General features: G+C 41.4%; 36 protein-coding genes and 5 pseudogenes (2 of these 41 cut by a window edge). 20 read left to right on the forward strand and 21 right to left on the reverse strand.

The window, feature by feature from the left end; genetic code table 11:
* On the forward strand, positions 1 to 653 hold the end of the coding sequence (locus PR767_RS11035) for an Ig-like domain-containing protein (RefSeq protein ID WP_272520334.1). Its footprint begins 5,989 nt before the window's first position; 653 of the gene's 6,642 nt are visible here — the last part of the coding sequence; its start codon lies beyond the left edge, outside the window; it ends in the stop codon at positions 651 to 653.
* Between the two features lie 74 nt (positions 654 to 727).
* On the opposite strand, the gene PR767_RS11040 is transcribed toward PR767_RS11035, so the two are convergent.
* The 9 genes from PR767_RS11040 to PR767_RS11080 all read right to left on the reverse strand — a co-directional run bounded on the left by PR767_RS11040 (position 728) and on the right by PR767_RS11080 (position 11,361).
* The gene (locus tag PR767_RS11040; RefSeq protein WP_442959804.1) at positions 728 to 1,546 is read right to left on the reverse strand and encodes a helix-turn-helix domain-containing protein; all 819 of its coding nucleotides are present in this window, start codon (positions 1,544 to 1,546) and stop codon (positions 728 to 730) included.
* A gap of 501 nt (positions 1,547 to 2,047) precedes the next feature.
* On the reverse strand, positions 2,048 to 3,274 hold the full coding sequence (locus PR767_RS11045) for an SGNH/GDSL hydrolase family protein (protein ID WP_272520336.1): 1,227 nt from the start codon (positions 3,272 to 3,274) through the stop codon (positions 2,048 to 2,050).
* On the reverse strand, positions 3,246 to 4,415 hold the full coding sequence (locus tag PR767_RS11050) for an SGNH/GDSL hydrolase family protein (protein WP_272520337.1): 1,170 nt from the start codon (positions 4,413 to 4,415) through the stop codon (positions 3,246 to 3,248). Before PR767_RS11050 ends, PR767_RS11045 begins: the two co-directional genes overlap by 29 nt.
* Positions 4,402 to 5,820: an MBOAT family O-acyltransferase gene (locus tag PR767_RS11055; protein WP_272520338.1), complete on the reverse strand. Its 1,419-nt coding sequence runs from the start codon at positions 5,818 to 5,820 to the stop codon at positions 4,402 to 4,404. Before PR767_RS11055 ends, PR767_RS11050 begins: the two co-directional genes overlap by 14 nt.
* Before the next feature lie 511 nt (positions 5,821 to 6,331).
* Positions 6,332 to 7,141 (reverse strand): protein bax, encoded by an 810-nt coding sequence (locus PR767_RS11060; protein WP_109912620.1) that lies wholly within the window; start codon positions 7,139 to 7,141, stop codon positions 6,332 to 6,334.
* A 491-nt stretch (positions 7,142 to 7,632) separates the two neighbouring features.
* Positions 7,633 to 8,778 (reverse strand): DUF4056 domain-containing protein, encoded by a 1,146-nt coding sequence (locus PR767_RS11065; protein ID WP_272520339.1) that lies wholly within the window; start codon positions 8,776 to 8,778, stop codon positions 7,633 to 7,635.
* Positions 8,778 to 9,923, reverse strand: a complete 1,146-nt coding sequence (locus tag PR767_RS11070; protein WP_004915153.1) for a BamA/TamA family outer membrane protein — start codon at positions 9,921 to 9,923, stop codon at positions 8,778 to 8,780. The genes PR767_RS11065 and PR767_RS11070 overlap by 1 nt, the downstream gene beginning before the upstream one ends.
* Positions 9,923 to 10,942, reverse strand: a complete 1,020-nt coding sequence (locus PR767_RS11075; protein ID WP_272520340.1) for a hypothetical protein — start codon at positions 10,940 to 10,942, stop codon at positions 9,923 to 9,925. Before PR767_RS11075 ends, PR767_RS11070 begins: the two co-directional genes overlap by 1 nt.
* Positions 10,943 to 11,178: 236 nt before the next feature.
* Entirely contained in the window at positions 11,179 to 11,361 is a 183-nt protein-coding gene (locus PR767_RS11080; protein WP_004915146.1) for a hypothetical protein, read from the reverse strand.
* Between the two features lie 253 nt (positions 11,362 to 11,614).
* Here PR767_RS11080 and PR767_RS11085 point away from each other — a divergent pair, with 253 nt between their 5' ends.
* From PR767_RS11085 to arnT, 6 genes are all read left to right on the forward strand, one after another.
* Positions 11,615 to 13,072, forward strand: coding sequence for a DUF4026 domain-containing protein (locus tag PR767_RS11085; protein ID WP_209102635.1), 1,458 nt, complete (start codon positions 11,615 to 11,617; stop codon positions 13,070 to 13,072).
* A gap of 173 nt (positions 13,073 to 13,245) precedes the next feature.
* Positions 13,246 to 13,701 (forward strand): regulatory protein RecX, encoded by a 456-nt coding sequence (locus PR767_RS11090; protein ID WP_004915141.1) that lies wholly within the window; start codon positions 13,246 to 13,248, stop codon positions 13,699 to 13,701.
* Between the two features lie 252 nt (positions 13,702 to 13,953).
* Entirely contained in the window at positions 13,954 to 15,312 is a 1,359-nt protein-coding gene (gene dcuC, locus PR767_RS11095; protein ID WP_004915139.1) for an anaerobic C4-dicarboxylate transporter DcuC, read from the forward strand.
* Between the two features lie 276 nt (positions 15,313 to 15,588).
* Positions 15,589 to 16,848 carry an aromatic amino acid transport family protein gene (locus PR767_RS11100; protein WP_004915136.1) on the forward strand — a complete coding sequence of 420 codons (1,260 nt, stop codon included), beginning with the start codon at positions 15,589 to 15,591 and terminating at the stop codon, positions 16,846 to 16,848.
* 292 nt (positions 16,849 to 17,140) lie between these two features.
* Positions 17,141 to 18,415, forward strand: coding sequence for a bifunctional O-acetylhomoserine aminocarboxypropyltransferase/cysteine synthase (locus PR767_RS11105; RefSeq protein ID WP_109912614.1), 1,275 nt, complete (start codon positions 17,141 to 17,143; stop codon positions 18,413 to 18,415).
* A gap of 368 nt (positions 18,416 to 18,783) precedes the next feature.
* A complete protein-coding gene (gene arnT / locus PR767_RS11110) occupies positions 18,784 to 20,427 on the forward strand; it encodes a lipid IV(A) 4-amino-4-deoxy-L-arabinosyltransferase (RefSeq protein ID WP_109912613.1) in 1,644 nt (547 codons plus the stop codon).
* A gap of 65 nt (positions 20,428 to 20,492) precedes the next feature.
* On the opposite strand, the gene PR767_RS11115 is transcribed toward arnT, so the two are convergent.
* The 4 genes from PR767_RS11115 to PR767_RS11130 are packed head-to-tail and all read right to left on the reverse strand — an operon-like array spanning position 20,493 to position 25,331.
* A complete protein-coding gene (locus tag PR767_RS11115; protein WP_164528335.1) occupies positions 20,493 to 20,669 on the reverse strand; it encodes a hypothetical protein in 177 nt (58 codons plus the stop codon).
* Positions 20,666 to 23,770 carry a MexW/MexI family multidrug efflux RND transporter permease subunit gene (locus tag PR767_RS11120; RefSeq protein WP_272520341.1) on the reverse strand — a complete coding sequence of 1,035 codons (3,105 nt, stop codon included), beginning with the start codon at positions 23,768 to 23,770 and terminating at the stop codon, positions 20,666 to 20,668. Before PR767_RS11120 ends, PR767_RS11115 begins: the two co-directional genes overlap by 4 nt.
* Before the next feature lie 10 nt (positions 23,771 to 23,780).
* Positions 23,781 to 24,890: an efflux RND transporter periplasmic adaptor subunit gene (locus PR767_RS11125; protein ID WP_272520342.1), complete on the reverse strand. Its 1,110-nt coding sequence runs from the start codon at positions 24,888 to 24,890 to the stop codon at positions 23,781 to 23,783.
* A 12-nt stretch (positions 24,891 to 24,902) separates the two neighbouring features.
* Positions 24,903 to 25,331 (reverse strand): DoxX family protein, encoded by a 429-nt coding sequence (locus tag PR767_RS11130; protein WP_109912610.1) that lies wholly within the window; start codon positions 25,329 to 25,331, stop codon positions 24,903 to 24,905.
* A gap of 99 nt (positions 25,332 to 25,430) precedes the next feature.
* Between PR767_RS11130 and soxR the strand changes: the two genes are divergently transcribed.
* The 6 genes and pseudogenes from soxR to PR767_RS11160 form a co-directional block, all read left to right on the forward strand.
* On the forward strand, positions 25,431 to 25,928 hold the full coding sequence (gene soxR, locus PR767_RS11135) for a redox-sensitive transcriptional activator SoxR (protein WP_272520343.1): 498 nt from the start codon (positions 25,431 to 25,433) through the stop codon (positions 25,926 to 25,928).
* A gap of 342 nt (positions 25,929 to 26,270) precedes the next feature.
* Positions 26,271 to 27,917: a Na+/H+ antiporter gene (locus tag PR767_RS11140; protein WP_004915075.1), complete on the forward strand. Its 1,647-nt coding sequence runs from the start codon at positions 26,271 to 26,273 to the stop codon at positions 27,915 to 27,917.
* Between the two features lie 255 nt (positions 27,918 to 28,172).
* On the forward strand, positions 28,173 to 28,283 hold the full coding sequence (locus PR767_RS11145) for an ATP-binding protein (RefSeq protein ID WP_148044897.1): 111 nt from the start codon (positions 28,173 to 28,175) through the stop codon (positions 28,281 to 28,283).
* Between the two features lie 12 nt (positions 28,284 to 28,295).
* Positions 28,296 to 28,526: pseudogene (locus PR767_RS11150) on the forward strand (AAA family ATPase); the annotation flags it as partial.
* Positions 28,527 to 28,545: 19 nt separating this feature from the next.
* Positions 28,546 to 28,998, forward strand: a pseudogene (locus PR767_RS11155) (fimbria/pilus outer membrane usher protein); the annotation flags it as partial.
* 60 nt (positions 28,999 to 29,058) lie between these two features.
* Positions 29,059 to 29,394 (forward strand): annotated as a pseudogene (locus tag PR767_RS11160) (adhesin); the annotation flags it as partial.
* A 24-nt stretch (positions 29,395 to 29,418) separates the two neighbouring features.
* On the opposite strand, the gene PR767_RS11165 reads toward PR767_RS11160, so the two are convergent.
* A complete protein-coding gene (locus tag PR767_RS11165; RefSeq protein WP_004915063.1) occupies positions 29,419 to 30,192 on the reverse strand; it encodes an AraC family transcriptional regulator in 774 nt (257 codons plus the stop codon).
* A 192-nt stretch (positions 30,193 to 30,384) separates the two neighbouring features.
* Between PR767_RS11165 and PR767_RS11170 the strand changes: the two genes are divergently transcribed.
* From PR767_RS11170 to PR767_RS11190, 5 genes are all read left to right on the forward strand, one after another.
* Positions 30,385 to 32,802, forward strand: a complete 2,418-nt coding sequence (locus tag PR767_RS11170; protein WP_272520344.1) for a DMSO/selenate family reductase complex A subunit — start codon at positions 30,385 to 30,387, stop codon at positions 32,800 to 32,802.
* Complete coding sequence (locus tag PR767_RS11175; RefSeq protein ID WP_272520345.1) at positions 32,799 to 33,437, forward strand: DMSO/selenate family reductase complex B subunit; 639 nt, start codon at positions 32,799 to 32,801, stop codon at positions 33,435 to 33,437. The genes PR767_RS11170 and PR767_RS11175 overlap by 4 nt, the downstream gene beginning before the upstream one ends.
* Complete coding sequence (locus PR767_RS11180; RefSeq protein ID WP_272520346.1) at positions 33,434 to 34,333, forward strand: dimethyl sulfoxide reductase anchor subunit family protein; 900 nt, start codon at positions 33,434 to 33,436, stop codon at positions 34,331 to 34,333. Before PR767_RS11175 ends, PR767_RS11180 begins: the two co-directional genes overlap by 4 nt.
* Before the next feature lie 34 nt (positions 34,334 to 34,367).
* Positions 34,368 to 34,934, forward strand: a complete 567-nt coding sequence (locus PR767_RS11185; RefSeq protein WP_164528340.1) for a molecular chaperone TorD family protein — start codon at positions 34,368 to 34,370, stop codon at positions 34,932 to 34,934.
* 205 nt (positions 34,935 to 35,139) lie between these two features.
* Positions 35,140 to 35,562, forward strand: a complete 423-nt coding sequence (locus tag PR767_RS11190) for a DoxX family protein (protein WP_004915049.1) — start codon at positions 35,140 to 35,142, stop codon at positions 35,560 to 35,562.
* An 87-nt stretch (positions 35,563 to 35,649) separates the two neighbouring features.
* Here PR767_RS11190 and PR767_RS11195 read toward each other — a convergent pair whose 3' ends face one another.
* Together PR767_RS11195 and PR767_RS11200 are read right to left on the reverse strand one after the other, a co-directional pair.
* Positions 35,650 to 35,778: a nucleotidyltransferase domain-containing protein gene (locus PR767_RS11195; protein WP_226537988.1), complete on the reverse strand. Its 129-nt coding sequence runs from the start codon at positions 35,776 to 35,778 to the stop codon at positions 35,650 to 35,652.
* A gap of 26 nt (positions 35,779 to 35,804) precedes the next feature.
* Positions 35,805 to 35,990 (reverse strand): annotated as a pseudogene (locus PR767_RS11200) (RtcB family protein); the annotation flags it as partial.
* On the opposite strand from PR767_RS11200, the pseudogene PR767_RS11205 reads away from it, so the two are divergent.
* Positions 35,979 to 36,809 (forward strand): annotated as a pseudogene (locus PR767_RS11205) (sigma 54-interacting transcriptional regulator); the annotation flags it as partial. The pseudogenes PR767_RS11200 and PR767_RS11205 sit on opposite strands and share 12 nt — an antisense overlap.
* Before the next feature lie 32 nt (positions 36,810 to 36,841).
* Here PR767_RS11205 and PR767_RS11210 read toward each other — a convergent pair.
* The 3 genes from PR767_RS11210 to PR767_RS11220 all read right to left on the reverse strand — a co-directional run bounded on the left by PR767_RS11210 (position 36,842) and on the right by PR767_RS11220 (position 55,159).
* A complete protein-coding gene (locus PR767_RS11210) occupies positions 36,842 to 50,089 on the reverse strand; it encodes an invasin domain 3-containing protein (RefSeq protein WP_272520347.1) in 13,248 nt (4,415 codons plus the stop codon).
* 424 nt (positions 50,090 to 50,513) lie between these two features.
* Entirely contained in the window at positions 50,514 to 52,682 is a 2,169-nt protein-coding gene (locus tag PR767_RS11215; protein WP_209102654.1) for an inverse autotransporter beta domain-containing protein, read from the reverse strand.
* Positions 52,683 to 52,876: 194 nt separating this feature from the next.
* Complete coding sequence (locus PR767_RS11220; RefSeq protein ID WP_272520348.1) at positions 52,877 to 55,159, reverse strand: inverse autotransporter beta domain-containing protein; 2,283 nt, start codon at positions 55,157 to 55,159, stop codon at positions 52,877 to 52,879.
* Between the two features lie 235 nt (positions 55,160 to 55,394).
* Between PR767_RS11220 and rnz the strand changes: the two genes are divergently transcribed.
* Complete coding sequence (rnz, locus tag PR767_RS11225; protein WP_272520349.1) at positions 55,395 to 56,309, forward strand: ribonuclease Z; 915 nt, start codon at positions 55,395 to 55,397, stop codon at positions 56,307 to 56,309.
* A gap of 42 nt (positions 56,310 to 56,351) precedes the next feature.
* On the opposite strand, the gene deoR is transcribed toward rnz, so the two are convergent.
* Both deoR and deoC read right to left on the reverse strand, forming a co-directional pair.
* Positions 56,352 to 57,131, reverse strand: a complete 780-nt coding sequence (gene deoR, locus PR767_RS11230; RefSeq protein WP_272520350.1) for a DNA-binding transcriptional repressor DeoR — start codon at positions 57,129 to 57,131, stop codon at positions 56,352 to 56,354.
* A gap of 55 nt (positions 57,132 to 57,186) precedes the next feature.
* Positions 57,187 to 57,671, reverse strand: the 3' portion of a protein-coding gene (gene deoC, locus PR767_RS11235; protein WP_109912599.1) for a deoxyribose-phosphate aldolase. 184 nt of this gene lie beyond the right edge of the window; 485 of the gene's 669 nt are visible here — the last part of the coding sequence; the start codon falls outside the window, past its right edge; its stop codon occupies positions 57,187 to 57,189.

The following is a 57,671-nucleotide window of genomic DNA, read 5'->3' on the forward strand; positions in this document are numbered from 1 at the left end:
CCGGCACATTAAATGATGCTGTAACAAATCATAGTCGACCCAAATTCAATGGACTGACAGAGCCGAACGCATTGGTTGAGTTTACAATCAACAAAAAAACTTACCAAGAGAGTACCAGTGAAAAGGGAGAATGGACTGTCTCTATGACTGAAGCATTGAGTGATGGTACTCATAATTATCGTATTGAGGTAAAAGATAAAGCAGGAAATAGTACGGTAAAAACAGGGCAAGTTATCATTGATTCAAAGGCGCCTGAACTTACTGGGCAGCTAGATGAATCAACGAATACAGGTGATAAACAGGATGAAATTACCAATATTAAAACGCCAAAATTCAGTGGGGTAACAGAGGCTAATACCACCGTATTTTTAACTATTGATAACCAGACCTATAAGCAAACAACAAATGGACAGGGCCAATGGGAAATTACCGTGGCAAACCCGCTGCATGATGGGGCTCTCCCTTATGAAATTAATGTCTATGACCAAGCGGGGAATCAGGCGCAGCTTAAAGGGAGTATTGTGATTGATTCAAGTTTACCAGACGCAACCGTCACCCCTGCTCCCGTAGATAACACAGGGGGTAACCATGTTGATATCCCCTCAATAGATACCACAATGTTACCGATAGATATTGATAATCACTATTTTTAGCTAAACGAGAGCCTTACCATGAAAATGGTGAGGCTCAAGTATTTATAGATGATGATTAAAAGAGATAAAGGGTATTAGAGTAAGGGGTAGGTGAGATTTGGCTGGGAATGAAAACTTTTAAATGCCAGTAGAAAATAAGGCACATCATCATAGCCGACTTCTTGGGCAATACGTGTCATAGGCATATTTTCTGTTCTCGATAATATCATCGCTTTATTCATTCGCGACATTAAGCTAATTTTAGAAAAACTGGTGTATTCACTGGCCAGTCGTCGTTTAAGCGTTGAAGAACTCATATGAAGTTTTTTCGCGATAGTATCTAAAGTATGGCATTGCTTACCCGCACTATGAAAAATTAAGTCATATACTTTATCTTTTATCGAAATATTTATTGATGCATATAATGTAGGGGTAAATTCATTCACCAGTAAAAAAAATGACAGAATAAAATTTAAATGAATATGAATAATATTATGGTTGGTAGGTGAGTTAACTTCTTTAATGGCAGAGTTAAATACATTTTCAATAATTGGGTTTTCTTGTAAGTTAGTACAACAGATTTGACTAACTGATGAAGTTTTTTTCTTATTAATAAATAATGCAGATTGTTGTTGATAAAAGGATTTTAACATATCTGTGGTCATTGGAAGTACATCTACAGCTAGCAGATTTTGACTATCACGATTAATTATCTCAATTGATACTCCTTTAGGAAGAAAACAAATATCTGAGGCTGTCAGTTTTTGCCATGGGCCTTCTTCTATTCGCATGTCAATTTCACCCGAGCTCAGTTTAAAGAGTAGGGAGTGAGTTAGATAAAAGCTATTTTTTATTTTATTTGATAGGGTTTCAATATAGGTATGAAACGATTTTACACAGAAATTAGTCGACATTTTTGAACCTAAATAAATATTACCTACGATTACTACCGTAAAATTATTCTGGTTGTGTCAAAGAATTGTTCACGGTTTCCATTTTTTAACAACAAACCCTGAGCTTGCATAAGATGAAAAGCGGTTTGTCATTACCTCCTTGCTTTATAAACCTCAGCGTATGCGATGTGGTTTACTAGAAGGGACGCAGGGATACTAATTTTATGCAGTGTATATTGATTTAATTAATGGTCACGATTTTTTATGTTTTTTAGAAGGAAAAATAAATTCGAAATTAGTCAGTAGTATTCCGAGAGTGACGTTTTTAATTTGTTGTTTTTATTTGAAATAATTATTTTAGCTTTAAAATTGGAATTGGATTTTTAGAGTGACAAAAAGATAAGTAAGAAAAAAGCTAAAGTGAAATAGCCACTATTAGGCGATAAATATTAAAAATAGTAGTAAATAAAAAGGCAGGGTACGTTGAAAATACCTCTGCCTTATCGTGCATTGAGTCAGTAATTAATTCAATATTTGGCTTAACTGACTATATAAACCTTGAGCACTCTTTTTGTACCCTTCAACAGAAAGGTGAACATTATCTGGGCGGGCTAAATCTTGCGCTGCCCATGTGCGAATTGAACAAGGGCCACCCATAAAGGCTTGCCAGTCCCAAAATAACGTATTTTCCTGAGCAGCAACCGTCTTTTGAATTTGAATCACACTCGTTAAATTTACTGGCATTTGTGCTTGGCAACTAGCTGCATTATTAAATTTAAGTGAATCATTCGGGCCGATAAGTAAAATAACGCTGTTGGGCATTTGTTGGCGAATTAAGCGGATTTTGGCACGTAAATTTTGCTCATAAGCGGCTAAATCTAACGTATCATTAAACGCTTCATTGGTTCCATAAGCTAGAATCACCATATCAGGCGACATTTGCGCTAAAGTTTCGCTCCACTGTGGCTGCCATTTATCAGCCATACTCAATGTTGCACCATTGAGCCCAAGCGCTGAAAGCATCACCCCTGGTTTTTGCGAACGCACTAACCACCCTCCAATTTTTAACCCATTACCTTTATTAACAGTAACCTGAGCAGGGAGTTGGGTATTTACAGGGGATGAAAATACCCACTGGTTTCCCGTGGCTGGTAATGCAACGCTGGGGGAAACAGCTGGAGCGACACGCATTTGTGAATCTCCTGCGCTTTGATAGAGAGTTTGTAGCTGGTGAGCCCCTAGCGCCGGCTGTAAAGGCTTAAGCACCACTTTGCTGTTGGCAGCTTGTGGTTCGGCAATTAGCCCACCAAGTGGGTAGTCAAAGCGCTCATCTTTACGGCTTGAAGCCAGAGACCACTCTTTCTTTTCACTCATACGGTTAATGGTTGCTGTACGTTGTCCCGGTACTGAAATAGGTGGAATGAAGCCTGGGCCCGCATCCCCATAGCGTTGCTGGAACAAGGTTCTCAAATTGCCACTGAAAAAGTCAGCAGCGGTGTGTGAATCACCAATTTGGACGATGTGCACTTGTTGGCTGCCTTGGCGTAGCTTTTTCGCCAGCAGTGGCAAATTAGGCTCTGCGTTATTGATCAACTGCCCTTGTGCAACCGCAGACTGGCCTTTGGGTAGGCTAGTCGTACGTGTTTTGTCTGATGTGTTCTGGCAAGACAATAAGCCCAGCGATAAAAGCGCAATCACGCTACCCGCCAATATTTTGGACTTAGCTTGACACAGTTTGTTCAGTTTCATGAGGTTCCTTTTCTTCCTCTTCTTCGAAATGAATGAGTGAGAATACTTTTTCAGCAATCAATTGTTGGCCTTTTCCGCTGAAATGGATCCCGTCACCACTTCGTAATTTAATTGTACTGCTTGCATCACCGATATAGTCAGAATAGGTATCGCCTTTATATTTAAAGACATCATTAACAGAAAAGTAAATTTCGCCGTTATCCTCAACTTCAGATTGGTAGAGGCTACTCAAGAATTTCATACCATCGGAGAGCGTATTTTTACGCATATTAGGGGGCCCAACCCAAATAACATCAACATTGTGCTGGCGAGCGGTCGATATTATATCACTAATCCGTTCGCGGTACACTTTTTCCCAATCTTCACTTTTAAATTTGATGTATTTATAACCTGTTTGTGGTGGCATATCCCAAGGGTCATTAGGTCCTAAAAAAACGACGAGAACCTTAATGTTCGGGTTATCATTCAATGCTTTGGCAATGGTTTGTGGCCAATTGAAAAAGCGTGGATATGCTAATCCTGTACTTTGTTTGCTTAGATTAATGCTATCAATATTATATTTTTTCAAGAGCATGTTTTTAACATGTGGAGCAACACCTTGCATCATGGAGTCCCCCGCAAACAGGACTTGTTGGCCTTTTTCAATATTGGCTACATGTTTTGGCACGATTGGCTGATCTTTTTTGATAGTAAAACCACCAAAGTTAATTTTGGGATTTTTCTCCCTAGCTTGTGGTCGTTTCAGGCGTTCAGGGAAGGTAATCGATAAGCTTTCAGCTGGGTAAACATAGCCATTCACAAAATGAAGACCAACTTGAAACTCGGTGGGAAAACTGAGTTTTTTGTCTTTATTGGCCAATGCGATTTCTGCCGCTTGCTTGTCTTCTTGCGCTTTTTGCCCTGATGCGTAGTAAGTAAATAGGCTTCCCGCTTCAAGTGCACCATCATGTAAATAAGCTCCATAATCCCAGATAGGATTCCCCGCCATTTTTGCCCATGGGGTATCTTGGTGATATTTCTGCTGCCAAAATCGTTCTAGTGAGCTTTGATTCAACCAAATTAATAATAGGCCGGCAACGAGGACAATAAATAAAATCTGCCCAACCTTGATGAGGGTATTTTTAAACTCAGAAGTTAGCATAAATAAACCCCGGCATACCTGAAGGAGAAAGCATAAACATAATGGTTAGAATAATCGCGAGCGGAATAGGATAATAATACCAAGGAATAGTTTGGTATTTTTTCGCTACATAATGGTAGGCTTGTACAAAATAAGGGTAGGTAATCAGTAGTAGCCAAAATGCGACTAATAACCCCAAGCTTGCATTAATAGAAGCGATAAAACCAGGTGCAGTGATTTGATTTACTATTAGCAGTGCATCATCAAATGAGGCACTACGGAAGAAAATCCACGCAAAGCAGACAAAATGGAAAGTAATAATGCGTGATACCCAAACTGATAATGTTTTATTAGGGATCACTTGAGTCCATCCTAATTTTTCCATGCATAAACTCTTAAGATTGAGCAATACAATCCCTAATCCATGAATGGCTCCCCATACCACAAATGTCATTGCAGCACCGTGCCATAACCCTGAAATGACCATAGCAAGGAATACATTAGTGTTCATACGACTAAAACCTTTGCGGTTACCGCCAAGGGGAATATAAATGTAGTCGCGAATAAAGGTTGATAAGCTGATATGCCAGCGAGCCCAAAACTCTTTTAAATTTGCAGCTAAATAAGGCGCATTAAAGTTAACAGGAACTCTAAACCCTAATAATAACGCGATGCCTGTCACCAGATTGGTATAACCAGAGAAGTTAAAGTAAATATTCCAAGCATACGCATAGGTTGCTATTAGAATCTCTCCCGCACTGTAACCCACAGGGGCATCAAAGACAGGGTTTACAAAATTTTCAGATAAGTAAGAGCTAAATAAAAACAATTTCACCAGTGCTAATGAGATAAGCAATATGGCTTTTCGAGGATCTAAAACCTCACGGCTTTCAGCTTGTATTTGAGGAAGAAAGTTCTTCGCACGATTGATTGGCCCCGCAACGATGCTGGGAAAAAATGCAAGGTATAGTGTCACGTCAAAGAAATCGGCTTTGGGAATTTCTTTGCGACAAACCGATACCGTATAGCTTACCGAGTGGAATACATAAAAGGAGAGGCCAAGAGGTGCGAGTATTTCCAATATAGGAAGACCAACACTAAAACCAAATTTGTCGAGTGTTTGTTGGATAGTCTCTTGAAAGAATGAGTAATATTTAAAGGTGGTAAAGAAACCAATAATGACGGCGGTAAGAATACCGTATATCCATCGACTAGAGAGCCAATTAGTTGCGACATTGGTAAGCAAATAAATGATCAGTGTGTAGCTAAATAAAATATAAGCAAAGTCAGGGCTAAATGAATAAACAAAAAAATAGCTAGCAGTGATTAATAAGCCATTCTGTAGTTTTGCACTGGGCTGACAACCCCAATAAATAAGAAAAAAAATTAAGAAAGAGCCAAGAAACTCAAAAGAGAAGAAATTCATATTAGACTCAAAGATGTTAATTATTTTGTTAGAAGGTGAGGGTATATGATATTTGATCTCTTTTTCTATGCAATCAGAATATTGCTCGTCATATTTCGAGCGGTGACTTTGTTGGCTACGTTCAGCTACCCTAGTCACATACCTATGTATGCTCCTAGGGATATCCTCTCTTGCCGCCTCGCCACCACTCGAACTATTTAGAGCAATAGAGTTAATCTAAAATAACGAATAAAAACCATCAAAAAAACAAGTAATGCATTTAATTGGCTGTAGGGAGCCTCTCTTGCCGCCTCGCCACCATTCGAACTATTTAGAGCAATAGAGTTAATCTAAAATAACGAATAAAAACCATCAAAAAACAAGTAATGCATTTGATTGGTAGTAGGGTGCCTCTCTTGTCACCTCGCCACCATTCGAACTATTTAGAGCAATAGAGTCAATCTAAAAAACAATAAAAAAATCCACTTAACGAAGTGGATTTTTTTTATGTCTTGTACCTGGTGATACAAAATTAAATGCGAGTGGCTGCTCTTTGTTGAGCTTGTGTAATCAATTCTTCATTACTCGCGTACATCTCTTGTAAATAGCGGTTATAGGTTGAACCTAACTCTGAGTACCCTTTCATATCATTGATTAGCTTTTTAGTATCTAGCTCATCTTTTGATAGGCGTTGCTTTGCTCGTGAAGTACGCAGTGACTCATAAGCATTATGGGTATTCATGTTCTTCATATAAGCAGTCACAGTATCTTCTACAGAAGTATAGGAAGAATAGCCTTTGACTTTACCTTTCTTAGTTTGGCAGCCGCTACCGCAGCGCATACCAAATAAATTACCGTTTTGCAGAGCAAGTTGTGAAGTACCCCAGCCAGACTCTGTTGCTGCTTGTGTTGCAACTAAGTGCGTTGGCATGATGTCGACACGACTCAATAGTTTGTCCCAATTTAAACGTTTTGGGTTACTACACTTCATACCATAACTATTACAGATTTGCTCAAGACGGCGCAATTCTTGGGCGCTCCATTTCTTGTTAGCTCGTACTGATAACAACCAAGTACGTTCAGCCATGATCTGCTTATTCACTTTTTCTATAACAGGGACAACCGTTTTCAAAAATGCTTTCTTTCGAGGTGTACCAGAAGGGTATTTACGTAAATCAGGGAGTGAGGTTTTAGCCTGACTTACATTCTGTTGCACAGTTTTATTAGTATACTCTTTATTGAGCATTGTGCTGGTACTGGTGGAGCCCATACTCAGGCTCGAAAATAAAAGTAAAAATAAGAAAGCGAAGACGGCGTTTGTCCTCATCGTTCGAGAGGGCATTTGCTTCTCCTAAGTATCTCTGAACAAAATTCGAGCGAATATTAGCAGATTAATTTTTTACGAGCTACATTTATCCGGATGACATTAGGGAAATTTCTGTATTATTTTGTAGACTTTTTTATATTATTATGAATTTACTGATTTTAATTGGCATAAAGTTTCTGTTGGTATATTTTCATATGAAGAATAATAAATTAAACTGTTCATTTATGTGGTGATTGAGCTTCACTTAAGTCAAATTTGAGTAAAAAGAATACAGTTCATGTAGTTATTATAGGGTTATTTTGTCTGAAAAATAATCAGTTGATAGGCTGTTTTTTAACCAAAATGAGATCTCCATCATTTTATTAAAGCCTATCGAGGTGACAAAAGTGAAATAAAATTATTATCTGTAAATGAGTAAAAAGTGATATTTAGCTTAAATTTTAAGTACGGTAATGTCAGGGCAAAGATTTATTGGGTGATTAATATGGATATCATAAATAGGTCTTTTAAGGTTTTAAAATTTGTTGCAGTAAATCTTGTTGTTTCGCATCGTCCGCTAGCTGTTGAAAATCTGACACCGTCCAATAAGAAGTTGGTTTGGGGAGCAGTTTCATATCATCAGTAGGGAGCAAACGCAGTTGTGCGAGCAATGACAAATCATATTTGAGGTAGCGATCAGGCAACGTTAAAAATAAGCCTTCAGACGGCATAATTTGTGGAGGCATCAGAGGGTAACGTTGGTCACTTGTTTGGTAATCTCTTGTTAAAACAAGAAATTTCTCCGGAACTCTACGGTAACTGTTCCACCATAAACCATCAACGCTATCAAATATTTTTCGCGTGGTTTTTCTATCTTTGCTACCGAGCTGGTGAAGTGCCAGTGGAAGAATATTTTCCATTGATTGAGAATAAGTGGCTAAAGAGTCTGCTCGGCCTTGTAGTATCAAAGTTAAGGCAAGACGGGAACCAAGTAAATTTGAGTACAGGTCTTCAGGGGAAAATGCGGAAATCCCTTCGGAAAATCCTGGTACAGATTGATAACCATACCACTGCGCAATTTCATGCCATACGGCGAGCTGGAACGCCAATTTTGCGGCTAAGTAGGCGCTTAGGGTATAACGTTGTTTGGCAGATTGCGGTGGTTCAAATGCACTGAAATGAATTTGTCTATCCGCTAACTCTTCACTAAGTGATAGCGACCATTGTTGACCAAGGCGTGGGTAGATTTGGCTAAACAAGTAAAAAGTATAATCTGCAGTATCCCTGACATGGGAAATATCAATAAACCCGCTTTTATCCGTATAGAGTAAGCCTATTTTTTCATTACTGAGCCCCATTAATGCAGCAGAGGCGCCTAAAAAGCTGTCATTATAATGATGTTCACCGAGGCTATCTGCTTCAACGATATTATCGATAGTGTAAAACGGGACAGGTAATCCCCACAGTTCAGCTTGCAAGTTGTAGCCAAAAGCGCAGCAAGCGCGCAAACCTTGTGGTGGAGCTAAGGAAGCAACTACCGGCCAAGTTTGTGAGGCCTCTTCAAAAGTATAGGGGGTAATTACAGGCTCAATAGCAGGCAATTCCAGTTTGTCATGACTTTGGCAGGCGGCTAATAAAAGCGCAATCCCCATTGCCAGAACCCATTTGAACATTAAAATGCCTCCCCAACCTGAAAATACACTCCTGTACTGTTGCGGCCGACACCTAAATCCAAGCGAACATTCATTCTTGGTTTAAATTCAAAACGGTAGCCAACACCTACGGTGGGCAACCAATGCCCTTGACCTAAGTCGGACGCACTATCGCTCATGGTTCCTGTGCCTAACCAACCAACAACGCCATGGCGCCAATCGAGTTTATGGCGAAGTTCAATTTGGCTGGTGAATATATTGTTATCACGATAACGGCCTTCGTAATACCCGCGCATGCGGTTGCCATTACCGAGTAATGATAGCTGGTTCCACGGTACATTTCCGCTTGAAAACCTTGCATAATTGTCGAATGCAATAACAGTCTCTTCGGCTAAGGTATGGTAATAGGCATATTGTAATTGGGTGGTTTGGAAGCGTGTATCGCTACCAAGGCTAGGTGTAAAATAAGTATAAACAGCCTCAAAAGTTTGCCCATGATAGGCATTGGGTAGAAAATCTCGTGTGTCATAGCTGTAATATGCACTGATGCCTGAATTTAACACCGAACGGCCCCCAATTGACTTGGAGAAATACTGTTTCGCACCATCATCAGGATCGCTGGCATTGATTGATGAGAAGTTCCAACCGAGCCCAACATAAGTAGAATCAGTCAGTTGGTATAAGGCTCTTGGAGTTATTTGGAACTCTTGAGAATGGTACTTTTCTTTATTGTGATCATTTTTCCCTGCAGAATATCCCTTACCCCAATAATAAGTGGGAATATTGTTAATGGTGCCGGAAACAAATAACCGCCACTGGTCGTTATCAATAAAATTATAATTGGTAAAATTTAAGCCAAATGCGCCGGTCGACGACGCAAAACCGCTTAAGCCAATAGAAGATGGCTGGGTTTGTTTATCTTCTTTATCTATTCGATATAAACCAACCAGTGCGGTGCCAATACCAATGCCCATTTCGGGGGTATAAAATGGTCCTGGCAATATGCCCCAATCAACAGTTTTACTTTCATCAAAGCTATTTTCCCCACCGAGATCGTTTAGCCAGCCATCGATTTGCTGGCGGTCAGGAAGAAAATCAGCTTTAGCAGGAAAAATAATAAAAAGGCTGAGCAAGACCAGCCTTTGAATAATTGCCGAATGCCACATTAAAAACGGAATTCCCCAGAAATATAAAAACTATTCCGGTTATTAAAACCGATTTCGGTTAACACATTAAAGTTTCGAGTGAGTTCAACCCGAGCACCGACAGTATTATTCCATTTATGGGCAAGATGCTGTTTAACATCGAATTTTGCATCGTCTGGTGCTAATGCCATTAACCCACTCAATTCAGGCGGTAAATCTAGTTTACTAATATCACCTTTGAATCGTTGGGTAATATCTTGATACATGGCACCAGTCCAAATTTGTAGTTTTGTATTACCTTGACCAGGGATCAAAGGTTCAAAGATAAATTCATAACCAACTCGAGGAGTTACAACAAAAGCAGTAATGTCACCGTCTAAGATATCAAGGCTTGTTCTGGTATAGTTAAAATCTAATGTACTAAAGAATTGGTTATACCCACCAGCGAAGGTAACACCTCCACCATACGTTTTCCCTTTATAATCTAATTCAAAAGGCAGATTTTTACCGATATCAATTATATTCTCTTTGCCAAAAATTTTGACTCGAGCTTTTACGCTATCAATATTTGTGGTTGATGTACCTTTGGTTTTTCCATAAACGCCATATACGTTCATAAATGGAAAGACCCAAGTATCGAGTTTTAGCATATGTGATTCATTCTTACTGCGTGTATGTCCTGTTTTAATCATTAAATCATCATTTAAATCGAATTTAACAAAAGGAATATTTACGCCCTTTTCTGATTTAAAGGCTATTTTATCAACTTTTATATCTTGACGTAGGTTCATATATCCATAGCCGATCCCAAAAGGTTCCGATAAATCATACCCTCGAGCGCGGGCCTCATCGCCCCAAATCGGCAGTACTCGTGACTCTGTGGTAGAAGAACGAGTAATGCCGCCTTCGCTATTATTTTGTGGTACTCCAGACTCACTCACGGAGACCGAAAATAACGGACGATCACTATCGGCAAAGCTCACAGACATGCTCATAATAGAAGAAAGGATCAGTGCAGTACTGAATTGAATGCGTTTCATAAAATAGGCTCAATATTTGGACAATAAAGAAGTGTAATAGATAAATTGTTATTAGTCGTACAGTGATGATTAGAATTCTATCATTAGAAATTCATTTTTAGATGGCGCTTAATGCTTTTTTGTTGATAAGTTGAACTAAAGAAATGCGCGTTTATTATTCATTTAAAATGGTTATATGAAAGGGATAGGGCAGGTGCCGATATAATAAACAATACCGGCACGGAGCAGGCAAAAGGCTATTTTTTAGTTTGCTGATGAAACTTAACACGCTCATGAAAATAGGCTTTCAAATGGTCTTCCATTTGGTGAATTTTTTCTTCTAAGGCGTTGACCAACACTTCATCGCTATTCATATCGAAAACGCGTTGCATTGCGAGATCATCGACATATTCTTTTTGTGCTTTGGTTAAATCAGCCATATTTGAATTACCTTTATTGAAATAGAACTTTTTGCTTCATCAATATAAAGCAAATTAAAGAAAGAGCATTATTGTGCCTCAGTCAATACCGTATGAAAAGTAGAATAACTGATTGTCGAATAATGATTATTTGTTAACTTAGTTGCAATACGAAGGATCAAATCACAATCTCAGTTTGTTAAGAATAATCACAATATTCTTAACGAATATAAGCTGATATCCTCGCCACAGTCACTTATTAATAGGTCTAAAAATGAATAATAAACAACACTACCTTGATACCGCAGCAGGTGAGGGCGAGAAAGAAGCATCAATGATGGTTGCTATTCCTGGTTCTGAGCTGACGTCTTTATTACTTGAGCAGCGTTTAGAAGAACAAACTTATTTCACCGAGGGTGAGATAGATTACATTCCAGAGGATGGCGGTTTTTTCTTTAGCTGTAAAAAAGATGAAGAAGAATTACGTTTTTATATCGCTTTAGTGGATAGCGACCCTGAATATACCATCAACCCTTATTTTGCCACTGACCCAATCAGCCCTGAGTTGTATGCAGAAGCAAGTGCAGCCCCTCAAGCGGTAATTGTTGAGTGCTTATTTCAAGGGCAACCATTAGTCAATTATCTGCAGCAGCTAAAGGTTATTCAAATCTTGGTGCCCGATCTATTACTGGGCTTGGATATTTCTGCCGCAGGGAAAGTGTTTACTCGTGAGTGGCTTAATTTCCAACTCATTGATGATTTGATGCCAAGCATTGATTCTTTGTATGTTGTTCATGCTATTTATGACCAAGAAGATAACGAAGACAAGCCGGAAGAAGAGCGTGCTCCGACTATGTATTGGTTCCACACGCACGGTTTGGCACGTTGTGGTTTGTCGGAAGCGGAAATTATTATACCGCACCCGATTGCTTCTTATTATGGTATTCCCGAACTGTTTTGGAGCTTCGTGAATAACAGCATTACTCACGGGAAAATCGTGTTTAATGAGCCCATTTTTATTGGACAAACCCAAACGGGCTATGAGTATTTAGTTGCAGTACCGTTTGAAGAAGGGCTGCTGCATGTAGGGAAATCAACCCCAATTGATGACTTAAAACCACTAGAAGAGATGAACTTCGAGTTTGGAGATGTGTCATCTGAACGTTTTATGGGGGATTGGCATGATAGAGATGAATCTCATCAACACCCATCCGCTATGCTGTTCCGTGTGACACAAGAAAACCCAGTATTAGAAAGTTTCTTTGAAGGTTTTGAAGATCAAAACGCCATGATGTTTATGCGCACCGATGAAGAAACGGCAGATATGTCGCGTAAAGCTAAATTGCGTTGGGAATATTTCACCCATATGTTAGATAACTATGGGCCAAAACAGGTCGCTCAGAAGAAAGGCTTTTTTGCCAAATTCCTTGGTAAAAACGAGGAAGCTGAAGATTCTGAATGGCGCTTTTTAGTGAAATGCGGTATTGGCTACCATGATGCGGAAGAAGATTTCGATGGTCATGAACATATGTGGTTTGAACCTGTTTCTTGGCATGGTGACCAATTTGAAGGGCGCTTAATAAACCATCCTTTTTATGTGCAAAATATGCAAGAAGGGGAAGTTTATCCATTAACACGTGATGATATTACGGACTGGACAATTTATTTCCAAGACGGCAGCTATACTCCGGATACGATATATAAACTGCTAAGTGGTACTCAAGTTCACTAACTCGTCATACTTCAAGCTGCATGGGTGTTGACTGCACTTAGCCAGCCGAATCACATACTTATGTATGCTCATCGGTCTGTCTTCGCTTGTCGCCTACATGCAACGTAGAGTACAAAGGTTTATGTTAGACTGGGCGCGCAATGCGCCCAATTTAATGATGAAAGTTTAACGCCATGAATGAATCCGAGCTTTACCAATATGCCTTATTTATGCTTTCCCGCCGTGATTACGGTAAAGCTGAGCTATTTGCCCGTATGAAACGGCGTATGTATGAAAAAAATGAAGGCATTATTGACGAGCCTTTAATTGAATTGGTGCTTGAGCGGTTAAGTGAGCAACATTTTCTTGATGATGACCGTGTTGCAGGGCTATTAATGCAAGGTTATCTGCGCAAGGGATACGGCCCATTGCGGATAAAACAAGAAATGCGGCAGAAAGGTTTTCCTGAAACGATTGTGGAAAAGCATTTTGCTACTTTAGATGTAGATTGGTTTGAAAAGGCTGCATGGGTGCGCAGTAAGAAGTTTGGGGATAGTATTCCTAAAGATTTTAAAGAAAAAAGTAAGCAAATTCGTTATCTGCAATATCGCGGTTTTTTTGGTGATATGATTTATGAGTTATTTAGTTAATCAATTTTCCTCTTTAATGTGAAAAACATTGCATAGCTAAACAAAGCTGATTTTCCTATTCTTTATTAATATTTGGGGCTATCAGCTGTAAACGGGTAGCTAAAATAGATTTTTTATTTATTTCTCTTGTGTTTTAACGCATTTCTATATTAAAAATCATCTGCTGACATGATCATTGTCAGTGAATTTTGCTTAATAATTAGGCAGAGTAATTTTTTTATAATTACAAAATAAGACAGGCAGGAGAAATAAATGATTGAGCTCTTAATCGGCGTTATTGTCGCCATTGGAGTTGGGCGTTATATCATAAAAGGATATTCCGCAACGGGAGTGTTAATGACCGGGGGTATTTTACTTCTGATCATTACCGCTATTATGGGAAAAAGTATTTTACCAGGTTCTGTTCCGACGACGGGGTGGCGTGTAACAGATATTTTGGAATACATAAAATTCCTATTAATGAGCCGTGGTGGCGACCTTGGGATGATGATCATGGTGCTATGTGGGTTTGCATCTTATATGACTCATATTGGGGCGAATGATGTCGTAGTGAAAATCGCATCTAAGCCATTAAAAATGATCAACTCACCTTATTTGTTGATGGTTGCTGCTTATATTGTGGCATGTTTGATGTCGCTAGCCGTTTCCTCTGCAACTGGCCTCGGAGTATTACTGATGGCGACGCTATTCCCTGTCATGGTGAATGTCGGGATCAGTCGTGGTGCAGCAGCGGCAATCTGTGCATCGCCAGCGGCAATTATTTTAGCGCCAACGTCTGGTGATGTTATTTTAGCGGCAAAAGCAGCCGAAATGCCATTAATCGACTTTGCATTTAAAACGACCTTACCGATTTCTATCGCGGCAATTGTGGCAATGTCAATCGCCCACTTTTTCTGGCAGCGTTATCTCGACAGAAAAGAAAATGTCACAACTGAAATGTTAGATGTTAATGAAATTAAAACTCATGCACCTGCTTTCTACGCTATTTTACCTTTCACACCGATTATTGGTGTTTTAGTGTTTGATGGCAAATGGGCGCCTGAATTGCATATTGTTACTATTATTGTTGGCTGTATTATTTTGGCAGCAGTCATTGAATTCATTCGCAGTTTCAGCGCTAAACACGTCTATAGTGGCTTAGAAGTTTGTTATAAAGGCATGGCAGAAGCATTTGCAACGGTCGTGATGTTATTAGTGGCAGCAGGGGTGTTTGCACAAGGTTTAAGCACCATTGGCTTTATTAAAGGGCTAATTGACCTTGCTCAATCATTCGGTTCTGGTGCCATAGTGATGATGATCGCACTGGTGGTGATCACGATGTTAGCCGCGATGACAACGGGTTCGGGTAATGCACCATTCTATGCATTCGTTGAGCTAATTCCTCACTTAGCAAAACAAATGGGGGTCAATCCGGCTTACTTAGTGATCCCAATGCTGCAAGCCTCTAACTTAGGTCGGACTTTATCGCCTGTATCAGGGGTTGTCGTGGCCGTGTCTGGTATGGCTAAAATCTCTCCGTTCGAAGTGGTGAAAAGAACGTCAATCCCAGTATTAGTTGGATTGGTTGTGGTCGTGATTGCGACAGAAATATTAGTGCCTGTCTATCTGTAAAACTTCAATTTCTCAGATAAAAAAAGGGCTGAATGAATCATTCAGCCCTTTCTCGAATTAAAAATTAAATACTTTATATCTAAAATTTACTCTTTTAATTAATTGCGAAATTATTTATTTACAGAATAATTACGTGGTATTTGTTTTTTTTACGTTATTAACGAGATCTACACCAAAAAGTTGAAAAAAATAGCGTAATTAAATTAGGTACTGCTGCTCATTTAATGCAAAATCTGCACATCTTATTTTAATAACGTTAATGATGAAGAACACAAGATGAGCACAATTGAAAAAGCAGTAGTCGCAGTAGATAAACCTGCCAGTAAGTGGACCTATAAGGATTTTACTTGGGTACTTTCTTTATTTGGAACCGCTGTTGGCGCAGGTGTTCTATTCCTGCCAATTAAAGCCGGTGCCGGGGGGTTTTGGCCATTAGTCGTATTGGCAATAATTGCCACTCCAATGATTTGGCTGGCCCATAAAGGGTTAGCTCGCTTTGTTTTATCTTCAAAAAATCCAAATGCGGATATTACCGACACGGTCGAAGAGCATTTTGGTAAAATAGGCGCAAATATTATTACCTTTGCCTATTTTTTTGCTATTTACCCTATCGTATTGATTTACGGTGTGGGTATTACAAATACGGTTGATTCGTTTCTTGTCAATCAACTAGGGATAGATCCACTACCACGATGGTTATTGTCTGGCGTGCTGATTGCTGCAATGACTGCTGGGGTGGTATTTGGTCGTGACCTGATGTTAAAGCTCACGTCTCTAATGGTTTACCCTTTGGTCTTCATTTTATTAGCTTTATCATTGTATTTAATTCCTGAATGGAATATGTCAATGCTAGAGGTGGCACCAGACTGGAGTTCAATGCCAGTGGTTGTTTGGATGGCGATCCCCCTTATCGTATTTTCATTTAACCATAGCCCAATCATCAGCCAATTCACCAAAGACCAGCGCCAACAATTCGGCAATAATGCTATTGTGAAAACAGATATGATCACTGGCGGGGCCGCATTAATGCTGACTGGCTTTGTGATGTTTTTTGTTTTCTCTGTGGTGCTATCATTAAGCCCAGCTGAACTTGCTGTTGCGAAAGAACAAAATATCAGTGTGTTATCACATATCGCAAATATCAATCCATCGCCAATCTTGTCCTACTTAGGGCCGATTGTTGCCTTTGCTGCGATTGTATCGAGTTACTTTGGCCACTTCTTAGGGGCTCACGAAGGTTTAGTTGGGTTAATCAAGTCTCGTTCTTCTTTTTCTGTAAAGAAAATTGAAATGGCATCCATGCTGTTTATTGTGATTACAACGTGGATTGTGACTATTCGTAACCCAAGTATTTTAGGCATGATTGAAACGATGGGGGCACCAATGATTGCCGCTATTCTGTTTATTCTGCCTGTTGTGTCGATGAATATTGTTCCTGCGATGAAGAAATTTAGCACGTCAAAACCTGCACAAGTTTTCACCTTTATTTGTGGGTTAGCATCTATTACTTCTGTTATTTATGGCGCTTTCTTGTAGTTATAAATAAAGTTATATAAGAAACAAAGCCATGACCTGTATGGGTTGTGGCTTTTTTTATATCAATACGAAATAGGTTATAAGGATAGACATTGATATAACTAATTTTTAAGCTGAAGGGGTGATAATCACCATTGTCATATCTATCTATGTGAAATAATTTCAAGTTCAATTAGTTGCTCGATATGACGTCTTAGGTAATATCTAGAGTTATCACAGCATCATAACAACATAATTATGAACCTCCTCTGGCAATTGCATTTTTTCCAGTGTGTCGTAACAAGGATAACGAATGAAATTAGAAACATTATCGATTCACGCGGGTTACTCTCCTGATCCTACAACCAAGTCTGTTGCCGTACCGATTTACCAAACGACTTCTTATGCTTTTGATGACACTCAGCACGGTGCTGATCTCTTCGATTTAAAAGTCGCGGGTAACATTTACACGCGAATTATGAACCCAACGAATGATGTTCTAGAGCAGCGTGTTGCTGCCCTTGAAGGCGGTGTGGCAGGGTTGGCTGTTGCTTCTGGAATGGCGGCAATTACTTATGCGATTCAAACAGTCGCACAAGCTGGGGACAACATTGTTTCCGTGGCAAAATTATATGGCGGAACATACAATTTACTTGCCCACGCTTTGCCACGCTTAGGAATTGAAACCCGTTTTGCAGAGCACGATGATTTAGCAGCGCTTGAAGCGCTTATTGATAACAAGACTCGAGCCGTATTCTGTGAGTCAATTTCAAACCCAGCGGGTTTTATTGTGGATATTGCTGCACTCGCTGAAGTTGCACATCGCCATGGTGTGCCTTTGATTGTCGATAATACCGTAGCGACCCCATATTTATGTCGCCCATTTGAACATGGGGCGGATATCGTGGTTCATTCATTGACTAAGTATATTGGCGGCCATGGTACATCACTGGGTGGAATGGTTATTGATTCAGGTAAATTCCCATGGGCAGAGTATCCAGACCGTTTTTCATTATTGATAGAGCCTGACGTGGCTTATCATGGTGTAAGCTATACTGAACATTTTGGCGCCGCTGCCTTTATTGCGCGTTGCCGTGTTGCCCCACTGCGCGGAACGGGTGCTGCATTGTCACCATTTAATGCGTTTTTAATTCTACAAGGGTTAGAAACTCTCGCGTTAAGAATGGATAGACATACTGAAAATGCACTAAAAGTTGCGAATTACCTCGAAAATCACCCTCAAGTGGAATGGGTGAAATATGCAGGGCTACCGAGCAACCCTGAACATCATTTAGCACAGAAATATATGAACGGTAAACCTGCCAGTATTATGTCGTTTGGTATTAAAGGTGGCCAAGAAGCAGGAGCTCGCTTTATTGATGCCTTGAAACTGATTGTGCGGTTGGTGAATATTGGTGATGCTAAATCACTAGCTTGCCACCCTGCATCAACGACGCATCGCCAGCTCAATGACGCAGAATTAGCACGAGCCGGGGTTTCCAGAGATATGATTCGTTTATCAATTGGCATAGAACATATCGATGATATTTTAGCCGACCTTGAACAAGCGTTATCTGCGGCCAAATAGCTTTACTTGGTATGAATAATAACCGGTTATGGTGAATACCCTGACCGGTTTTTGTTTATAAACTGCCGTACACTTTTTTGTATTAATGACTAATATTAAGAACGAATTAAATTTTCACCTTATTTTTAAATACTGAACTATTCTTTAAACACTCAGTCTTATTATTTGATTCTTATCTCTTTTTGTATATGAATTGTAGTATTCATTTATTGATTGTTTATATACAGTGACCTTTCTACCAACTAACGTTCGATTTGTTTAAATGAGGTTTAATTGCCATAACGATAATAGCTAAATAAAAAGAAAGTGTTTTTCAAATGAACTAAATAAAATTATTAAATATTAATAACAAGAATGGTTGAGATGAGATGATTATGGCAAACAATAAAGTTGCCTACCTTAAATGGTGCCTGTTATTCGGTTTTGTCCTAGTAACCTATTTTTTACCATTAAACGGTAGGTTATTGTGGCAACCGGATGAGCTGCGGTATGCAGAAATTAGTCGGGAATTAATTATTAGTTATAACTGGAGCGTTCCTGAACTTTTAGATATTCGTTATTTTGAGAAGCCTATTTTTGGTTATTGGGTAGGGGCTATTTTCCAAATGTTATTTGGTGAAAATAACATTTCTGTTCGCCTTGGCGTAGTATTTAGTACATTAGTCAGTGGGCTATTTGTGTATCTCAGTGCCAAAATGGCTTGGAAAAACTCACGTCTCGCTTTCAACGCGGTGTTTATTTATCTTTCAATGTTGATGGTCTTTACCATCGGCACCTACAATATTCTTGACCCCATCGTGACAGCATTTATCACTATGGTGATTTTCTTTTTTCAATGGGGGTTAACGACAAAATACTTCTCTCATAAATTATTCGCCTTCATGATGATGGGGGTAGCCTGTGGGTTAGGCGTATTAACAAAAGGCTTTCTTGTTTTAGTGCTGCCTTTACTGGTGTGTTCAGTAACTGCCATCTACTTTAAGCAATTCAAAGAAGTGTTTGTTTTCTCTTTTGTTTCGCTATTTACTGCTTTTGTCGTGTGCTTACCTTGGGCTTTTGTGATTGCCAGCCGTGAGCCTGATTTCTGGAACTATTTCTTCTGGGTTGAGCATATTCAACGTTTTATGGCGAATAATGCACAAAATAAGTCCCCATTTTGGTTTTATATCCCTATTTTACTCGCTGCGGTATTACCTTGGCTGGGGTACCTTTTTGGCGCACTACGCCACGCATGGCAGCAAAAAGGGTTACATATTTATTTTCTGATGTGGTTTATTGCGCCATTTGTGTTTTTCAGTATCACTAAAGGAAAATTACTGACCTACATTTTGCCTTGTATTGCACCTATTGCCATTCTTATGGCGGCCTACATTGAAAAAATTCTCACTGAGAGAAAAACACTGCCTATTCGCTTGAATGCATTGATTAACACACTAATTGGTGGCGCTATTGCTGGGGGAATTATTGTTTCTGCTTATTACCCTAAACTGAATGTGTTTCAGGCCGATGAAAGTGAAAAATTATGGTTAGCTGCGGGAGCCTTTATTTTTTGGTTATTGGTTGCCTTGGTCTCTTTCAAGCAACGGTTTTGGTATTTAGCCGCAGTGTGTACGGTGGCAATTAGCTTAACGGTAGGGCATGTGATCCCATCTCGTATTGCCAGTAATAATACTCCGCAAGAGGTGATTGCGAAATATCATCACCAATTAGCTGATAAATCTGTATTGTTAACCAATAATGTAGGGCTCGGTACCGCATTGGCATGGGTACTTAAACGTAGTGATATTACAATGCTTCACCAAACTGGGGAATTAGGCTACGGGCTCAAATACCCAGATGCCGCTAATCGGTTTTATAGCTTAAAACAGCTACCTGACTTATTAAAAAACTACCATTATAAAGATGTGGCGGTGGTCGTAGAAAGTTCTCAGCGTGAATTATTGGATGCATTACCCGGCAATCCAATTATTATTCGGGAAGGTAATCTTGTTTTAGCTTTTTACGAAGGCTAATAGAGTACTTTGTCATGTTGTTTGATAATAGCCGCCAAACCTAAATGGTTTGGCGGCTATTTACATTAGCGGGTAGGCTTACCTAAGGTATTCGGGTACGAGGTGGCATGGTTTTTTTCCGGACCTGCGGGGAGACCATGATAAATTAATAGCATTGCCATGCTATTGCTCATCGTATTCACTTCCACTTCGTTGACTGTACGGTTGTTACGTTGATGACGGCTAGCTAACGTATTTCTCATTGGGACGTCTCCTCAGTTTCTTTGATTAGGCGATTCGCTTCGGCAAGCTCATAGCGCCTTGGGGTTAGTGCGGTTGCACTGTGATTACGGGCTAGTAAGGTATAAATGGTCGGTAAAACAAACAGGGTAAACAATGTGCCAACTAACATACCGGTGACTATCACTAAGCCTAAGCCAAAGCGACTATTCGCTCCTGCTCCAGTGGCGAATAGCAGCGGAACTAAACCAATCACCATTGCCGCAGTTGTCATTAATATTGGGCGTAAACGAATTTGTGCTGCTTTGAGAATGGCATGTCGTCTATCTAGTCCTTCATTGGCTTGTAATTCATTGGCAAACTCAACCATCAATATTCCGTGTTTACTGATTAAGCCAATTAATGTGACTAAGCCGATTTGGGTGTAAATATTTAATGTCGCATAGCCAAATGCCAATGGAATTAACGCACCACAAATTGAAAGAGGAACAGTAATCAAGATAATCAATGGGTCGACTAAACTTTCATATTGTGCCGCTAAGACTAAGTAAATAATGATGAGCGCCGCCATAAAGGCAAAGGCGAGGGTGTTACCTTCTTGTTTATATTGGCGCGAATCGGATTGCCAGTCATGGCTAAAACCGGCGGGTAGTTCATTGGCAATATCATCTAAATAGGCAACGGCTTGGCCTAACGTGACACCCGGGGCGGGTATTGCTTGGAAAATTGCCGCATTCTGCTGATTAAATTGCGTGAGTTTATTCGGCTCAACTTGGGTATTGATATCGACCACCGTTGACAGTGGGATCAGAGTTCCCGCTTCTGATTTCACATAATGGCGTGAAAGGGCTTCTGGTGTTAAGCGTTGGCTACGAATACTTTGAGGGATCACATCATAGGAGCGGCCATCCATCCCAAAGCGGTTAATATAGTTTTCACCCACTAATAAGGTCAGTGATTCGCCGATATCTTGCATGCGAATGCCTAAGCTATTCGCTTTTGAACGGTTAATACGGACTTCTACCACTGGGTTGTTGTAGTCAAGGTCACTATCTACCACCATAAATAGGCCGCTTTCACGAGCTTGTTGCTTGAGCTCTTCCATGGTTTTGTAGAGTACCGAATAATCCTGCGGGCTTCTGAGAACCATTTGGATTGGTAAGCCACCCGTTGAACCTGGTAAAGCGGGTAATTGGAAAACGAAAATACTGTTCCCCTCGACATCACCCACGCGTCCTTGTAAGTCCCCTTGGATCTCAGATGCAGCGCGATCACGCTGTTCCCATGACGTCAAGTTGGTTCCCCCAAAGCTGGCGGAAGGGCCATCAGTCCCGTTAATAATCCAAGTACTTTCCGTTTCCGGTAATTCCATGAAAACATCATGTAACTTACGCGAAAAGCGTTCTACATACTCGAGGTTAGCGTGTTGAGGAGATTTGATTGCCGTTAATACGCTGGATTGGTCTTCCACCGGAGCTAATTCACGAGGGGCAGATTGATAAAGCAGTGGTAAGCTAATGAAGACACCAATGGCAATAACACCTGTTAACCAACGGTTTTTCAAAGAGAAATTCAATACAATGGTATAGTAATGGGCTAAGGTAGAAAAGAAGGTTTCTGCTATACGCGCCATACGCCCTTCATTCTGTTTTGAGTTCAACATAAAAGAGCTCATCACAGGGGAAAGGGTTAATGCCACAATACCGGAAACAATAACTGCACCGGCCAAGGTGAGTGCGAACTCTTTAAATAAAGCTCCTGTTAAACCTGACATTAGCCCGATTGGCGCATAGACTGCAGCCAAGGTGATTGTCATTGCGATAACGGGTCCTGCTACTTCACGAGCTCCAATTAAAGCCGCTAAAACCGGTGATTTCCCTTCTTCAATATGGCGATGGACGTTTTCGACGACCACGATAGCATCATCGACAACCAGACCAATCGCTAATACCATGGCGAGTAATGTCAGTAAGTTAATACTAAACCCAAATGCCATCATCAGTGCGGCTGCACCTAACATTGATAGCGGAATAGCTAAAATTGGGATGATTACGCTGCGAATTGAACCTAAACACAGGTAAATAACAACGATAACAATCAATAGTGCTTCAATTAATGTGCTAATAACTTGGTCAATAGACGCTTTAATAAAGCGCGAAGTTTCAAATGCCATTTCCACTTTGACACCGGGCGGCAATGTTTTGGTGATGTCAGGCATCAATTGATTCATACCGTCAACGATTACCAGTGGGTTACCGGTTGGTGTGGCAAACAAACCAAGGTAAATCGCAGGCTCACCATTCATTAAACCACTGGTTTCTGTGGAAGCGGCTCCTAGCTCAATGGTTCCCACATCTTTTAAACGTACTAATCCATTGCCGTCGTTGCGGATCACTAAATCACGAAACTCATCGACATTAGTGAGGTCGGTATTAACATAAACATTAGAAATAACGAACTCGCCTTTGACTTTACCGGGAGCCGCCTGGTAGTTGTTTTGGCGAACCGCTTGCGCAACATCGGCAGCGGTTAGACCTCGGCCGGCTAATTTATCGGCATCAAGCCATAAACGCATCGCCAACTGTTGCCCACCAAAAACTTGAACTTTGGCGACACCATCAATTGAGGAGTACATTGGCTCAATGACGCGAGAGATATAATCTGTTAGGGCTGGAATGGATAGATTGGTACTGGAAAAACCGATATAAGCAACCGCAGTGGATTCCCCAGAGGAAAGCTCAATCACAGGGTCATAAGCTTCTTTCGGTAATTTATAACGAACTTGGTTCACCTTCGCCATTACTTGCGCAAGGGCTTGAGTGGAGTCTCGGTTAAGTTCCATTCGTACGGTGACAAGGCTGCTACCTTGTACTGATGATGAAGAAAGGTAATCAACCCCTTCCACCGAAGAGACAGCTTGTGCAATAGGTTGTGTCACAAAGCCTTGCATCAATTTTGCAGATGCACCCGGGTATTGAGTCGTAATGGTGATCGTCGAGCTTTCAAGTTGTGGATATTGGCGAATAGGCAGTTTACTCAGCGCAAATAAACCAATTAACACAATCAAAGCACTGACCACGAGAGCCAGAACAGGTCGGCGAACAAAAATATCAGTAAATTTCATTACGCCTTCCTTATGAACCTTGAGCTGTGTTAGCGACAGGTTCAGACAATGTATCTTGGGCAACAGGGGTGACCGCAGAGCCGTCGTTTAAGCGTAATTGCCCAGACGTGACGACTTTATCGTTAGCACTTAAGCCGTGTTCTATTTCAATTTTGCCATCCCAACGTTGTCCCGTTTTTACGGACACTCGCTTAACGGTCATCGCATCGCCTTCACCTTGCGTAATAAACACAGTATCGCCATAGGCGGTATAAGTGACTGCGGTTTCTGGGATCGTAATGACTTCATTACTGGCTTGGCGTACCACATTCACGTTGGCGTACATTCCTGCTTTTAGGGTGCCATCACTATTTTCCAGTGTGGCTTGCAGGGCGATAGTGCGTGATTTTCCAATGAGTGGGTCAATGGCAGTAATACGGGCTGGAAATGTTTTATTGGGATAAGCATCAACTGTAATATCAACAATTTGGCCTTGATGCAGTTCCGGTGAGGCTTGTTCATCTAAAGAGAAATTGAGCTTTAAGGTTTGGGTATCCACCAAGCTGGCAATGGCTTCGCCGGGGTTTAAATATTGTCCTTCATGGACTTGGCGAATACCTATCGTTCCGTCGAATGGCGCTCGGATCGTTTTTTGTGCAATTAACGCTTGGGTTTGACGGATTAGGCCTTGGGCAATATCACGTTCAGCACGTGTGCTATCCACTTGAGCCTCTGCCACTAAATGTTGCGAAGATAATGAACGGGTTCTTTCGTATAAGCGAGCCGCATTGCGCAACTGTGCTTGGTAACGTGATAAATCCGCTTGTTCAACGGCATCATTGAGCTGCACTAATAATTGGCCTTTTTTGACTTGTTGGCCAGATTCAAATGCAATTTTCGTAATACGGCCATTGGTTTCTGCCGCGACTAACACTTGGCTGCCAGCTTCTAACTCACCCACACCGTAAAAGGTACGAGGCGCAGTATCTAAGCTAACAGGAGCCAATGCCACTTTTACTGGTGGATATTGGTAAGCTGCTTGTTCGTTTTCCTCGTTTTGGGCATAGGTCGAATAAATCGCGCTACCCGCCCCAACAGCGATTAAAACGGAACAAAGTGTCATTATTGTTTTTTTATTCATTAAATTTTCCTTCTATTTCTGCGCTTTTAACGCGAAATAAAGACCTCGAAAATGCCCTGCAATGGCGATAGCAATTAAGCCCCCAATAACAGCGATATGCTCAATTGCCCAAAACATTGCAATTTGAGCTTGTTCCCCCGTGTAGCTCCAAAAGGTGTGGACAACCACAATTGTGAGGAACAAAAACACGGCTAGCGCGCCAGTTCCAAGCCATAAAAGACGGTTAAATAGCACAAGAACTGAGCCAATTAACATGACAGCAGCAGAAGCAATGTTGAAAAACCAATCTGGGTGAAGACCCGCGGCACGCATTTCGGCCAGACTATTTTCATAATCAAAAACTTTGGCTAAACCAGATGAAATAAATAAAACCAAGATGAGTAAGCGAGCAATAATCCATAAGCTATTGCTTTCTAACATTTTGGTAATCACCGATGGCATAAACCTATCCCCTTTTAAAAAGTAACCTCAATTGACAAACTAGCAGGGTGGCACTATAAAACCTTAAGTTAAGTTGAGGTCAAGCAAAGGTGAGATAAAATGGCGGACAAAGACACAAAAACGATAAAACCTCAGAAAAGCGAGGGGAAAAAAATTGATTTTACACGGGCACTAACGGTGGGCGAAGTGGCAAAACGCTCGGGAGTACCTGTTTCTACAGTCCATTTTTATGAATCAAAGGGACTCATTCAAAGTACTCGAACTCAAGGGAATCAGCGACGATTTCACTCTGTTGTACTGCGTTATATTGCCATTATTAAAGTCGCACAAAGTACAGGGATCCCATTACATGAAATTCAAGAGGCATTAGGACGTTTCCCTGCAAATAGTGCGCTAACTTCAGAACAATGGAAGGAGATGTCGACACAATGGCGTAAATCTTTAGATAAGCGTATTCGGCAATTGACGCGTTTACGTAATGAATTGGATAATTGTATTGGGTGTGGTTGTTTATCACTGAGTGATTGCCCACTGCGTAACCCTGATGATGTCCTTGGTCGGAAAGGTCCTGGTGCCCGTATTTTAGAACGTCCATAAGCTCTTTTATTAAAACCCGCACTTTTCATTATTTGGATGGCCACTGTTTAACGTGGCTATTTATCTAGATATATCATTAAGTAATGATGGTTTAATTCTATTTTTAACGGTAAGGCATAACTTATTGTTGAGATGGAGTTTTAATCGTTATTTACCAAATTGATAAATAAATTTTTTATTGACAACTCAAGTAGATAGTATTTTTGTAACTTAATGATAGATAGGCTATTTCTTAAATTTATTGTTTTTGTATCAGATGATTAATTGCCACTTTACATTGATTCAATTTATCTATTTACTGCATAACTGGTATTTAATGATTAGCTAAACATGGAGCAATCAATGTCAGTAGTGACACTTGTACTCGTTTTTTTATTAGCCGTTGTTGTGAGCGTTTTTGTTTCACGACTGCTCAAAGATATTATTCCATTACCCCTAATACAGATAGCACTGGGGGCTGGCTTGTCTTTATACGGTTTTACGGTTGAATTTGAACCTCATTTATTTCTGTTTTTATTTATTCCACCTTTATTGTTTCTTGATGGCTGGCGTATTCCTAAAGAAGCCTTATTTCAAGAAATTAAACCAATCATGTCGTTAGCCATAGGTTTAGTGGTGGTTACGGTTATTGGTATGGGGTTCTTTATACATTGGTTAATTCCGGCCATTTCTTTAGCTGTTGCTTTTGCCTTGGCTGCTATTTTGTCGCCAACAGACCCTGTTTCGGTGTCTGCAATGACCGTCAATTCCCCATTACCATCGCGAATGGCGCATATTCTAGAAGGGGAGTCATTGCTGAATGATGCAACGGGTCTGGTGTGTTTCAGTTTTGCGGTGGTCGCTGCGCTAACAGGCACATTTTCCCTTGCTTCAGCGGCGGGGCAGTTTGTATTAGTGGCTTTTGGCGGAATTTTAATTGGTTTGCTGGTGGCTTGGGCAATTGGCTGGTTAAACCAATTGCTAGTTAAGCGCACTGGGGAAGAACCTGCTATTCAAATTATGATCAGTTTATTGATGCCATTTACGGCTTACTTATTAGCTGAACATTTACATGTTTCCGGTATTTTAGCCGCAGTGGTTGCCGGTATTGCCATGCACTATGAAAAAATTGCAGGGCGTATGCAAGCAGCAACACGTATGCAAAGTAAAGCGGTGTGGGATACTGTACAAACTGCGTTGAACGGGATGATTTTCATCTTGTTAGGCGAGCAGTTACCCGGTATGTGGACAAATATGCCTGCTGTAGCAGAGGCCGCGGGTGCAAGCCATCCTTGGATGCTATTTGTTTATGTGGCAATCATTACTGTGGCCTTGGCGGTTTTACGGTTTAGCTGGGTGTGGATCTCGATGACTCTAACGGTCTTCCATAAACGCCGTCGTGGTAAAGAAGCCGATGTTATGCATATTCGTATGATGGCAGTGATGGCGACAGCGGGAGTGCGTGGAGCGATTACGTTAGCGGGTATTTTAACATTACCTTTATTGATGCCAGATGGTTCATTATTTCCGAATCGTGACGTGGCTATTTTCTTAGCAATGGGGGTGATTTTATGTTCATTACTGATTGCCAGTATTGCACTGCCTATTTTAACTAAAGGACTGGTACAAGACTTACCTTATGATAATGACGAAATTCGAGCGCGTTTAGCCTTAAATGAAGCCGCAATGGCACATTTACGTGAATTGATGAACCACCCATCGGATGATATGGATGAAATTGCCATGCGTACTGAGGTTGGGGCACAATTGTTAGAAATTTATGGTAGACGACTCGATAACTCAGATGAAACTGAGTCAGATGTGTATGATTTACATAAGATGATTGATATGGAACGCGAGATGTCCAAGTCAGCATTAAAAGCAAAACGGGACGCGTTATATCAAATGCGTAAAAGTAAAAATATCAATGAAAGGGTGTATCACCGTTTACGTGATGAACTTGATTTAAAAGAAGAAACACTTAATCATCATAAAAATGGTAAACATTAATTAGTGAAATAAAAGGCCTGAATTTTATTCAGGCCTTTTATTTATGCCCATAATTCAACTAAGTTTGACAATTTGTATTGACCACTGATAGGTTGGTTATAATTCCATTTGGGAAATTTATATGTCACAGGGTGTCGTTAGCTTAAACATTATTATTACCATCACTTAGTGGTGGGGATATGCGACATCCTAAACCCGCCAGATAAGGCGGGTTTTTTGTTCTTATCTGGTTAACACTTCAGTAAGGAACGATTTATGACTTTAGTAGAAGCATCATCATTATTAGAAAATCAACCTCGTTTGCATTTTCTTTGTGGGAAAATCGCTTCAGGGAAATCGATATTAGCGAAACGACTGGCTAACTAGCCTCGGACTATTTTGCTTTGTGAAGATGAGTGGCTTGCTGCACTTTATCCTAATGAACTTACTGAATTAGTTTACTATATTGAGAAAAGTGCTTTAGTGAAGCAAGTATTAGAAGGTCATATCAAGCAATTGATACAGGCGGGAAATAATATTGTGATGGATTTTCCTGCTAATACACCATTGCAACGGCAATGGTTAAGATCATTGGCACAGTCATCTGATGTACCTTATGTATTTCATGTTTTGCAAGTAAGCAATTTGGGGAGCTTGGCGCTTACGAGGGGATTACAGTACATCTTATCAGAAGCAACGGGGGATTCCCCTCAAGAGAAACACAACTTTGATTTTACTCGTCTTTATGCATTTACTTCATTGAAAGATAGCGCTTCAATTTTTACCGTGGGAGAAAATTATCTTTATTCGGATATTTTTGAATCTTGGCAATATACTGGTTTTTCTTTAGAAAGTGATGACCGCATGCTACCGCCTAAATTAGCGGGGGTATGCACCTGAAATTATTGGTATGGCAAACACTAATGCAATTGTGATTGTTCGCAGTCAAGAATGTATTATTTCTGAAACAGCCGTTCCTCCAGAGCCATTTCGCATTCAAACACTCGATAGCGGCATCCGTGGTGTATTGGATGTGACGGTACGCGAAGAAAATGGCGAAGAGAGTAAATTTAGTATTAGTACCGCCTCGTTACCTCAGTTAAATGTAAAAGCGATGTGTTCCACGCAAACGAGCTCTGGATAGGCTAGCACGGTCAATTTACGGCATGGCCAATTAAGTCGTATTCATTATGATAGCTTGGTGAGTGAAAGCATCAGGTATACATGCAAATTTGCAACCTTAACGAAGGTAAGATTGCGGTTAGACTATGCCACCGATAGCGACCCGCAAAAGCGGTTGCCGATGAAAGATGCTTCAAATAAAACGATTTACAGTCAGTTAGAAATTGTGGATGAGCAAACTGGGGCGGCAGGCACAGACATTCGTGTGGGAATTCAGTCAGAGCGTACGATTCAGATACGTAGTCGTATTCAAGGAGCTAATGCAGACGCAGGAAGCTATCAAGGGTCTGCATGGTTAATCGCCACATTTGACTAAATTGGGTTTTTGAATGGTTAGATATCATCCACCAATTTTCTGAATAAAACTGGATGGGCTTTGGCCTAACCATTTTTTAAACATGGTCGAAAAAGACCCAACACTGCTGTAGCCTAAATCGAATGCAACCTCGGTAATGGATTTACCCGCAGAAATGTGGGTAATTGCACTTAATAAGCAAGCTTGTTGCCGCCAGTCAGAGAAAGAGAGCCCTGTTTGAGCGCCAAAAAAACGGCTAAATGAACGCTCACTTTTATGTAATTTAGCGGCCCATTCCTGTGGTAATGAGGTGATTTGTGGGGCTTTTAGGAATTCCCTGCACAACTGGGCTAAATGTTCATCTCGTGGGATGGGGGCGTAGAAAGGCAGGGGCTCTGCTTGTGCAATTTCATGCAAAATCAACTGGTACATAACCCCATCACGGCCATTTAAATCATATTCAATCGGGGTATCAACGGCTTCGAGCAGTAACTGACGTAGTAAAGGTGAAACTCTGAGCACTTCGCACTTATTTCCTCTACGTGGAGCCGCTTTGGGCTCAATGTATAAACTACGTGTACTGACATTCAACATGCGGGTTTCATGAGGGGTATTACAGGGGATCCAAACCCCGCTATCAGGCGGGATGACCCATTCACCATCTGCAGTACTGACTTCAATCAATCCTGTTGCGCCATATAAAAACTGGGCACGGCGGTGGACGTGAGAATCGAGTAACACGTTTGGTAGGTAATCAGTACCGATAGCTAACACATCACGTGGAGTGGCATCGACAGTTTTTAGAGGAATATTTCGCATAGGAATTTATCTTGGCTGAGATTCAAAAATTATTATCTATCTTCTGAATATAGGCAATTTTTATTGACATAACCACATGTTTTATATGGTTGGCTGAAATTCCAATGTGTTTGGCGGCTTTTCGAAAGTTGGCAAACCGGGAAATGATTACTCTAGCGCGGCAACCTAATGTATGCCAGAGGTAGAGTTATCATGGAAAATTATCACGATCGGGCAGATAGCAAGAGTCTGATTAAACCCTTAACCCGTCGTCGGTTTATTCAAGGCAGCTCTGCGCTCATGGCTGTCCCCTTTATTGCCACAAACACGGTCGCATCGACACCAGAAAACCCGAATATCATCCCAACGACAACGCTGCAAGATGAAGGTGAGAGAGTGGTCTCCACCTGTAGTAGTTTTGATTGTGGTGGCAAATGTGATATTCGAGCACACGTTAAAGAAGGGGTAGTAACACGAATAAGCACTCGTCCAGATGCTGATTTAGATGAAGAAATGCCCATCATGCGTGCTTGCGTGCGCGGCCGCAGCTATCGGAAATTTGTTTATCACCCAAATCGACTGAAATACCCAATGAAACGAGTGGGCAAACGTGGAGAAGGGCGCTTCGAGCGAATTAGCTGGGAAGAAGCGACGACATTGATTGCCGACAATATGCAGCGTATCAACGAGCAATATGGCCCTGCATCACGCTTTGTTAGCCTCAGTACTGGAGTGACTGGAGGCATTTTCTCTGGTGCGAATATGCTACGCCGTCTATTTAATATCACGGGGGGCTTTCTGGAGAATTACCATTCAGTGAGTAACGGCAATACCATGGCGGTCACACCTTATACCTATGGCACATCAGCCAGTGGTAGCACCTTAGACACGCTCGAAGATACGCCATTGGTGATTCTGTGGGGGCATAATCCTAACGAAACCATTTTTGGTCATACGAATCATTATTTTCAAAAAATGAAGAAAAATGGCACTAAATTCATTGTTGTCGATCCGCGTTATTCAGATACCGCATCGTCATTAGCGGATCAGTGGATCCCTATTTTACCGACTACAGACAATGCGATGATGGATGCCATGATGTATGTGATCATCAGTGAGGGCCTGCATGATCAAACCTTTATCGATAAATTCACTGTTGGTTTTGATGAGCACCAGATGCCCGAAGGCATACCCGAAAATGAGTCATTGATGGCGTATTTGATGGGGAAAAAAGATGGAATAGTGAAAACTCCAGAATGGGCGGAACCCATTACCAAAGTACCCGCCGATACCATACGTCAATTGGCGCGTGAATATGCCAACACCAAACCAGCGGTATTAATGCAAGGCTGGGGGCCTCAGCGTCATATCTGTGGTGAACGTTCTGCCCGAGGCGCGACCTTGTTGGCAACAATCACGGGTAATGTGGGTGTAAAAGGGGGATGGGCAGCAGGTTATGGCATGGCAGTCACGCCGGATCTCCGTAAAACTCTCGCGGGTCCTAGCTTATTTGACAACCCTGTGAAAGCGAAAATTAATATCACCAATTGGGTGCAGGCCTGTGAAAATAAAGATTTGGTAACGCCCAATAACGGTTTAAAAAACGCAGAAAAACTCGATACGGAAATCAAAATGATTTTTTCGTTAGCGGGTAACTATATGACCAACCAGAACCCCGATATTTTGCATGCCGCTAAAGTTCTGGAAGATGAAAGTAAAGTTGAGTTTATTGTTTACAGTGACTTATATATGACTCCCAGTGCCAAGTATGCCGATATTTTACTGCCTGAAACCAGTTTCTTAGAGCGTTGGAATGTGGGTGGCACATGGGGAACGGGTAATTATATTATTTTATCTGAAAAAGTCGTCGAGCCTGAATTTGAGCGCCGTAGTGACTATGAATGGTTACGCGACGTGGCTGAAAAACTCGGTGTTGGCGAAAAATTCAGTGAAGGCCGTACAGAAAAACAGTGGATTGAGTATTTAGTCAATGATGCTCATCAAAAACGCCCAGAAGATGGCATTCCAACTTTTGATGAGCTGCTGGTTAAGCGCCGCCATTTGTTAAAACACAAACCGCATGTGGGGCATGTCGCCTTCGAGAAAAATATTAACGATATCGAGAATAACCCGTTTGAAACACCATCCGGAAAAATTGAAATTTTTTCTCAGCGCCTTTATGAGCGTAATGACGTGGACATCCCTGCTTTATCTCATTATGTGCCTGCCATTGAGGGGCCGGAAGATGAACTAGCTTCCCGCTATCCATTGCAATTAATCACTTGGAAAGGTCGTAATCGTGCCAATTCAACGCAATTTGCTAACCCGTGGTTACAAGAAGTACAGCGCCAAGAGTTATGGATCAATCCTATCGATGCCAAAAGACGAAATATCACGGATGGGGAGCGAGTTAAAGTGAATAATGACCGCGGTATCACCATGCTATCGGTCAAAATCACCCAGCGCATTATGCCTGGTGTTGTTGCTTTACAGGCAGGAGCGTGGTGGCAACCTGATGAAAATGGCATTGACCAAGGCGGTTGTGCGAACGTTTTAACATCTTCCCGCAGTACAGCAATGGCACATGGAAATGCCCATCAAACCTTATTGGTGGAGGTAAGCAAAGCATGAGTAAATTTCAGGTTTATCCCGCGATTAGTGACAAACAGCTTGGCTTTTATATTGATTCTGCGCGTTGTTCCGGTTGTAAAGCCTGCCAAGTGGCGTGCAAAGATAAAAATAACCTCGACGTGGGTCGCAAATATCGTCGTGTATATGAAGTTGCTGGTGGTGAGTTTATCGAAAACGGCACAGGGGGGCTGGTGAATAACGTCTTTGCCTATACGTTGTCCATTTCATGCAACCACTGTGCCGACCCTATGTGCGTGAAAAATTGCCCGACGACAGCCATGCACAAGCGTGAAAGGGATGGCATTGTGATGGTCAACACAGATAAGTGTGTGGGCTGTGGAACCTGTGCGTGGTCTTGCCCGTATGGTGCACCGCAAATGAACCCTGAAACCAAGCAAATGTCGAAATGTGATTTTTGTATTGATTTACAACTAAAAGGGGAGCAGCCCGTCTGCGTCGCCACTTGCCCACTAGGAGCCATTCAATTTGGCCCAATTGATGAATTACGACAACGTTATGGGGAGCTAGCGGATGTCCGAGGATTACCAGACTCATCGATTACCCACCCAAATTTAGTGATCCATCCACATCTTGGGGCGGGTCGTACACAAGACTCACAAGGAGAAGCCAAATGAATGAATGGCCACTGTTATTATTCACATTTTTAATGCAAACATCCATTGGGTTGAGTGTGATGTTAGCGCTTTTTGCAAACAAATTATCGGCGAATTTAACGGGCAAAACGCACGCACAGTTTTTGCTGTGGTATGTATTTGTCTCCTGCGTATTTGCGGGTATCGGTTTATTGTCCTCAATCACCCACTTAGGGGTTCCTTTAAATGCGCCTAACTCACTGCTGAATATTTTTTCATCGTGGTTAAGCCGTGAAGTGGTATTCACCGCTACCTATTTTGCTTTTCTCGGGCTGACTTTCCTATGGTTATGGCTCAAAAAGGAATTGTCATATTTGCTACTTGGCTTGGCCATTATTGCAGGGCTATGCGATGTGTATGCCATGGCTTCAATCTATCGTTATACATCAATGTTAACGTGGATGAATGATAATACGTATTTGATGTTCTACGGCACCATGTTTACTGCGGGAGCTGCTGGGTATTATTTATTAATCAATTTGTTATTGCGTTTTAACATCGGAGCCGTAGAGACTCAGATATCAACTCGTGGGTTATGGATGTTATGGGCGGTGATTGGGGTTAGCTTACTGGTTCGTTTAGCTTATCAGCCTGCCTATGAAAGTTACTTGGTTCACACTAGCTATAATAATGAATCCATTACATTTCCTATCGACTCTATCCATGCTTACCAAGGGATTTGGTCACTGCGTATCACGAGTTGGGTAGTTGGAATATTGGCGGTGATGGTATTGGGATATGGGTTGTTTCGTCATATACGACAAACGGCGAATGGGGTTATGACTTCGAGCAGTAAAGGATATTTAGTGGTTGGTTGTACAGCGGCGATGGTTGCTGAGTTTATGCTGCGTTACTGTTTTTACACGATCCACATATAGATAACAGCGTATTGCTTAGGAAATTATCTTTTTTATGATCCATTTTTCACACTATGCAGCTGCGTTTAATATTTTAGGCACGTGCTATTTATTTTCACCCAATGATGATGCAAGCCATTATGCAATAAGCTTTTTCAAGTTAAATGACTTCACATCTCAGTGGCCTTGTAAAATCAGTACTTCGCTTAGCGAACGGATTTCGGCATCGCTAAATATTGAGATTGCGGCACTGCATACTCAGTGGACGGATTTGTTTATTGGACCTGAAGCATTACCCGCCCCGCCATGGGGCTCGGTTTACCTTGACCCAGAGGGTGTTTTGCAAGGTTCTTCCACGGTGGCATTGAGTGAGTTTTTAAAACGGGAGCGTTTAAAAATACAGACTCGTTATCCAGAGCCCTCTGACCATGTTGGTTTAATGTTATTTCAAGCGGCAGTTTTGGCTTCACAAGTCAGGGAAGCCGCATTAAAAGAATTGTTGAATGACCATTTGGGAAGTTGGTTACCACAATTTTCTCAGCAATTAAATCGAACAAGCTATAGCCCATTCTATAATGCATTAACTGAATTAGCTCTGGTGACTGTCAGGTCGTGCTTGTAATATTATTCAATATTTTTGATTTTTAAATGGTTAATTAAACGTAATATTTGAATAGGTGAAAGGTTAACAAATTTTAATTAAATGAAAATTGATTTAGTTATAAGAAATGCAAATTAAAATGATTCTTACTTTATCTTTCTAAGCCATAATGCATTTTTAAGCCATACTACTTAATGATGTTTTGGATATCCATAGGGGGTATAAAGTGGTCAATTTATTAAATCGTTTGTTGTCCCATGAAGATGCTGGCAGGTTGTTATTGCGTCTTTCTGTTGGTGGGCTCATGTTGTTTCATGGTATGAGCAAATTAATGACTGGTGCGAGTGGTATTAAAGCGCTGCTGGCTTCTTATGGTTTACCTGAATTTATTGCTTATGGAACAATTCTAGGTGAAGTGGTTGCGCCTATTTTCATTATTTTAGGGATTTTAACTCGTCCATCAGCTTTATTAGTAGCTTTCACCATGGTAGTTGCATGGTTAATGATTGGGCTAGATAAAACATTTGTATTGGATAAAACCGGTGCATGGGCCATCGAAAGCCTAGTGTATTTCTTCTTGAGTGGTATTGCATTGGCATTTTTAGGTGCGGGTAAATATTCCATTATTAAAAACCCGAACTGGCGATAAACCTGTTTTTCTTTTGTGTTTGACATTGCCTTTGAAAAAAGACCATCAAAAAATTTCTGATGGTCTATTTTTTTTGAAAAATACCTGTTAATGATTTTCTAACACGGATTCACATGCAAACAGTATTTTAACGTGATGAGTTTCTTCTATTTCTTTGAGTGTTTTCTCTATCCGTTCTCTCATTAGCACGGATACACTTTCATGGTCAGTTTCCATGCTTTTTCTCCTGTAACGTTTTATCGTTAACCCTTAACACATACCACTTGGCGTAGGGTATGAACAATTTCTACCAGTGATGATTGTGCTGCCATTACCGCGTCGATGTCTTTGTAGGCCATCGGTATTTCGTCAATCACATCACTGTCTTTTCGGCACTCAACATGGGCAGTCGCCATTTTTTGGTCGCTAACTGAGAAACGCTTTTTGGCCATGTCAAAGGGGCGTTTACTGGGGCACTAAATGCACGAGGCGGTTTGTTAAAAGAAGCCGATGGCGGCATTTTATTTTTAGATGAAATTGCGGAACTTGGTCTTGATGAACAAGCTATGTTACTCAAAGCCATTGAAGAGAAACGTTTTTTTCCTTTTGGTTCTGACAATGAAATCCACAGTGATTTCCAACTGATTGCGGGCACGCATCGTAACCTTGCCGAGCAAGTAGAAGAAGGTAAATTTCGTGAAGACTTATACGCTCGTATCAATATGTGGACCTTTGCCTTACCGGGGTTAAAAGAACGTCGTGAAGATATTGAACCGAATATCGATTATGAATTAGCCAAATTTTGCCAAGATCAGCAAAGCCAAATCCGCTTTGATAGCGAAGCACGCAGCCTGTATGTGAAGTTTGCTTGCTCCCCGAAAGCCGAGTGGCGCGGCAATTTCCGGGAATTGGGTGCCTCTATTAGCCGAATGGCCACTTTTGCCGAACGCGGGCGCATCACTAAAGCGGTTGCCGAGGAAGAAATTGGTCGTTTGCAGTCTCAATGGCAGCCAAAATCAACCAATACATTTCCAAAGCAAATTGGTGAAATTGATTTATTCGATAAGCAGCAACTGGCAACAGTACTTGAAGTTTGCCGCCGTTCATCTTCCCTTTCCGAGGCAGGTCGTGAGCTGTTTGCGGTATCACGGCAACACAAAAAACAGCCCAATGATGCAGATAGGTTGAGAAAATATTTAGCTAAGTTTGAGTTGGATTGGGAAGGGGTGAAGGCGGGTATTGAGGGACGCTATATTGCTAAATCGTAGAAAGAAAAATCCCCGCCGAAGCGGGGATGGGGTTAGATATCTATAGCACAGAGATCAAAGTACGCTCCTATTTTTGATTGGTCAGAGTGATGGATCTCTGTACCATTATATGCATCATAAATAATCCCCTTCCACCCTGCTCTAAACGCCCCGAAGAGTGGATAAGAAAATTGTTTTAACTTGCCCCATTGTTTAAATAGGATTTTTATGTCCTCTTCCGAACCTGCAATGTAATTACCAGTGAAACAGGAGATGCTAGAGTTTTGCCACGAAGCTTTGAACCATTTCGTTAATGTCATCGTAAAGCGTATAGCATTGTGGTCTTGACTGCCAGGTTTCGGTATAGCCGTTAATATTAGAGTCTTTTGGGACGATTCGGGTTTATTGGCTAATATTAATTTCTCTTGATAAAGGTCAAGTTGATATGGAGCACTTTGACTGTTTGGATAATTTATAGCCCATACATATTGTTTAGGCTCTTTCACCAGATTAATGAGGTTGATGTACTCACGTTCCATACCATATGTGATGGAAGAGGTGAGCTCTTTAAAATGATAAAAATGGATATGCACAGACTTCTGGGTACCTGCATAGCTAATTGAACCGGAATCAAGAGATATCGTTACTTCCTCTGCAGCTGAGTTGGATATAGTGGCAATATACACACCGGCTATTGTTTCCCGCATAATAGAATCGTTTAGCTTCCCTTTATCTGAGGTGATCGCTGGGCTATTACCTGAAATAGGGATCCCATTTTTATTGAAGAGTTTTAAGGTGATTGTTGATATTTCAGAGCCATTACCTTCAACTGAATCGTTATCAACAGAAAAACTACTTTTCCCTTTGTCAAAAATCGGGGAACCAGCCTCAATTTGGATATTTTTTTGCCCAGTAGTCTTGCTTGTATTTGCTATAGTTGCAGTTAGTGCTTTAGTGCCAGCTATGTTAAATTGAATATCTGTTGAATAGTCCCCTTGCGTTCCTTCTTTCCAGTTCAAATTTGGATAAGACTGTTGATTATTAATTAAAGTCATGTCTTTTGAACTGACATTAATGACTTTGTTACCATACTTATCTTGTAACTTAAGTACCAACCTAACGGTATCTCCTGCTACTGTAGTGTCTTGTATATTTAATTCAACGCTCGCGACATTTTTGGCACCTTCTAGTGGCTTCACATCAATTTTGACATTTTGTACCTGTTTATTTACCTCAACCGATAAAGTGTGTTGTTTAACTTTCTCTAAGGTGATGTTAGCGGTATAAACGCCATCATGTGATGATGTTTTCACCCACGATGCTTTCGTGATAATAGTATTATCGCTATTTTCGAGCTTCATGTCTTTCGGGGCAACATCTGCCACTTCATTGCCATATTTATCAAGCATGGTGAGGGTTAATTTAGTGCTCTCACCTGCACTCATTGAAGTTACTGCAGGAGTTGATTTAATCTCATTAACATTGCTAGCCCCTTTCAAGGCTTTCACCGTGACTTCCTTAGTATTGGCATCTTGTTTATTCACCGTCGCGGTTAATGTGTGTTTACCGACTTTGGTTAATGGTAAGGTGGCTTTATACACGCCTGTCGATACCTCATTCCAAGCAATACTGTGGCTATCAATAATTTCTGCGCTATTATTATCGGTTAACGAAATATCTGCCCCATTGACGCCAGTAACCAAATTTTCGTATTGGTCTTTCAGTTCTAACGTTAATTCAACTTTTTTACCTGCATCAAAGGTATTGAGGTTTGTGGTTATTTTTGCGGATTTCACCACACTTTTTCCACTTGGATAGGTTGCTTCTACCGTTTGAATACGGCTTGGCTGATTATTGACCATGGCTTTAAACTGGTAATTGCCTACAGTGTCTAACAGCTGTTTCGTGGTATAGACGCCATCTTGTGGGTTAGCCCATTTTACGTTAATTGGATTATCATTTTTGGTGATCTGAATATCGTTAACATTGATATCAATAACACCATTATCGACCTTGTCGGTTAGGGCTAATGTTAACGTCACTTCTTTACCAGCTTCAAGGGTTCCTACATCGGTTTCAAGCATGGTTTTATTTACGTTATTCACCCCTTGGGCAGGGGCAACGGTTAGCTCAAGTTTATCGCTGAGTAGCTTATCTGCCACCACTTGAATAGATTGCTTGCGTAGCTTGTTCATAGTGAGTTCTTGAGAGTAAAAACCATCTTTAAGTTCTTTCCATACGGAGGTCGATTGCAAGTCTGTCAATAATTTCAAGTTTGACGATGCTCCAGTCAGTTTGTTACCAAACTTATCTTTTAGTCCGACTTTTAGGGTGATTTTATCGCCTGAATTTACTGTATTATTTTTTGCGTTGTGGGTGATAGACATGGTGTCTAATGAGCCACGCAAACCATCTTTATCATAAGAGTTAATCAAAATTTCTTTTGGTGCTTTGACGTTCCAATACACCGTTTTTGACTTGCCGTTGACGCCGATACTGATTTTATAGTTACTCGCTTTAGCCGCAGGGAGCTGAGCGATATATCTATCTATGTTGTTTTTTTCCATAAATATAATATTTTGCTCTTTATCATCAATTTTCATTTTGATATCGCTACTGCTAATATTTTTAACTGGGTTGCCATATTGGTCAGTTAAACTAATGGATAATGATGATGGTTGTCCTGCGTCACTGTCGGATATCGGTGAGATAGTGATTGTTTTTACAGCATCTTTACCAGTTGGTGAATTGACCGTGACAGTGGTTGTATCTGTAAATTTACCAATACCCGCACTGAGAGTATGCATTTTAACGTCACTGAGCATGATGGTGGTGGTATAGATACCTAAGCCATGGTTATCTTCATCCCAGACAGCGGATATTTTATTATTACTGTCAGTGAGTGTGATCGTATTATTATTGAGGTGAATAACTGGGTTGTTATCTCTATCAGTGACTTTTAAAGATAACGTAACGTTATCGCCTGCCGTTATGGTGCTCAAGTTTGTTGTTAGCTGAACCTTATTGATCTGGCTTTGGTTAGTCGATGGCTGGGCGTTAATCAATACCTTTTTACTTTGTATTAGGTTAACAGTTGCTTTTAGGGGGTGAATTCCTGCAATTGCGACCGTTGTTGACGCAGTATAGGTTCCATTCCCTTTTGATAGCCAATTTAAACCTGTGAGGTTTTTCTTAATATGCGCATCATTTATGGTGATATCTTTCGCCGTGACCCCTTCAACACCATTACCCCATTGGTCGGTTAATTGAAGTGTCAGTTCCGTTTGGCTTCCTACGGTCAGTTGATTGGTGCTGGCTTTGAGCTCAACAGTTTTCACTTGTGTTGGGTCAGTTAATGCGCTGACATTAATCACCAGTGGGGCATTTGCTTGGTGGTTAACGCGACTGACAAAGGTGTTTTTCCCTTGCTGATGTAATGGGAGTGTGGTGGTGTAAATACCGGCCCCTTTCTCTAACCAAGCCAGTTTAGGAACAAGCGTATGGTTATGTTCTAATTGAATATCGTTGGCTTGTACTTTTTCAACACCATTACCATGGATATCAGTTAATGTTAATTGCAGTTCAACTAACTCTCCCACCATAAGAGTTTTGTTCGTTGCCTTTAATTCCACATTGCTAACAGCAGATTGCCCCTGTGGCGCCTCAACATTAATAACCTGTGATTGGATAGTGTTATTGACAGTAACCTTTAACGTATCAGAGCCTAATTTACGCAATAATAAGTCGGCGGTATAAGTGCCATCCGCATGGTCTTTCCATATGACAGGTCCTGATTGCTGGTGAGCAGTCACAATACTGTTGCTAGAAACCTCTTTTAGCCCATTACCAAAGGCATCTTTCAACGTGACGATGAGTGTAACTTTCTCGCCAGCTTTATGTTTACTGGTTGGCGCTACATTCAGCAATACTTCATTAACGACTTTGTATTGGCCTTTCTTACCACTCCCATCCCTAGCAACAGCAGCAATTGGCACTGGTTTGCTAACATCAAATAATTTTTCGATTGAAGTGACATTTTGAGTTGGGATAGATGCAACCATATTGTGTGAGCCACTTTGCTGTCCGGGTAATGTCCCAACGTATTTGCCCGTAGGGACTTGAGCAACTTGCATGGAAATTGGTTGTTGCTGATCGACGGTAACGGACAGGCTGGTAATATTGGATACCGGGTGCCCATTTGAGTCAGTCAGGGAAAAGACAATCGTACTGTCAGAACCTGCAGCTACGGGTAAAACATGGACAATTTCAACATTATTGACCTTGCTTTTCCCTTCATTGTTATGAACCGTAATCTCAACAGGGAGGCTTTTCTGTTTATTGACGATGGCCGTTAAGCTGTCTTTACCTAGTTTATTTAACACTAAATCCGCGGTATAAGTGCCATCGTTGCCATCAACCCAAGCCACCGGACTTGTTTGACCATGAGTGAGTGCAATTTTGGTGCTTTCAACGCCTGTGAGTTTATTATCAAACGCATCTGTTAAGGTCAGTGTCAGTTTAACGGTTTCTCCTGATTTGTAACCTTGAGTTGTAATCGCCTGTAATTCGACGGTTTTCACCACGCCTTGCGTCTCAGCTTTACCTGAACCATCAGTTTGAGTTGCTTTAATGGTTGTGGCAGCCTTAACGACCCAACTTTGTTGGTTTTTCTGTTTATTAGCCGTGACTTTAACGGTGTAACTGCCTGCTTTACTTGCCGGTAGTGTCGCGTTGTAAGTGCCTTTGGTGCTAGTTTCAGTGAACTTAATGTCTGCTAATTTATCGTTGATAGTGACTTTAATGTCATTAGCTATCTGAGTCACACCTTGTTGATGGGTATCTTGAATTTTCACGGTAAGATTGCCCGCTTTCCCGGCTTCTGACGGGGCGATAGGGTCAATGATAACCTTATCTACTTGATTGACTTGGTTGGTATTTTCCACCGTAATGTTTACGGTTGAACTCTCTTTCTGGTTAACGATGGCTTTTAGCGTGCCACTTCCCAACACTTTTACTGGTAATGTTGTGGTATAGTTGCCGTTATTGTTATCACTCCATGTCACTGTACTACCTTGATTTTGTAGCAGAGTGATGCTGGTAACGCCTTTAAGTGGGTTACTAAACTTATCCTTTAAGGTCACGGTCAGTTGTAAGTTATCGCCTGATTTGATGTTAGTGCCTGGTGTTACAGCCAGTGTGACATCATTGACGACACCACGTGCTCCTGCTGTTCCCCCACCATTTGACGCTGCGGTTACCGTATCTGATTTTGCAACTTGTAGTGGTTTTGGCGTTGATGCTTGGCTATTGACCGTGACAATCACTAGGTGTGAACCACTCAGTTGCCCCGGTAAGGTACCGGTATAGAGACCATCTGCTTGTTGGGTAACGTTAATGCTGACAGGTTGTTGCTGACCCATTTTAACATCGACACTTTTGATGCCAGTAACTGGGTGCCCATTTTTATCCGTTAAGGCCACAGTAAAGTCGCTGCCTGCACCCGCTGCTGCTGGTGCGATATTGATGATTTCGACTTGTTTAACGCTGTTACTGCCTTCTGCTTTTTTAACAATGATGCTAATTGGCAGGCTATTCACGCTATTCACCGTGGAAATTAATGTATCTGTCCCAAGCGTGTCTAACAGTAAACTTGCGGTATAAGTGCCATCTTTGTTATCAGTCCAAGTCACGTTACCTGTTTGGCCATGTGTTAACTTAATGTTTTTAACATCAACGCCACTAAGCGTGTTATTAAACGCATCTGTTAAAGTGAGTGTTAGCTTAATAACTTCACCGGATTTGTAGCCTTGCGCTGCAGAAGCCAGCAATTTGACGGTTTTCACGACAGCCGCGTTACCTTCCGTGCCTGAACCATCGGTTTTATCCGCATTGATGGTTGTTGGAGCCTTAACTACCCATGTTTGTGTTGCTGTTTTTTGACCAATCGCGACGTTAACGTCATAACGGCCCGTTTTTTGCGCGGGTAATTTGGCGGTATAAGTGCCCTTTATTTTGCTATCTTCAGTCAATGTGAGGGGGAGTAGTGCTCCGTTGAGGGTGAGTTTTATCTCATCTTTAAGTAAGACCACACCATGGCCATAGATATTCACGGCTTTTAGGGTGATGGTTTGCTCTGAACCTGCTGCTGATGGGGCAATCGGTTCGAGCGTCAGTTGGTGAACTTGAGCCGCTTGATTCGGGCTGACCACATCAATACTAACCATGTTGCTCTCTTGGCTGTTCACTGTGGCTTTCAAGTCATTGTTGCCTAATTGGCTTGATGGCAATGTGGCGGTATAGCTGCCGTTATTGTGGTCAGTCCATGTCAGGGTAGCATTTTTGTTGTTGTGCTGTAGCGCAATGCTGGCACTACTGACGCCTTTCAGTGGATTGCTAAAGCGATCTTTGAGCTCGACAGTCAGTTGCAACAGGTCACCCGATGTTAGCTTGCTGTTTTGGGTTGTACTGAGTGCCACACGGCTGACCACACCGCGCTGGCCGTTTGTGCCACCGCCGTTTGCGCTTGCGGTGACGGTATCAGGTTGCGTCACAGTGAGTGTTTGTGGCGTGGATGAGATTTTATTGGCGGTGATAACTACGTCATAATTCCCAGCGTGTTGCCCCGGTAAGGTACCGATATAACTGCCATCGGTTTGTTGCGTCACTGCGATATTTGGCAGTTTTTGATTATTAATGGTGACATCCACGTGTTGGACGCCTTCGACCGAGTTGCCTTGCGCATCGGTTAATGTAACCGTAAAGGTACTTTCCGCACCAGCGGCAATAGGGACAATAGTGAGGATCTCAACCTTGTGGATCGCTGTACTGTCTGATTGCTTAGTGATATTGATCAGAAGCGTGTTGCTATCCTTTTTATTGACGATGGTCGTTAAGCTGTCTTTACCCAGTGTTGTTAACAGTAAATTAGAGGTATAAGTGCCATCTTGTTGAGGCACCCAAGCCACAGGACTTGTTTGACCATGAATGAGTGTAATGTTACTTCCGTCAACGCCTGTGAGCGGGTTATCAAACGTATCTTTTAAGGCCAGAGTCAGTTTAATCGGGTCACCTGACTTGAAGTCTTTGGTTGGTGAAATGGTCAGTGTTGCGCGCTCAATGACACCGCGAGAACCTGATTTACCACTATGGTTAACTGCAATAGGCATTGGAGCATTCACGGATAAGGTTGATTCTGTGGACTTAACGCCACCAACAGTGACGATGACTTTCTGAAATCCTGATTTTTGGCCTGAAAGGATACCGGTATAAATCCCTTTGGTGGTGGTTTCAGTGATCTTAAGTAACGCTTCAGCGCCATTGATAGAGACAACTGCGTTACTATCTATCCCTGTAATAGGTTGGTTGTTGGCATCAGTGAGTGCCAGTGTGATGGTACTTGTTTCACCAGCCGCAGGTTTAGTGATGCTTTTTATTTCAACTTGTTTGATTTGTGTCGCGGCAGTGGCATTCCCAACATTAATGTTAAGTGGGGAAGTGGTTATTTGGTTCACTTTCACTGTTAACGAGTCTTGGTCAATTTTTGTCAGTGGCAACAGAGCGGTGTATTCACCGTTCCGTAGGTCTGTCCAAATAACAGAACTCTGCTTAGATTGTTTATGTGTTAATTGAATACTAGCGCTACTGATCCCTTCAAGGGCGTTACCAAAGGCATCCTTAATTGACACGATTAATTGTAATGATTGGCCTGACTTTAGGTCATTGGGTGATGACGAGTCCAATGCAACGGTTTTAACCACACCACGTTGATTTTCTGTACCACTGCCATCTTTTTGGTTAGCGCTGATCGTCCTTGCCGTTTTAACGGTCCAAGGTTTTGATGCGGTTTTTTTATTAGTTGTCACATTAACGGTGTATTTGCCCGTATTTTGTGCAAGTAATATTCCTGTGTAAGTCCCTTCTTGAGTAAGTGATTCCGTTATAGCAATGGGTGTCGGCAGGCCATTGATATTTGCCATTATCATACTGTTAATCGCGGTGACAGGGTGGTGGTAGCTATCAGTAACTTTCACTGTGATAGTTTGTTTTTCACCCGCTTCACTTGGCGTAATTGGTTCAAGTTCGACATTAGCCACCTTGTTGATATCAGTCGAATTACTCACGGTAATGGGGATGACTTGTGATTTATAACCGTTAATCGATGCCGCTAAATGATTAGAACCTGTTTGTGTTAATAGCAACGAAGTCGTGTAAGTACCATTACGATTATCTAACCATTTTAGCGAACTTGCTTTATATCCATCCAAGATGATATTACTAGGGTCGATAGCGGTTAATAGATTATTAAATGCATCAGTTATGGTCACGGTGATATTCAGCTTATCACCCGATTGCAGATGAGTGATATCACTGGTCGTCATGGTAATGTTATTGATAACGCCTCGTTCTCCTAGCAGGCCGCTGCCACTCAGGTTTATCGCTTTAATAGGCTTAGGCTTTTCGACAACCAAGACTTTCTTTTGGGATTCAAACTTATTTACCACTGCGATAATTTCGTAGTGACCTTGTTGCTGCGCAGGAAGGGTGATTTCATAAATTCCAGAAGTGACTTCTTTTGTTTGAAGGATGTGCTCTTTACCTGCAATTTTAATGGTGATATTCGTTTCACCGACGACAGGGTTAGCATGTTTATCCGTTAACGCGACAGTCAAGGTGCTATGAGAACCCGCATCCACTTTTTCTATTTTGGTTATTTCAACTTTGCTGACCTTATCTTTCCCTGCGGCGTTGCTAATTTGAATTTGTTTTACGGAGGTTTTATGGCTGTTAATTGACGCAATTAAATCTTTCGAGCCAAGTTCAGTTAATGTGATAGTGGTCGTGTAAGTACCGTTGCCTTTATCTGTCCAGACTGGCTTGCCGTTAAATCCGCCAAGGGTAATTGTATTCGTATTGAGCCCAGTTAAACCGTTATTAAAGGCATCGGTGACGGTGACGGTGATCTCAAGTTGATCGCCAGACTGTAAGTTGTTGGTATTGCCCGTTGTCATGGCAATACTATTAACCACGCCTTTTTCTCCCGGCTTACCTGTGTTATTGGGTTTAATTGGCGTTGGTGGGGTAACCACTAAAGTTGTATCAGTTGAGCCCTTACCATTCACACTCGCGCTAATGTTGTGATTTCCTGCTTGTAGTGCGGGTAGTGTCACTTCGTAAATACCGGGGTTACCTTCTTTGGCAGGACGTTTATGGGTTTGCCCATCAATATTGAGGGTAATTTCTGTTGCGCCAACCACGGGGTTGCCATGTTTATCGGTTAACGCGATAGTGACGGTACTGTTTGTGCCTGCTGCCGGTTTTTCTGTTTTGATGATGTTGACTTTATCAACATGGGATGCCCCTGTGGCATTATTGACCTGAACTTCGGTGTGTGGGCTGCGGCTACCATTGACGGAGGCAGTTAAGTCATTGCTACCAACGTCGGTTAAGGTCAACGTGGTGGTGTAAGAGCCATCGCCATTATCTACCCAGTTTAAGGTATTCCCTTTGTGTTTACCGATATCGATATTATCGGTATTTAAACCCGCCAAACCGTTACCAAAGGCATCCGTTACTGTTACCGTGATTTCAAGAGGATTATCGGATTCAAAACGGTGGGTGTGACCAAGTGTGATAGCCACTTTGTCAATCACGCCTTTCTCACCCTGTTGACCGGTTCCATTTGAGTTGTTCGGGGAAATCGGTTTTGGTTGCTCAACTAGTAAGCTTTCTTTGATTGATACAGTATTATTTACACTCGCATGGATATCATGTTTGCCCGCTTGCAGTGCTGGCAGCGTGACTTCATAGACACCTGGTTTCCCTTCTTTCGCTGGCAAAGTGTGTGGGTTGTTATCAATATTAACGATAATTTCAGTTTCACCGACTACTGGGTTGCCGTTGCTATCGGTCAAGTGCACGGTCAGTGTGCTGTTTGAGCCTGCAGCAGGTTGCTCTGTTTTGATAATGGCAACTTTGCTGACTTTATCTTTCCCTGTAGCATTGCTAACTTGAATTTGTTTTTGTGGACTTGCAGTGCCATTGATGGAAACAGTGAGGTCATTATTACCGACTTCGGTGAGTGGCAAGGTGGTAGTGTAAGAGCCATCACCGTTGTCAACCCATGCCAATGTATCGCCTTTATGTTTACCAATGTCGATATTATTGGTGTTTAAGCCTGGTAAGCCGTTATTAAAGGCATCGGTGACTGTGACGGTGATATCAAGTTTATCACCAGATTGCAGGCCGGCTGTATTACCTGTTTTGATCTCGATTTTATCGACAATGCCTTGTTCACCTTTTTGCCCTGTACCGTTTGGATTTTGGGGTTTAACAGGTTGTGGCTGCTCAACAATTAGCAACTCTTTTGGTGATTCTTTCCCGTTAACAATAGCGGAAATATCATGGTTGCCCGTGAGTTGCCCAGCAATAATAGCTTCATAAATACCCGGAGATATTTCTGTTACTGGCAAAGTGTGTGGCTGATCATTTATATTGACAGTAACTTCAGTTTCACCAACCACTGGGTTGCCATGTTTGTCGGTTAATTCGAGGGTAATGGTGCTATCTATACCTGCCGCTGGTTTTTCTGTTTTGATGATTTTGACTTTATCAATATGAACAGTTCCGCTGGCATTATTGACGAGAACGTCAGTTTTTGAACTCGTAGTACCATTGATGGTGGCGGTCAGGTCATTATTGCCGACTTCAGTTAATGGAAAGGTGGTGGTGTACGAGCCGTCACCATTGTCCGTCCATGTCAGCATATCGCCTTTATGTTTACCGATATCGATATTATCGGTATTTAAGCCTGATAGCCCATTACCAAAGGTATCGGTGATGGTTACGGTAACCTTAAGAGTATCCCCTGATTGTAAACCATGGGTTTTGTTTGGGGTGGTGACGATATTATCAATAACGCCTTTTTCCCCTTTTTGGCCTGTACCGTTCGTATTGTTTGGTGAAATGGTTTTTGGTTGCTCAACAATCAGCGTCTCAGGGGGAGAGGTTTGCCCATCAACAGTGACGGTGATATTTGGTGTACCGCTATGCTGTCCTGGTAATTTCCCTGTATAAACTCCGCTACCCGGAAAGGTTTCACTAATTATTATTGGGGTAGGTTTACCATCGATATTGACCGTGACAGTACCATCAGCCCCCGAGACGGCATTGCCATGTGTATCAGTTAATGAAATTTTGATGTTGCTGTCTGTACCAGCCTCGGCTTGTGAGAGATCTAAAATGGTGACATGGGCTAGTTGGCCAAACACGAAATGCGTTTCTACCGTTACATTTTGTTCATTCAGTGTTGCTGTTACTTTAACAGGCCCTGCGACTTGGCTTGTTACCTCAACGTCAGTATTGCCTTGTTCATCGGTCGGGCTCAATTGTGTGGCATTGGCATTTATCGCATCAAGTTGCAGCATGGCACCTTGAATTGGGTGTGAGTGGTTGTCGGTGATATGGAATTGAATTTTATTTTTAGATTTTCCATCGGCAACCGCATTATCACTAAGAACATTGAAATGATTAATATGTGCTTGTTGCGTATCGGCAATAAAGAAAAAAGCGGTTTCAATTGGTACGCCGCCATTTGCAACGGCTTGAACTCGGTGTTCACCCATGGTCAAAGAGGTGAATTGAACCGAAGCTTCTCCTTTTATATTGGTGACAACTTTATATTTTTGTTTATCCGTTGATTTAGCGGCCTGCATTTTTTTATACAGGTTCTTGAAAGCCATACTTGAAGATGTGGCTTTTTGTGTGACCAGCTTTAGTTCAGTCGGTAAGGTAAAGGTTACGGTTGAATCCGGTGCTATATTGCCTAAAACATCTCTGGCAGTAACTGTTAATACATTGATATCTTGTCCATTGGCGAGAGAGTTTCCTTTTTTAATGACCTCATTATGCTTAATCGATAGTACCCCTGAGTTGGTTACTTCAACGAAGGTTGAGGCTTGTGGTGTAATGTTTCCCTTGCTATCAGATGCCGTTACCGTGAATCGGTAAAGGTTGTTTTTTTTCCTTTCCTGCTCAGTCATAGCGACTTTGTAGGAAGGGAGTTTGATCTTTGTCAGAGCGCCATCAAGGATGATTTCTCCTCCCGCCATTAAAAATTCGGGGGCATGAATGGTCAGTTTGTCTAACGGATATTTGGTATTGAGGGTATTGATTAAAGGTATCTCATCCCCAGTTTTCCCTTGGATAATCGCAGGTAGTGATAGAGTTATCAGCGTTTTCTTTTGGTATTCCAGTATGATGTTATTATTACGATTAACAAAATCATAGCGGCTACCTAATAGGCGACGAGAGTCACCAACCTTAGTAGGGTCAAGTTGCTCTGCGAGGCTCTTACCCAGTGCCCAAGTGAACTCTAATTTGGCATTAGTTTCACTTAATCCACCACTGATTTTTTGTTCTGCGCTTAAAGTTACCAGTGAGAACGGGGTCCAGTTCACCCCAATTGTGGTGGCGAGTGGGTCTTTTTGGCGCTTATCTTTACCGAATAGAGCAACATCGTCGCCAAAATACTGCTCAAATTTAAGATTTCCGCCAATATTGGGGTAAGAAGGCAACCAGCCCTCAGCCTGTAAATCCCATCCATTAGCAGGGCGGGCATTGTAGTCATTATTTAATTCAGAAGCACTACGCCATTCTGATGCACGTAAATAGGTATTGGCGCTTAGTTTTAAGAAATCTTGTGCGTACTCGGCTCCGAAACCTAGGCGAGAGTGGTAGCGAGATAAGTCATGATCAAAAAAGGCATTGACGCCCATCATGCTCTTAGGTGTAAAGCGACGAACCCCAATACCATTATTGGTCTGTAGCCTGCCATCAGTGCGATGAATATTATGTTGGGTAAACAATAATAAATCGGTACTGTCATACCAAGGCACTAACCAATCTAATTGGGTATTTTTAATGGATAATTTTTTATCTACGTCAACACTGAATTTGGCATTACCGGTTTTAGATAACCAACGATTTATTTCATCTGTTGCTGCGTTTGTGACCTTACTGCGAGCGAAGTCCTGCGCCATATCTGCAAGATCTGCTGCTTTTTTCTTATCAGAGATAAAACGCGCGGCGCTTTGGCTATATTCAGCAATAAGCTTCTCTGTTTTATCATCATTGGTTAGTACTGGGTCACTCCCCAGAGTCGGTAGGTCATCAGGTGTTAGCATTTTTGCATAACTTGGCATAACCGGCATGATGGCCGAAGACCATATTGCAATAAAGAGGACAAAGCCATTTGAGATTTTATGTCTCAGTGTTTGCTTTATAGTTGACGTAGCGGAGTTCATTCAATTTATTCCTAGTTTTATTAACTTGGCTATTGTTGAATGCTTATACAGGTAAGAGCTTGTGAATTAGTTTGACTTAAACAGAAGCGAAAATTACAAGGTGGAAAATCGTAGTATGGGCGGCTTTTATTGATAACGCTGAAAAATAACCTCCTTGCCTATATAAAGGTGTTTTTTATCGGCTGAGAATAAATCTTACTTGAATAAAAACAATTGATTAGCTTATGAAAATACAAAATACTAACATTAGAATATGGCTTTTAAAGGTTTGTTAAAGTGCAATATTTGGTGGGTATGATAGTAAATTTAGTCACGATTCAATAAAGCAATAAGCTAGATTAATTGAACTAAAAATGCCCCTGTTAAGGGGCAAATTTTAACACTGAAAGAGCAGCTAGATTCAGTCTATTTTATACGGAAAGTATTATCCTATTTTTTGAAATAACTGCCTTAGCAAACTTAACGGCGTGCGTGTAGGACTGTTTTGCTCATTTATTGGGGATTTGAAAAGAGTTCCTGTGCTTGGCTGAATATTTATCGCAGATCCATTCCTTTGAAAGTTAACTTGTATTGTTCTACTATCGCCATTTAGGGTTGCAATGATATCTATAGAACCTTCAACTAAGCTACTAACTTCTAATTCCGTATTGCCATGTTCATCAGTCAGCTTAGCTGGTGAGATAATGCCATTTGGCGCTTCAAAATGAACAAGCGCGCCAGCAATGCTTTGTCGGCTGTTATTCACAATATGCAGTTTAATTTTGTTTTTACTGATCCCGTCTGCCATTACATTGTTTTGAATGATATCAATGCTACCAATAAATGATTGGTTAATATCAGGTTTAAAGTTATACATCTCATTCATTTCTGTACCATGCTCAGTCTTTGCTTTTATTGCATAACTTCCTGATATAAAAGAGGTGAACTGAATAGAAGCTTCACCTTTACTATTGGTAACGATGCTATACGGCTGTTCAGAAACGGATTTCGCCGCTTGGGCTTTCCACATAAAGTGATTTAGTAGGGAATCGTATCCTGTATTTTTTTGATCAATAGATTTAAGACCTGCAGGTAATATAAAGTTTACTTTCGCATTGGGTACAGGGTGGCCAAGAGCATCTTTAATTACTACGGCGAATGTATTTGCATCTTTACCATCAGCAACGGCATTGTTTCTTTTGGCGGTATTTGCATGGCTGATGGTGAGAGTGCCTGTGTTAGTCACTTCAATTAACGTTTCCGCTTGCGGGGAAACATTTCCGTTGGTGTCATAAGCCGTCACGGTTAAACGGTAAAGGTTGAGTTGTTGATTTTTAATGGTGTCGTTGGCAATTTTATATGACGGTAGTTTGACTGAACTTTCTATGCCATTAAGGTGGATTTCTCCTCCTGCTGCAACCAATTCAGGCGCTTCTATAACAACTTTGTCTAAAGGGTATTTAGTGGTTAAGTTGCGGATAATAGAGAGCTCTTCTCCTGTTATTCCTTGAATAACTTTCGGTAATGATAATGAAATTAAGGTTTTCTTTTGGTACTCCAACACAATATTGTTATTACGATTAACGAAATCATAGCGGTTGCTAGGAATATGGCGGGTAGCTTCTATCGCTGAAGCATCAAGATGTTGCGCTAAGCTTTTCCCTAACAACCAATTGAATGCAATTTTTGCACTTGTTTCATTTGCGCCACTACTGCCCATTTTATGTTCTGCATTTAGCGCGAGGAGGGGGAATGGAGACCAATTGATGCCGACAGTCGCCGCCATAGGGTCTTTCTGGCGCTCATTTTTACCAAATAAAGCCACGTCATCGCCATAATATTGCTCCAATTTTAGGCTCGCCCCTAAATTAGAATAAGTGGGCAACCAGCCTTCAAATTGAATATCCCAGCCGTTAGCAGGGCGCGCGTTATAATCATAAGCTAATTCGGATGCACTTCGCCAAGTCGATAGCCCCAAATAGCTGTTCACACTCATTCTGGCGTAATCTTGTGCATATTCTACACCAAACCCTAATCGTGAATGGTAATGGGATAAATCATGATCAAAAAAAGCATTCACCCCGACCATGCTATTTTGCTGGAAATGACGTAATCCAATACCTGTATTGGTTTGTAACCGACCATCAGTGCGATGAATGCTGTGCTGAGAAAATAGCAATAAATCTGGTTGGTCATACCAAGGTATTAACCAATCTAATTGGGTATTTTTAATTGATAATTTTTTATCAAGGTTAAGATTGAATCTAGCATTACCTGCTTTCGATAACCAATGTGTTATTTCATCAGTCGCGATATTTGCGGCTTTATGGCGTGCATAGTCTTGCGCCATCTCTGCCAAATTTTTGCTGTTTTTTTCTGTAGCAGCAAAATTTGCGGCATTTTGCCCATATTCTGCTAAAAAACGTTCAGTAGTATCTTCTGGTTGGCTTTCTTCAAATTGAATGGCATGACTACCGAGTGTCGGCAAATCGTCCAAATGAGGGATTTGGGCATAACTTGGTGCGACAGGCACAATAGCTATTGAGCACATAGCCGTAGAGAGTACCAAACGGTTCGGTAGCTTGGGTTTCAATTTTGACGAAGGGGCATTCATCGGACATATTCCTGATATCAATATTAACGTTACAATTGTCAGGGCTGATAGCAAGATGTGCTTGTGAATTTATTGGACTTAAAAGGAAGCGAAATTTTTACTGTGGACATTTTTGGAATGGTAGGTTTATTGCTTGATGAATCCTATTTTTTTAGACTCCCTCCGAGCCGGAGGGAGTACGCTAAAGGACGTGTTTAAGGCGTGACTAAAATAGTTATTGTCTGGCTTGGATGCCCATTGATTGAAGCTATAATGTCAAGGTTACCAGTGGCCGGTAATGTTAAGTAGGTAGAATAATCTCCATCACTGTCTTCATACCAGCCAAGGATATTAGTGTTATAGCGACCAAGGTCGATATTTTTAGGGTTTATCCCCTCAAGTGTGTTACCAAAGGCATCGCTGAGTGTGACTGTGATAAGTACGTCATCGCCTATTTTCACGTTATTCGTGGTACTTGTTGTGATTTCGACTTTATCAATAACGCCAAGTTGGCCATGAGGGCCGCTGCCATCAGAGTTAATCGCATTAATTGTCAGTGGTGGATTCACCGTGAACGTATGCTGAGGTGACGTTTTTCCATGTAAAGAAGCGCTAATGGTGTAATCCCCGGACATTTGGCCTGCAAGTAACCCGCTATACTCACCTAAATTAACCGAACTCTCTTCAATCTCGACAGGAACTTGTTTATTGCCAATATTGACCATGATGATCCCATCAGCGCCAGAAACTGGATTGTTATTTTCATCGATTAGCTTGAGTACAATAGCTGTCTCTTTACCTGCATAGGTCGATTGAGTATTTAAGATCTCAATTTTTTTCAAGCTTCCACTAATAAAATAGACAGCAACGGTTTCACTGTGGCCATTTACGGTAGCGGTAATCTCACTGATACCACTTGTCATACTGGTGAGTGGCATCTCAATAATTCCTTTTTGATTTGTCACCCCTTGAGCGCTAATTTTTCCACGAGTCGCACTAAAATTGACTGTTTCTCCTGATATGGGGTTACCCTTTGAGTCAGTGATATAGGCTGAAACCATATTGGCTGTTTTACCATCAGCCAATGCTGCTGTTTGAACGACTCTCAAACTTTGTATTTTTGCTTGGCTAGTCGTTGCAGTATTCGTGCTGGTCACATCAATCAGTGTTTCACTTGTCGGTGATGCATTACCGTGAATATCATAGGCAATACCACTTAAGCGATAACGATTCAATTTCTCACGTTCTGAAGGTGTTGATGCCGTTTTATAAGTGGGTAATTTTACGGTAGCATTTTGACCCGATGAGCTAATAACACCACCGGCAGCGAGTAATTCAGGTGCATTCCAGACAATTTTTTTCAGTGGGTGTTGGGTTATCATCGATTGTACGAGCGGTAGCTCTTGTCCAGCTTTACCTTGAATTTTTGCCACGAGCTTCAATTGAATTTCAGTTTTCTTTTGATAATCAAGAACAATATTGTTATTGCGATTGACGAAATCAAGGCGGTTACCCGAAACACGTCGTGATTCACCGACTTTAGCAGGGTCAATTTGCTCAATAAAATTCTTATCAAATACCCAGTTAAATTGCACTTTGGCACTGGTATCTTGTAATCCGCTACTTATTTTGTGATCGGCGCTAAAGGTGACAAGAGTGAAAGGGGTCCAATTCATACCGATAGTCGCGGCAGCAGGGTCTTCTTGAAGTTTATTTTTCCCCATTAAAGCCACATTATGGCCGACATACTGTTCAAACTTAAGGCTACCTCCCAGTTGCGGGTAATCCGGTAGCCATCCTTGTGCTTGTACATCCCACCCACGAGCAGGACGCGCATCATAAGTGCGAGTTAGCTCAGATGAGCTGCGCCATGACGAAACGGGAAAATAGGTATTCGCGCTGAGTTTTAAGTAATCTTGCCAGTATTCAGCCCCAACGCCTAACCGGGAATGATAATGTGAAAGGTCATGATCAAAGAATGCATTGACACCCACGGTGCTCTGCTCGTTGAAATGACGCAAACCAATCCCATTATTGCTTTGCAACCGGCCATCTGTATTGTGAATACTGTGCTGGGTATATAACAACATATTAGCTTGTTGATACCAAGGGATGAGCCAATCAAAATGACTGTTTTTAAGCGATAGTTGCTTATCAAAATTCAGGCTGACTTTCACATTACCCGCTTTTGAGAGCCAATGAGTAATTTCCTCTATTGCGGCGTTAGCTGCTTGATTACTGAGATAACTTTGCGCCATTTGTGAGATTTCATGGCTATTTTTTTGTTCTACAAGCCATGTTGCGGCTGTTTTACTGTATTGCGCTAAGTTACGTTCACCATCGTTACTTTCTAGTTTTGGGATAGGACTCCCTAAAAGCGGGAGTTCATCCGGTGTTAGCATTTTTGCATCGCTGGGCAATGTTGACATAATAGCTAATGAGCCGGTCGCCACCAATAAGGCCAAAGGTGCCGGAAATTTCTTTTTAGAGCAAAGCATTAAATATATTCCTAGATTAGATATTCACTTTTAGTATTGTGGAATATGCGGTGTAAAAAACACTTGGGAATTAATTGGACTAATACAGAAAAGGGATTTGTATATTGGAAGAAATTAGGAATAGCCGATTTTTATTTATAATTGGAACATATTGAATAATAGACGAATAAAATAAAGAAATTTTCAATTGGAAAAAATCTTACCATAATAAAAACAAAAGATTAGATGAGGTATTATGGAATTAACATTTCTAGGAACTAGTGCTGGCGTGCCGACAAAAGAGCGTAATGTCACCAGTATGATATTAAATTTAGTCGGTATCCGTAAAAGCTACTTGTTATTTGATTGTGGTGAAGGGACACAGCATCGCATTTTAAATAGCCCATTTAAAACACCAAAAATTGAAAAAATTTTTATTACTCATTTGCATGGAGACCATATTTTTGGTTTACCCGGGTTGTTATGCAGCCGCTCAATGGGGGGAGCAACAGACCCATTGATTGTTTATGGGCCGAAAGGGTTAAAACAATATATTGAAACGGTACTCACCGTGAGCGTGTCTTATATGACATATCCACTGGAGATAGTGGAAATCGAAGCTGGCCAATTATTTGACGATGGAGAACTGATTGTGACGGCCTATGCCCTTGACCATCGTGTTGAGTGTTATGGTTATCGTATTGAAGAACATCCGAAACGTGGCGCATTAGATGCAGTGAAATTAGCTAATGACAATATTCCTCGTGGCCCTTGGATGCAAGCGCTTAAAGCGGGGGAAACGATAGTTCTTGATGATGGACGAACAGTGAATGGAGCTGATTACCTCGGTGAACCGATCCCCGGAAAGATTATTGCGATTTTTGGCGATACGCAACCGACAGAGCAAGCGCTGGAACTTGCGAGAAATGCCGATGTGATGATCCATGAAACGACCTTAGCAGCGGAGTTTGCACAAAAAGCCAATGAAAGAGGGCACTCGACGACAGTACAAGCGGCTGAGTTAGCTCGTGCGGCAGGCGTTAAACGGTTTATTGCCACTCACTTGAGTGGTCGCTATACGAGTGAGGATATTCCAAAGTTACTTGCGGAATGCCAAGCTGTGTTCCCCGCGAGTGAAATCGCAGAAGACTATTTGACAGTGAAGATCTAATGTAAGCGGGCAAGATATTGTCCGCTTAATCTATTGATGATTTTAATAAATTACTTTCACAAAGCCATTACGACAATATGTCTCATATTCATCAGAAAGTTGCCTATTTGTGACTATCACATCAAATTGTGATAATTCCCCCATATTGGCGGTCGCGACTTCATCAAACAGGTTATAAGGGGCGAGTAAAATCTTACGGATAGATTTTTCCATCGCTTTTTTCTTCATGGATAAATCATCGAGATTATAGCAAGTTACGCCAAAATTCCCATGCACACCAGCTGCTGAAATAAAGGCTTTTTTCGGGTTGATTGAGTCAAGTAATGAAGGGAGTGATGGGTTGTAAAAAGAATCACTTTTAGGGCGATATTCCCCGCCACATAATAGCGCAGTGGCATTTTTTTTCTGGCTAAGGGCGAGGAAAACGTTATGTGAGTAACAAATACCGGTGAAATTAATTTCTTCTGGGATGAGTGAAATCAAGGTGGCCATTTCAATGCCATTATCAAAGAAGATCACATCATCTTCTGTCACCATGCTAGCGGCAAGGTTTGGGATATATAATTCTTCCGTTTGATCGGGGGTGAAAATGTCGGCTTGTGGTTCTTGGGTCAGTGAATTAGCAGGTTGAGTAACAGAAACTATGTAGCCACCGAGGAGTGACATGGGGATGGGGCCTTCCGCATCTGCGCTCAGGTCTCGACGAATAGTCATCTCTGAAACTTCGAGTATTCTAGCAGCTTCTTTAAGATGAATGCGTCCTGAGCGTTTTAAACATTCACTTAAACGGCGAAGGCGTTCTTTTTGTTTAGTTTCTATCACCCTACAATCCTTTTTCAATACACAAAATTGGCGCGGTTAGACCGCGCCCCATCACTTAATAGTCACTTGGTTTGGTGTTATTGCCTGTGACAATGGCAACGCTTGCACTTGCACCGACACGGTTTGCACCCGCTTCAATCATTTTAATTGCGGTTTCACGGTCACGCACACCACCGGAGGCTTTTACACCGACTTCATCGCCAACCACTTTACGCATCAGTGCCACGTGGTGTTCTGTTGCGCCCATTGTACTGAAACCTGTTGAAGTTTTCACAAAACCGACTTTAATTGTGCGGCAAATTTCACAAACTTGAGTAATTTCTTCATCAGTTAACAGGCAATTTTCTAAAATAACTTTTAATGTTGCTTTACCACAGGCAGCAAATACGGCTTCAATGTCTTTGCGAACAAAGTCTAAGTCGCCACTTTTGAGCATGCCAATGTTGATAACCATATCCACCTCATCGGCTCCACGGCGCACAGCTTCTGCTGCTTCAAACGCTTTCGCTTCCGTTAAGCAAGCGCCTAATGGAAAGCCTA

Origin of the sequence: Providencia sp. PROV223, from assembly GCF_028479245.1 — a bacterium.
Lineage (GTDB): Bacteria > Pseudomonadota > Gammaproteobacteria > Enterobacterales > Enterobacteriaceae > Providencia > Providencia rettgeri.

Coding starts and splice junctions, on each gene's coding strand:
- PR767_RS11040 (WP_442959804.1), bottom strand. CDS start 1,546: ATGTCGACTAATTTCTGTGTAAAATCGTTTCATACCTATATTGAAACC.
- PR767_RS11045 (WP_272520336.1), bottom strand. CDS start 3,274: ATGAAACTGAACAAACTGTGTCAAGCTAAGTCCAAAATATTGGCGGGT.
- PR767_RS11050 (WP_272520337.1), bottom strand. CDS start 4,415: ATGCTAACTTCTGAGTTTAAAAATACCCTCATCAAGGTTGGGCAGATT.
- PR767_RS11055 (WP_272520338.1), bottom strand. CDS start 5,820: ATGAATTTCTTCTCTTTTGAGTTTCTTGGCTCTTTCTTAATTTTTTTT.
- PR767_RS11060 (WP_109912620.1), bottom strand. CDS start 7,141: ATGCCCTCTCGAACGATGAGGACAAACGCCGTCTTCGCTTTCTTATTT.
- PR767_RS11065 (WP_272520339.1), bottom strand. CDS start 8,778: ATGTTCAAATGGGTTCTGGCAATGGGGATTGCGCTTTTATTAGCCGCC.
- PR767_RS11070 (WP_004915153.1), bottom strand. CDS start 9,923: ATGTGGCATTCGGCAATTATTCAAAGGCTGGTCTTGCTCAGCCTTTTT.
- PR767_RS11075 (WP_272520340.1), bottom strand. CDS start 10,942: ATGAAACGCATTCAATTCAGTACTGCACTGATCCTTTCTTCTATTATG.
- PR767_RS11080 (WP_004915146.1), bottom strand. CDS start 11,361: ATGGCTGATTTAACCAAAGCACAAAAAGAATATGTCGATGATCTCGCA.
- PR767_RS11085 (WP_209102635.1), top strand. CDS start 11,615: ATGAATAATAAACAACACTACCTTGATACCGCAGCAGGTGAGGGCGAG.
- PR767_RS11090 (WP_004915141.1), top strand. CDS start 13,246: ATGAATGAATCCGAGCTTTACCAATATGCCTTATTTATGCTTTCCCGC.
- dcuC (WP_004915139.1), top strand. CDS start 13,954: ATGATTGAGCTCTTAATCGGCGTTATTGTCGCCATTGGAGTTGGGCGT.
- PR767_RS11100 (WP_004915136.1), top strand. CDS start 15,589: ATGAGCACAATTGAAAAAGCAGTAGTCGCAGTAGATAAACCTGCCAGT.
- PR767_RS11105 (WP_109912614.1), top strand. CDS start 17,141: ATGAAATTAGAAACATTATCGATTCACGCGGGTTACTCTCCTGATCCT.
- arnT (WP_109912613.1), top strand. CDS start 18,784: ATGATTATGGCAAACAATAAAGTTGCCTACCTTAAATGGTGCCTGTTA.
- PR767_RS11115 (WP_164528335.1), bottom strand. CDS start 20,669: ATGAGAAATACGTTAGCTAGCCGTCATCAACGTAACAACCGTACAGTC.
- PR767_RS11120 (WP_272520341.1), bottom strand. CDS start 23,770: ATGAAATTTACTGATATTTTTGTTCGCCGACCTGTTCTGGCTCTCGTG.
- PR767_RS11125 (WP_272520342.1), bottom strand. CDS start 24,890: ATGAATAAAAAAACAATAATGACACTTTGTTCCGTTTTAATCGCTGTT.
- PR767_RS11130 (WP_109912610.1), bottom strand. CDS start 25,331: ATGCCATCGGTGATTACCAAAATGTTAGAAAGCAATAGCTTATGGATT.
- soxR (WP_272520343.1), top strand. CDS start 25,431: ATGGCGGACAAAGACACAAAAACGATAAAACCTCAGAAAAGCGAGGGG.
- PR767_RS11140 (WP_004915075.1), top strand. CDS start 26,271: ATGTCAGTAGTGACACTTGTACTCGTTTTTTTATTAGCCGTTGTTGTG.
- PR767_RS11145 (WP_148044897.1), top strand. CDS start 28,173: ATGACTTTAGTAGAAGCATCATCATTATTAGAAAATCAACCTCGTTTG.
- PR767_RS11165 (WP_004915063.1), bottom strand. CDS start 30,192: ATGCGAAATATTCCTCTAAAAACTGTCGATGCCACTCCACGTGATGTG.
- PR767_RS11170 (WP_272520344.1), top strand. CDS start 30,385: ATGGAAAATTATCACGATCGGGCAGATAGCAAGAGTCTGATTAAACCC.
- PR767_RS11175 (WP_272520345.1), top strand. CDS start 32,799: ATGAGTAAATTTCAGGTTTATCCCGCGATTAGTGACAAACAGCTTGGC.
- PR767_RS11180 (WP_272520346.1), top strand. CDS start 33,434: ATGAATGAATGGCCACTGTTATTATTCACATTTTTAATGCAAACATCC.
- PR767_RS11185 (WP_164528340.1), top strand. CDS start 34,368: ATGATCCATTTTTCACACTATGCAGCTGCGTTTAATATTTTAGGCACG.
- PR767_RS11195 (WP_226537988.1), bottom strand. CDS start 35,778: ATGGAAACTGACCATGAAAGTGTATCCGTGCTAATGAGAGAACGGATA.
- PR767_RS11210 (WP_272520347.1), bottom strand. CDS start 50,089: ATGAACTCCGCTACGTCAACTATAAAGCAAACACTGAGACATAAAATC.
- PR767_RS11215 (WP_209102654.1), bottom strand. CDS start 52,682: ATGAATGCCCCTTCGTCAAAATTGAAACCCAAGCTACCGAACCGTTTG.
- PR767_RS11220 (WP_272520348.1), bottom strand. CDS start 55,159: ATGCTTTGCTCTAAAAAGAAATTTCCGGCACCTTTGGCCTTATTGGTG.
- rnz (WP_272520349.1), top strand. CDS start 55,395: ATGGAATTAACATTTCTAGGAACTAGTGCTGGCGTGCCGACAAAAGAG.